At 58.6% G+C, this 57671-nt stretch carries 53 protein-coding genes (2 of these 53 running past the window's edge); 10 read left to right on the top strand and 43 right to left on the bottom strand.

What is annotated here, in order from left to right; genetic code table 11:
- The 22 genes from IE079_RS02915 to IE079_RS02810 form a co-directional block, all read right to left on the bottom strand.
- Positions 1 to 47, bottom strand: partial view of an NADH-quinone oxidoreductase subunit J family protein gene (locus IE079_RS02915; protein WP_189572501.1) — the beginning only. The gene continues 490 nt to the left of window position 1, outside the view; 47 of the gene's 537 nt are visible here — the first part of the coding sequence; it begins with the start codon at positions 45 to 47; its stop codon lies beyond the left edge, outside the window.
- Positions 47 to 943 carry a complex I subunit 1/NuoH family protein gene (locus tag IE079_RS02910; protein ID WP_189572498.1) on the bottom strand — a complete coding sequence of 299 codons (897 nt, stop codon included), beginning with the start codon at positions 941 to 943 and terminating at the stop codon, positions 47 to 49. The genes IE079_RS02915 and IE079_RS02910 overlap by 1 nt, the downstream gene beginning before the upstream one ends.
- The gene (locus tag IE079_RS18930) at positions 940 to 3018 is read right to left on the bottom strand and encodes a heavy metal-binding domain-containing protein (protein ID WP_265013622.1); all 2079 of its coding nucleotides are present in this window, start codon (positions 3016 to 3018) and stop codon (positions 940 to 942) included. The genes IE079_RS02910 and IE079_RS18930 overlap by 4 nt, the downstream gene beginning before the upstream one ends.
- Positions 3015 to 3377, bottom strand: coding sequence for an NADH-quinone oxidoreductase subunit A (locus tag IE079_RS02900; protein WP_189572496.1), 363 nt, complete (start codon positions 3375 to 3377; stop codon positions 3015 to 3017). The genes IE079_RS18930 and IE079_RS02900 overlap by 4 nt, the downstream gene beginning before the upstream one ends.
- 389 nt (positions 3378 to 3766) lie before the next feature.
- Entirely contained in the window at positions 3767 to 5599 is a 1833-nt protein-coding gene (gene glmS, locus IE079_RS02895) for a glutamine--fructose-6-phosphate transaminase (isomerizing) (protein ID WP_189572493.1), read from the bottom strand.
- A gap of 26 nt (positions 5600 to 5625) precedes the next feature.
- On the bottom strand, positions 5626 to 6996 hold the full coding sequence (gene glmU, locus IE079_RS02890; protein ID WP_189572489.1) for a bifunctional UDP-N-acetylglucosamine diphosphorylase/glucosamine-1-phosphate N-acetyltransferase GlmU: 1371 nt from the start codon (positions 6994 to 6996) through the stop codon (positions 5626 to 5628).
- 161 nt (positions 6997 to 7157) lie between these two features.
- Positions 7158 to 7580: a F0F1 ATP synthase subunit epsilon gene (locus IE079_RS02885; RefSeq protein WP_189572486.1), complete on the bottom strand. Its 423-nt coding sequence runs from the start codon at positions 7578 to 7580 to the stop codon at positions 7158 to 7160.
- Positions 7581 to 7620: 40 nt separating this feature from the next.
- Positions 7621 to 9015, bottom strand: a complete 1395-nt coding sequence (atpD, locus tag IE079_RS02880) for a F0F1 ATP synthase subunit beta (protein ID WP_189572483.1) — start codon at positions 9013 to 9015, stop codon at positions 7621 to 7623.
- Between the two features lie 55 nt (positions 9016 to 9070).
- Entirely contained in the window at positions 9071 to 9931 is an 861-nt protein-coding gene (atpG, locus tag IE079_RS02875) for a F0F1 ATP synthase subunit gamma (protein ID WP_189572480.1), read from the bottom strand.
- Between the two features lie 69 nt (positions 9932 to 10000).
- On the bottom strand, positions 10001 to 11545 hold the full coding sequence (gene atpA / locus IE079_RS02870; protein WP_189572477.1) for a F0F1 ATP synthase subunit alpha: 1545 nt from the start codon (positions 11543 to 11545) through the stop codon (positions 10001 to 10003).
- A 28-nt stretch (positions 11546 to 11573) separates the two neighbouring features.
- Positions 11574 to 12110: a F0F1 ATP synthase subunit delta gene (locus tag IE079_RS02865; protein WP_189572474.1), complete on the bottom strand. Its 537-nt coding sequence runs from the start codon at positions 12108 to 12110 to the stop codon at positions 11574 to 11576.
- Positions 12111 to 12122: 12 nt separating this feature from the next.
- Positions 12123 to 12593, bottom strand: coding sequence for a F0F1 ATP synthase subunit B (locus tag IE079_RS02860; RefSeq protein WP_189572470.1), 471 nt, complete (start codon positions 12591 to 12593; stop codon positions 12123 to 12125).
- Between the two features lie 86 nt (positions 12594 to 12679).
- Positions 12680 to 12907: a F0F1 ATP synthase subunit C gene (atpE, locus tag IE079_RS02855; protein ID WP_189572467.1), complete on the bottom strand. Its 228-nt coding sequence runs from the start codon at positions 12905 to 12907 to the stop codon at positions 12680 to 12682.
- A gap of 49 nt (positions 12908 to 12956) precedes the next feature.
- On the bottom strand, positions 12957 to 13811 hold the full coding sequence (gene atpB, locus IE079_RS02850; RefSeq protein ID WP_189572464.1) for a F0F1 ATP synthase subunit A: 855 nt from the start codon (positions 13809 to 13811) through the stop codon (positions 12957 to 12959).
- A gap of 16 nt (positions 13812 to 13827) precedes the next feature.
- Positions 13828 to 14328, bottom strand: a complete 501-nt coding sequence (locus IE079_RS02845; RefSeq protein ID WP_227712269.1) for an ATP synthase subunit I — start codon at positions 14326 to 14328, stop codon at positions 13828 to 13830.
- Positions 14329 to 14446: 118 nt separating this feature from the next.
- A complete protein-coding gene (locus IE079_RS02840) occupies positions 14447 to 15319 on the bottom strand; it encodes a ParB/RepB/Spo0J family partition protein (RefSeq protein WP_189572461.1) in 873 nt (290 codons plus the stop codon).
- An 83-nt stretch (positions 15320 to 15402) separates the two neighbouring features.
- A complete protein-coding gene (locus tag IE079_RS02835) occupies positions 15403 to 16197 on the bottom strand; it encodes a ParA family protein (RefSeq protein ID WP_189572458.1) in 795 nt (264 codons plus the stop codon).
- Between the two features lie 2 nt (positions 16198 to 16199).
- Entirely contained in the window at positions 16200 to 16862 is a 663-nt protein-coding gene (gene rsmG / locus IE079_RS02830) for a 16S rRNA (guanine(527)-N(7))-methyltransferase RsmG (protein WP_189572455.1), read from the bottom strand.
- 11 nt (positions 16863 to 16873) lie between these two features.
- Entirely contained in the window at positions 16874 to 18760 is a 1887-nt protein-coding gene (gene mnmG, locus IE079_RS02825; RefSeq protein ID WP_189572452.1) for a tRNA uridine-5-carboxymethylaminomethyl(34) synthesis enzyme MnmG, read from the bottom strand.
- Positions 18761 to 19174: 414 nt separating this feature from the next.
- Complete coding sequence (locus IE079_RS02820) at positions 19175 to 22312, bottom strand: efflux RND transporter permease subunit (RefSeq protein WP_189572449.1); 3138 nt, start codon at positions 22310 to 22312, stop codon at positions 19175 to 19177.
- Between the two features lie 2 nt (positions 22313 to 22314).
- Positions 22315 to 23409, bottom strand: a complete 1095-nt coding sequence (locus IE079_RS02815) for an efflux RND transporter periplasmic adaptor subunit (protein ID WP_189572446.1) — start codon at positions 23407 to 23409, stop codon at positions 22315 to 22317.
- Between the two features lie 35 nt (positions 23410 to 23444).
- On the bottom strand, positions 23445 to 24014 hold the full coding sequence (locus IE079_RS02810) for a DUF3833 domain-containing protein (RefSeq protein ID WP_227712268.1): 570 nt from the start codon (positions 24012 to 24014) through the stop codon (positions 23445 to 23447).
- Positions 24015 to 24223: 209 nt separating this feature from the next.
- Between IE079_RS02810 and thpD the strand changes: the two genes are divergently transcribed.
- Complete coding sequence (thpD, locus tag IE079_RS02805) at positions 24224 to 25162, top strand: ectoine hydroxylase (protein ID WP_189572443.1); 939 nt, start codon at positions 24224 to 24226, stop codon at positions 25160 to 25162.
- 199 nt (positions 25163 to 25361) lie between these two features.
- On the opposite strand, the gene mnmE is transcribed toward thpD, so the two are convergent.
- The 5 genes from mnmE to rpmH form a co-directional block, all read right to left on the bottom strand.
- Positions 25362 to 26732 carry a tRNA uridine-5-carboxymethylaminomethyl(34) synthesis GTPase MnmE gene (mnmE, locus tag IE079_RS02800; protein WP_189572440.1) on the bottom strand — a complete coding sequence of 457 codons (1371 nt, stop codon included), beginning with the start codon at positions 26730 to 26732 and terminating at the stop codon, positions 25362 to 25364.
- 91 nt (positions 26733 to 26823) lie between these two features.
- Positions 26824 to 28524, bottom strand: coding sequence for a membrane protein insertase YidC (gene yidC, locus IE079_RS02795; RefSeq protein WP_189572437.1), 1701 nt, complete (start codon positions 28522 to 28524; stop codon positions 26824 to 26826).
- A 4-nt stretch (positions 28525 to 28528) separates the two neighbouring features.
- Positions 28529 to 28786: a membrane protein insertion efficiency factor YidD gene (gene yidD / locus IE079_RS02790; RefSeq protein WP_189572434.1), complete on the bottom strand. Its 258-nt coding sequence runs from the start codon at positions 28784 to 28786 to the stop codon at positions 28529 to 28531.
- Positions 28787 to 28791: 5 nt separating this feature from the next.
- A complete protein-coding gene (gene rnpA, locus IE079_RS02785; RefSeq protein WP_189572431.1) occupies positions 28792 to 29175 on the bottom strand; it encodes a ribonuclease P protein component in 384 nt (127 codons plus the stop codon).
- Positions 29176 to 29188: 13 nt separating this feature from the next.
- Positions 29189 to 29323, bottom strand: a complete 135-nt coding sequence (gene rpmH / locus IE079_RS02780; RefSeq protein WP_008172542.1) for a 50S ribosomal protein L34 — start codon at positions 29321 to 29323, stop codon at positions 29189 to 29191.
- Between the two features lie 671 nt (positions 29324 to 29994).
- On the opposite strand from rpmH, the gene dnaA reads away from it, so the two are divergent.
- The 5 genes from dnaA (at position 29995) to gyrB (ending at position 37532) form a co-directional block, all read left to right on the top strand.
- Complete coding sequence (dnaA, locus tag IE079_RS02775; protein WP_189572427.1) at positions 29995 to 31485, top strand: chromosomal replication initiator protein DnaA; 1491 nt, start codon at positions 29995 to 29997, stop codon at positions 31483 to 31485.
- A 45-nt stretch (positions 31486 to 31530) separates the two neighbouring features.
- Positions 31531 to 32634 carry a DNA polymerase III subunit beta gene (dnaN, locus tag IE079_RS02770; RefSeq protein WP_189572424.1) on the top strand — a complete coding sequence of 368 codons (1104 nt, stop codon included), beginning with the start codon at positions 31531 to 31533 and terminating at the stop codon, positions 32632 to 32634.
- A gap of 61 nt (positions 32635 to 32695) precedes the next feature.
- Entirely contained in the window at positions 32696 to 33979 is a 1284-nt protein-coding gene (locus tag IE079_RS02765) for an ABC1 kinase family protein (protein WP_189572421.1), read from the top strand.
- Positions 33979 to 35121 (top strand): DNA replication/repair protein RecF, encoded by a 1143-nt coding sequence (gene recF / locus IE079_RS02760; RefSeq protein ID WP_189572418.1) that lies wholly within the window; start codon positions 33979 to 33981, stop codon positions 35119 to 35121. The genes IE079_RS02765 and recF overlap by 1 nt, the downstream gene beginning before the upstream one ends.
- Positions 35118 to 37532: a DNA topoisomerase (ATP-hydrolyzing) subunit B gene (gene gyrB, locus IE079_RS02755; protein WP_189572415.1), complete on the top strand. Its 2415-nt coding sequence runs from the start codon at positions 35118 to 35120 to the stop codon at positions 37530 to 37532. The genes recF and gyrB overlap by 4 nt, the downstream gene beginning before the upstream one ends.
- Before the next feature lie 72 nt (positions 37533 to 37604).
- Here gyrB and IE079_RS02750 read toward each other — a convergent pair whose 3' ends face one another.
- The 6 genes from IE079_RS02750 to IE079_RS02725 form a co-directional block, all read right to left on the bottom strand.
- Complete coding sequence (locus IE079_RS02750; protein ID WP_189572411.1) at positions 37605 to 38348, bottom strand: TetR/AcrR family transcriptional regulator; 744 nt, start codon at positions 38346 to 38348, stop codon at positions 37605 to 37607.
- 91 nt (positions 38349 to 38439) lie between these two features.
- Positions 38440 to 39144: an ABC transporter ATP-binding protein gene (locus tag IE079_RS02745; protein WP_189572408.1), complete on the bottom strand. Its 705-nt coding sequence runs from the start codon at positions 39142 to 39144 to the stop codon at positions 38440 to 38442.
- Positions 39141 to 39914 (bottom strand): ABC transporter ATP-binding protein, encoded by a 774-nt coding sequence (locus IE079_RS02740; protein WP_189572405.1) that lies wholly within the window; start codon positions 39912 to 39914, stop codon positions 39141 to 39143. The genes IE079_RS02745 and IE079_RS02740 overlap by 4 nt, the downstream gene beginning before the upstream one ends.
- Entirely contained in the window at positions 39907 to 40854 is a 948-nt protein-coding gene (locus IE079_RS02735) for a branched-chain amino acid ABC transporter permease (protein WP_189572402.1), read from the bottom strand. The genes IE079_RS02740 and IE079_RS02735 overlap by 8 nt, the downstream gene beginning before the upstream one ends.
- The gene (locus IE079_RS02730) at positions 40851 to 41720 is read right to left on the bottom strand and encodes a branched-chain amino acid ABC transporter permease (RefSeq protein WP_189572399.1); all 870 of its coding nucleotides are present in this window, start codon (positions 41718 to 41720) and stop codon (positions 40851 to 40853) included. The genes IE079_RS02735 and IE079_RS02730 overlap by 4 nt, the downstream gene beginning before the upstream one ends.
- Positions 41721 to 41798: 78 nt before the next feature.
- Positions 41799 to 43025, bottom strand: coding sequence for an ABC transporter substrate-binding protein (locus IE079_RS02725; RefSeq protein ID WP_189572396.1), 1227 nt, complete (start codon positions 43023 to 43025; stop codon positions 41799 to 41801).
- Positions 43026 to 43533: 508 nt separating this feature from the next.
- Between IE079_RS02725 and IE079_RS02720 the strand changes: the two genes are divergently transcribed.
- The gene (locus tag IE079_RS02720; RefSeq protein WP_189572393.1) at positions 43534 to 45729 is read left to right on the top strand and encodes a pectate lyase family protein; all 2196 of its coding nucleotides are present in this window, start codon (positions 43534 to 43536) and stop codon (positions 45727 to 45729) included.
- Between the two features lie 32 nt (positions 45730 to 45761).
- Here the strand turns inward: IE079_RS02720 and IE079_RS02715 are convergent, their stop codons facing one another.
- Entirely contained in the window at positions 45762 to 46496 is a 735-nt protein-coding gene (locus tag IE079_RS02715) for a VC0807 family protein (RefSeq protein WP_189572390.1), read from the bottom strand.
- Positions 46497 to 46813: 317 nt separating this feature from the next.
- Here IE079_RS02715 and IE079_RS02710 point away from each other — a divergent pair, with 317 nt between their 5' ends.
- Both IE079_RS02710 and IE079_RS02705 read left to right on the top strand, forming a co-directional pair.
- Entirely contained in the window at positions 46814 to 47173 is a 360-nt protein-coding gene (locus IE079_RS02710; RefSeq protein ID WP_227712267.1) for a helix-turn-helix domain-containing protein, read from the top strand.
- Entirely contained in the window at positions 47170 to 48444 is a 1275-nt protein-coding gene (locus IE079_RS02705) for a type II toxin-antitoxin system HipA family toxin (RefSeq protein ID WP_189572387.1), read from the top strand. The genes IE079_RS02710 and IE079_RS02705 overlap by 4 nt, the downstream gene beginning before the upstream one ends.
- 130 nt (positions 48445 to 48574) lie before the next feature.
- Here the strand turns inward: IE079_RS02705 and IE079_RS02700 are convergent, their stop codons facing one another.
- The 7 genes from IE079_RS02700 to IE079_RS02670 form a co-directional block, all read right to left on the bottom strand.
- Positions 48575 to 51031: a putative bifunctional diguanylate cyclase/phosphodiesterase gene (locus tag IE079_RS02700; protein WP_189572383.1), complete on the bottom strand. Its 2457-nt coding sequence runs from the start codon at positions 51029 to 51031 to the stop codon at positions 48575 to 48577.
- 132 nt (positions 51032 to 51163) lie between these two features.
- Positions 51164 to 51484 carry a YkgJ family cysteine cluster protein gene (locus tag IE079_RS02695; RefSeq protein ID WP_189572381.1) on the bottom strand — a complete coding sequence of 107 codons (321 nt, stop codon included), beginning with the start codon at positions 51482 to 51484 and terminating at the stop codon, positions 51164 to 51166.
- 155 nt (positions 51485 to 51639) lie between these two features.
- Complete coding sequence (locus tag IE079_RS02690) at positions 51640 to 52386, bottom strand: ABC transporter permease (protein WP_189572378.1); 747 nt, start codon at positions 52384 to 52386, stop codon at positions 51640 to 51642.
- On the bottom strand, positions 52386 to 53333 hold the full coding sequence (locus IE079_RS02685) for an ABC transporter ATP-binding protein (RefSeq protein ID WP_189572374.1): 948 nt from the start codon (positions 53331 to 53333) through the stop codon (positions 52386 to 52388). The genes IE079_RS02690 and IE079_RS02685 overlap by 1 nt, the downstream gene beginning before the upstream one ends.
- 21 nt (positions 53334 to 53354) lie before the next feature.
- A complete protein-coding gene (locus tag IE079_RS02680; protein ID WP_189572369.1) occupies positions 53355 to 54542 on the bottom strand; it encodes an ABC transporter permease in 1188 nt (395 codons plus the stop codon).
- A gap of 3 nt (positions 54543 to 54545) precedes the next feature.
- A complete protein-coding gene (osmF, locus tag IE079_RS02675) occupies positions 54546 to 55469 on the bottom strand; it encodes a glycine betaine ABC transporter substrate-binding protein OsmF (protein WP_265013621.1) in 924 nt (307 codons plus the stop codon).
- A 158-nt stretch (positions 55470 to 55627) separates the two neighbouring features.
- Complete coding sequence (locus tag IE079_RS02670; RefSeq protein WP_189572364.1) at positions 55628 to 56635, bottom strand: chemotaxis protein CheB; 1008 nt, start codon at positions 56633 to 56635, stop codon at positions 55628 to 55630.
- Between IE079_RS02670 and IE079_RS02665 the strand changes: the two genes are divergently transcribed.
- On the top strand, positions 56628 to 56891 hold the full coding sequence (locus tag IE079_RS02665; RefSeq protein ID WP_189572357.1) for a hypothetical protein: 264 nt from the start codon (positions 56628 to 56630) through the stop codon (positions 56889 to 56891). The genes IE079_RS02670 and IE079_RS02665 overlap by 8 nt on opposite strands.
- 23 nt (positions 56892 to 56914) lie before the next feature.
- Here IE079_RS02665 and IE079_RS02660 read toward each other — a convergent pair whose 3' ends face one another.
- Both IE079_RS02660 and IE079_RS02655 read right to left on the bottom strand, forming a co-directional pair.
- A complete protein-coding gene (locus IE079_RS02660; protein WP_189572354.1) occupies positions 56915 to 57481 on the bottom strand; it encodes an HdeD family acid-resistance protein in 567 nt (188 codons plus the stop codon).
- A 52-nt stretch (positions 57482 to 57533) separates the two neighbouring features.
- Positions 57534 to 57671, bottom strand: partial view of a Crp/Fnr family transcriptional regulator gene (locus IE079_RS02655; RefSeq protein WP_189572351.1) — the 3' portion only. The gene runs 603 nt beyond the window's last position; the window shows 138 of its 741 coding nt (coding positions 604-741); its start codon lies beyond the right edge, outside the window; its stop codon occupies positions 57534 to 57536.

Below are 57671 nucleotides of genomic sequence, written 5' to 3'. Positions count from 1 at the left end.
ATGGCGGCCAGCCCGAAAACGGCAACGAAAAACGCCTGTGCGTACATTATGGAACCACCAGTATCAGTACACCGACAATAATGATATTCAGCAGTGCCAGGGGAATCCCCAGAGTCCAGCACCACCTCATCAGATCCGCCTCACGAATGCGCGGCAGATAACGACCGGCCAGGAGCATCAATACGGCTACGGCTAGGGTTTTGATAAGGCTCCAGGCCCAGGGCGGCAGCAGCGGCCCGTGCCAGCCGCCGAGGTAAAACACCGTCGCCGCGGAAGCCAGCGTGACCACAAGCATCAGGCGCGCCAGGCGCAGAACCGCCAGGCGCACGCCGGTGTATTCGGCGTCCACACCTCCGGCAAGTTCCCCCTCCGCAGTGGGCAGATCGAACGGCGAGCGGAAGGCAAGCGCCATGGCGGCGATGATAAACAGCACGAAACCCAGCGGCTGGTAGACGATGTTCCACAAGCTGGTCTGGGAGCCAACGATCGCGGTGTTCACCAGGGACTCAGCGCGCATGGCCACAGCCGTGATCGGCATGACAATCAGCATGGAATAGGCGATAAGCTGACCGAGAAAACGCCAGCCCCCGATCATCGCGTAGGCGCCATCCGGCCCCCAGCCCGCCATGATCAGCGCGACCAGCACGTAGGCCAGGGCGGCGTTGACGAACAGTGCACCGGTGCCCAGATCCGCGATGATCAGGTCCGGCGCCAGCGGGAGCACCGCCGCGCCAAGCACTGCGACTACCAGAAGCAGCACCGGCGCCGCCTCGAAAAAGACCCGGTCGGGCGAGCGCGGCACAATGGATTCACGACCGAGGTACGCCAGGCCACTGAGCATTGGCGCGCCCGGACGCAGGCGACCGGTTGTCACCCAGCCCTCGATCACGGCAAGCAGCCAGGCGCCGCCAAGCAACGCGAGCAAAACGATAGCGACGGTCACGAGATCACCTCCCAGGGCGAAAGGTCCAGTGAGCCGACCGCCAACAGCGCATCGCCCAGCTCCTGGCCCTCGGCGAGCTTCGCGACCAGGTCGATATGGTGACGACAGGCGGTGTCCAGCTGGTAGGACTTCACCTTCCCACGCTCCAGTTTCAGACTTAGCCTGGCCTCGCCGCGCGGAGTGTCAACGGTCGCCTCACCGGTTCCTGATACATCGCCAATGTCGCGCAGAACCGGCAGCTCCGGTTCCCCACCCGACTTGATAAGGTCGAGGCTGGCCGATATCTCGGTCAGGCGCTGCCACAATCGTGCCCAGGCATCTCCGCCTTCCTTGACAGCACGCGCTACGGGGCCGCGTAGATCAGAAGATTCCGATGGCAGTACGCCGATACCCTTCAGTCGTGATTTAAGCAAAGGCGTTCGCTCGAGACGGGTACCCAATGTGCGAAATGCTGGCTCCAGAGCAGCAATTCTGTCCCGATTGGCATCTCTGATTTCCAGTTGCAGGGTCGAAGCCCGTTGCGCCAACCATGCGAAGCCGAGCTGACGACCCAGCTGAGCCAACCAGCCAAGATGACTGCCGATGCGCTCGCGCTCAAGGGCAACCTCCCGCGCCCGGGAAATTTCCGGATCGTCCTCCAGTCCAGCCGCCTGCTCGATTGCCCGGCATGCCAACAGGCGGTAGCTCACGGGCGCCAGCGGCATTGCCGTCGACAGATGCTCGATGAAGGTATCGGCATCCATCGCTTCATCTTCTTTGCCTTCCGTGGTCATGCCCACCAGGGATGTCGCCTGCCCTTCGGTCACGCCGTCACCATCAAGCGTCAGCGTCAATTTCAGACCACCTGGCAGACCGGAGAAAACCGGCCCGAACGGCACCTCAAGCCAGTCCATCTGCAGGCCATCGGCGCTGCGCGGCAGGTCTTTGGTCACTTCGATCATGGACATGAATCCCGAGCCACCGTGATCGTGTTCACCATGATCATGCCCACTGTGATCGTGTCCACCGTGATCATGGCCGGACTGCTCATGCTCTGAGTGGTCGTCAGATTCATCGTGCTGATGTTCGTGATCATGGTGATGTTCATGATCGTGGCCGTGCCCGGAAGCCCCTTCTCCGGTGTCCTCATCTTCCCCGTCGTCGCGGGCTACCAGATCCATGCCGCACTTTGGGCAACTGCCGGGCTCGTGCTGGATTATTTCCGGGTGCATGGGGCAGGTATATTCGGTCCCGGCTTTTTCGTGAGCATGGCCCTGTTGCTGCTCATCACCATGGTCCTGATCGTGCCCATCGTCCTGGTGATGCTCATGATCGTGCTCCTGCTCATGGTCCTGTTGGTGATCATGGTGGCTGTGATGCTCGTGATCATGGCCATGCTCGTGCTCGTGGTGTTCATGACCATAGTGGTGGGCTTCAGGTTCAGATTCGGATTCGGATTCGGATTCGGATTCGGATTCGGATTCATGATCATGGTGATGTTCATGATCGTGCTCGTGCTCGTGCTCGTGCTCGTGCTCGGAGGCTGAGTCCCCGGCCTCGTGGGCCACCAGATCCATGCCACACTTGGGGCAGCTGCCCGGCTCGTCTTCGACAACTTCCGGATGCATGGGACAGACATACTCGATCCTGGTATGGAGCACAGAGGCGTCGAAATCCTCGGTTGAGTCTGTAAAGGCGCCCTCCGCCAGTGCATGCTTCAGCCGGTCAGCCGCATCAATAAGCTCCGCTTGCGAAAGACCTGCGCAAATATCGGCATCGGGTAAGGATGACGGTGTCTGTCCGCCCAGCATAAGGATGGCTCGCGGCCGGGGCATCTGCGCATAGAGTACCGCCACGGCATCGCTCATTTTCTCTGACAACTCCCCGACAATCAGGAGTACGCCGGCATCGCGAGGCGTAGCGGTGATGCGCATTCCCGCCGCCGTTACATCCAGGCCATGGGCGAGGGCCACTTCCGGTCCCGGAACAACCAGGCAGCTCAGGTTGCGCGCCAACGCCCGGGAGACCAGCTTCTGAAGCAATGAGGGCCGCTTCTGGCGGGCGCCTGTAATGGTCAGTGTTGGATCAGGTGTCATTGGCGCCTCAGGGCCCCCTGACTCCATCCATACAACAGGCCGAGAAAGAGAATGGCAAGAAACACGCCCATATCAAGCAGAGCAACCAACCCTACTTCCTTGTACACGACCGCCCACGGGTACATGAAAGCCATCTCCATATCAAAGGCCAGAAACAGCAACGCGTATCCGTAGTAACGGGCGTGATAGCGCCCCCATACCGGGTCCCGCGACAGTACCCCGGAGCTCGCCGGCACATCCTTGCCTGGCTCCTTTTGTGTCAGGCCCAGGCTTCGGGCAAGGCAATAAAGGCTCAGAACCACACCCACGGTGCCAAGCGCTATCCCCAGCAATAGAACGTAATGTTGCGTAGCGCTCATGGTCCCCCACCCTCCAGGTTTACTTTTTACGCATCCGTAAAATACTGATCCGCTATCCAGCGCGATCGATGGCAAATCCATCGACAGGTGCCTGGCAAAGATAAGTTGCGGAAATCAAAGTGTAGTCGCAGGTAAAACGGCTGGGCAAGAAACTGTTGGATGAGCTCACTGACGACAGGGAGTGAAACAAAGTGGGGGCGCAAAGCTGGTTACGGTGCTGAAGCAGTTAATTAAGGCGACGTGGCCGGAGCTGATTGCCTGGAGAATGCCTGGATTTTTCAATTTTCTAGACACGTGACCTGTCATATGCAAAGAAAAACGCCGTTTCCTTTGCATATCGATCCAGACAGGAACGTATCAGTTTTGCTTCAGAACGTTCGTTGGAAGACTTACTCCACCGTCACACTTTTCGCCAGATTCCGCGGCTGGTCCACATCCGTGCCCTTGAGCACCGCCACATGGTACGCCAGCAGCTGCAGCGGCACGGTAAATACAATGGGTGCGGTGATGGGGTGTACCGACGGGATCTGCATGACGTGGATGCCGTCCTCGGCAGTTACGCCGGCGTCGCGGTCAGCGAAAACGAATAGCTCGCCGCCGCGGGCGCGGACCTCTTCCAGGTTGGACTTGAGTTTTTCCACCAGGTCGTTGTTGGGGGCCACGGTGACCACCGGCATTTCGCTGTCCACCAGGGCCAGGGGACCGTGTTTTAATTCGCCTGCCGGGTAGGCTTCGGCATGGATGTAGGAAATTTCCTTGAGCTTGAGGGCGCCTTCCAGGGCCACCGGGAACTGGGAGCCGCGGCCCAGGAACAGGCTGTGGTGCTTGTCCACAAAGGCTTCGCTGAGCTCGGCGATGTCGCCATCGAGGGCCAGCACGTCCGCTACCTGGCCAGGCACCTTACGCAGGGCCTGGACAATTTCCGCTTCCTTTTCTTCCGGCAGGCCGTTGTGGCGGGCCAGGGCCAGGGTGAACAGGAGCAGGGCGGTAAGCTGGGTGGTGAAAGCCTTGGTGGAAGCGACACCGATTTCCGGACCGGCCTGGGTCATCACCACCAGGTCGGATTCCCGTACCAGCGAGCTGCCCGCCACGTTGCAGATGGCCAGGGCGGCACGGAAACCGGCCTTTTTGGCCTGGCGCAGGGCGGCCAGGGTGTCGGCGGTCTCGCCGGACTGGGAGATACACAGGAACAGGGTATCCGGCTGGATCACGTGCTTGCGGTAGCGAAATTCCGACGCCACTTCCACGGAACAGGGCACACCGGCGAGCTCCTCGATCCAGTATCGGGCCACCATGCCGGCGTGGTAGCTGGTGCCACAGGCGATGATCTGCACGTGGCGAACATCCTCCAGCAGCTTGCCGGCTTCGGTACCCAAGGCCTGTTCCAGCACACGGCTGTCGGTGATGCGGCCTTCCATGGTGGCCTTGATGACCGCTGGCTGCTCGTAGATTTCCTTGAGCATGTAATGGCGGTATTCGCCCTTGTCGGCAGCGTCGTGGCCATGTTCAAAGCGGGTGACTTCCCGCTCCACCGTCTGGCCTTCCCGGTCGATGATGTCGACTCGGTCCTGGCGGATATCGGCAATGTCGCCTTCCTCCAGGAACATGAAGCGGTCGGTAACCGGGAGCAGGGCCAGCTGATCCGAGGCGGCGAAATTCTCGCCGATACCCACACCGACCACCAGCGGGCTGCCTTCCCGGCAGGCCACCAGGTGGTCGGGCTCATCGGCATGGAGCACGGCCAGGGCAAAGGCACCACGCACCTGACTGATAGCGGCGCGAACGGCGCTGAACAGGCCTTCTCCCTTGCGGTAGTGCTTTTCGATCAGGTGGGCGACGACTTCGGTGTCGGTCTGGGAGGTAAACTCGTAGCCCTCTGCCCGCAGTGCGTCACGCAACTCCTGATAGTTCTCGATAATGCCATTGTGGACCACGGCCAGGCGTTCCCCGGACATGTGGGGGTGGGCATTGACCTGGGAAGGCTCACCATGGGTTGCCCAGCGTGTATGAGCGATACCGACGTTACCCGGCGCCGGTTGCGCGGCCACTGCATCAGCCAGGGCTGCAACCTTGCCCAGCTCACGGGCCCGGTTGAGCTGGCCACGGCTGTCCAGGATGGCCAGGCCAGCGGAATCATAGCCCCGGTACTCCAGGCGCCTCAGGCCTTCCATCAGTATGCCTTCCACATCCCTCTGGGAAACTGCTCCAACAATGCCACACATATTGCTTCCGTCCTGTTGCCCGTGGGTCAGTCTTTCTTTTCCGGCCGTTTCCAGCCCTTGATATTGCGCTGGCGGCTGCGAGCAACCGCCAGGTCCTTTTTATCAACATGGGCGGTAATGGTAGAGCCCGCACCAATCACGGCGTCATTATCCACGGTCACCGGTGCCACGAGAGCGGTATTGGAGCCCACGAAGACATTGTCACCCAACACCGTCTGAAATTTATTCACCCCATCATAGTTACAGGTAATGGTACCCGCACCTACATTCACATTACGACCCAAGGTGGCATCGCCCACGTAACTCAGGTGGTTGATCTTGCTGCCTTCGCCCACGTCGGCTTTCTTGGTTTCCACGAAATTGCCCACCTTGGCGGAGCGGGCAAGACGAGTGCCCGGGCGCAGACGGGCAAAGGGGCCGACCTGACACCGCTCCGCGACCACCGCCCCGTCGATTATCGAGTTGGCCTCTACGGTAACATCATCCGCAAGATCAGCATCGCGGATCACGCAATTGGGTCCGATAGACACATGGTTGCCGAGCGTCACGTTGCCCTCGAACACCACGTTCACGTCGATCAGCACGTCCTGACCGATGGTCAGGTTGCCCCTGACATCCACCCGGGCCGGATCCGCCAGGGTTGCCCCCTCGGTCATCAGGCGCTGCGCTTCGCATTGCTGGTACCAGCGCTCCAGTTCGGCCAGTTGCACACGGTTGTTCACGCCCTGGACTTCTTCTTCATGGCTCGGCTGGGCGACTTCGATGCTCAGCCCCTCGTCCGACGCCATGGCGATGATGTCGGTCAGGTAGTATTCACCCTGGGCATTGCTGTTGGACAGTTCCGGCAACCACCGCTTGAGGTGATCGGAGGAGACCGCGAGTATGCCGGTGTTTACTTCCCGGATCGCCTTCTGCGAATCGGTCGCATCCTTCTGCTCGACAATGGCGGTCACCTGGCCATGTTCATTGCGGAGGATCCGGCCATAGCCATCCGGGTTGTCGAGGTCCACGGTCAGCAGACCAAGGCTCTGGTCGTTGACCCGCGACACCAGTGCCACCAGGGTTTCCGGGTTGATCAGGGGCACGTCGCCATACAGCACAAGCACCACTACACCGTCCGGAACCGCGGGTAACGCCTGGGCCACCGCGTGTCCGGTACCTAACTGCTGTTCCTGCAGAGCCCAGGCAACGTCATCCGCCGGGGTAACCGCCCTTACCTGATCCGCACCGTGCCCGATGACACCGTGAATTCCGTCTGCGCCAAGACGGCGGGCGGTATCCATAACATGGTGCAGCATGGACTTTCCGGCCACCTTGTGGAGTACCTTCGGTAGCGAGGATTTCATGCGGGAGCCCTGACCGGCGGCCAGGATGATGACGTGGAGGGGGGCTGTCATGGCCGGTTCCTGATTCCTCGGGTAGATATGGAATCCCCTTATCGGAGACTTTTTTCAACAAAAAAGCCGCAACCCTCATGATAACGCTTGCCAGACCTGGAATCTGATAGCGCCACCAGTCGGGATGCGGCTTCGGTGAGCACACATTCCACAGAAACTGCTTAACGCACCTTGTTGCGCAGTTTCTGCAGGGTGCGGAGCTGTGCCACGGCTTCTGCCAGTTCGGCAGCGGCCCTGGAGTACTCGAACTCACCGGTCTTGTTTACCAGTGCCTTCTCGGCCTCCCGCTGGGCTTCCAGCGCTGCGGCTTCATCCACGTCCTTGGCCCGGACAGCGGTGTCGGCCAGCAGGGTGACGATGGAGGGCTGAACCTCCAGGTAGCCACCAGAGACATAGAGGATCTCTTCTTCGCCGCCCTGCTTCAGAATCCGGACCGGGCCGGGCTTCAGAGCAGTCAGCAGCGGGGCGTGACCAGGCTTGATGCCCAGTTCGCCCTCGGAACCGGTGGCAATCAACATTTCCACCAGACCGGAGTAGATTTTTTCCTCGGCACTTACGACGTCACAATGTACGGTCATAGCCATCTCAGTTGCCTCTCAGGTCGGTCAGCGAAGGGAAGGTGACTTATTTGTCACCCTTGGATTTCAGTTCCTTCGCTTTTTCGACCGCTTCTTCAATGGTACCGCACATATAGAAGGCCTGCTCCGGCAGGTCATCATAGTCGCCATTGAGAATGCCCTTGAAGCTGCTAATGGTTTCCTTCAGGGAAACATACTTACCGGGAGAACCGGTGAATACCTCGGCAACGTGGAACGGCTGGGACAGGAAACGCTCGATCTTACGGGCACGGGCAACGGTCAGCTTGTCGTCTTCTGACAGTTCGTCCATACCCAGGATGGCGATGATGTCCTTCAGTTCCTTGTAGCGCTGCAGGTTGGTCTGTACCCCACGGGCCACTTCGTAGTGCTCTTCACCGATGACCAGCGGATCCAGCTGGCGGGAGGTGGAGTCCAGCGGATCGATCGCCGGGTAGATACCCTTGGAAGCGATGTCACGGCTCAGTACCACGGTCGCGTCCAGGTGAGAGAAGGTGGTCGCGGGTGACGGATCCGTCAAATCGTCCGCCGGTACGTAGACCGCCTGGATGGAGGTGATCGAACCGTCCTTGGTGGACGTGATCCGTTCCTGCAGTTCACCCATCTCCTGGGCCAGGGTCGGCTGGTAGCCTACCGCGGAGGGCATCCGGCCCAGCAGTGCCGATACCTCGGTACCCGCCAGGGTATAACGGTAGATGTTGTCGATGAACAACAGTACGTCACGGCCTTCGTCACGGAACTTCTCGGCAATGGTCAGACCGGTCAGGGCCACACGCAGACGGTTGCCAGGGGGCTCGTTCATCTGGCCGTATACCATGGCAACTTTCTCAAGGACGTTGGAGTCCTTCATTTCGTAGTAGAAGTCGTTACCTTCCCGGGTACGCTCACCAACACCGGCGAATACGGAAAGACCGGCGTGCTCTTTCGCGATGTTGTTGATCAGTTCCATCATGTTAACGGTCTTGCCCACGCCGGCGCCGCCGAACAGGCCGACCTTGCCACCCTTGGCGAACGGGCAGATCAGGTCGATAACCTTGATGCCGGTTTCCAGCAGGTCTGCGGACGCTGCCTGGTCGGCATAGCCCGGTGCCTTGCGGTGGATGCCCCAGCGCTCTTCCTCACCGATCTCGCCCTGCTCATCGATGGGACGACCCAGTACGTCCATGATGCGACCCAGAGTCTGGGTGCCCACGGGAACGGAAATCGCCTTGCCGGTATTTTCTGCTTTCAGGCCCCGCTTGAGGCCCTCGGTGCTGCCCATGGCGATAGTACGAACAATGCCGTCACCCAGCTGCTGCTGGACTTCCAGAGTTGTTTCGCCACCTTCAAGCAGCAGTGCGTCATAAACGTTGGGTACGGATTCACGCGGAAATTCCACGTCGATAACCGCGCCAATGATCTGAACGATGTGTCCGCTACTCATGCTCGGTTCCTCGTTATCTCAATAGTCTTCAAAACCAGTTGGATCATGATCTGCATCAGACCGAAGCCGCGCCGCTCACAATCTCCGAAATTTCCTGGGTGATGGCTGCCTGACGGGCCTTGTTGTAGGCCAGCTGCAGGTCATCGATGATGTCGCCTGCGTTGTCAGTCGCACTCTTCATGGCAATCATCCGGGCCGCTTGCTCGCAGGCCAGGTTTTCCACCACGCCCTGGTATACCTGGGATTCGATATAGCGTGGCAGGAGTCCATCCAGGATGGTTGCCGCAGCCGGCTCGTAGAGATAATCCCACTGATTTCTGATCTCTTCGTCTTCGCTGGGCGGCAGGGGCAGCAGCTGTTCCACAGACGGCTGTTGGGTCATGGTGTTCACAAACTCGTTGTGCACCACGTACAGCCGGTCGATGCGACCTTCCTCGAACGCGTCCAGCATCACCTTGACGTTACCGATGAGCTTTTCCGCGCTGGGGTTGTCGCCCAGGTGGGTCAGTGCCGCGACAACATTGCCGCCATAGTTGCGGAAAAACGAGGCGCCTTTCTGACCGATTGCACAGAGGTCGGCTTCGACACCCTTGTTTTTCCAGTCACGCATGTCACGGACCAGCTTCCTGAACAGGTTGCTGTTCAAACCACCACACAGTCCACGGTCAGAGGAAATCACGATGTAACCAACCCGGTTTACCTCACGCTCCACCATGAAGCTGTGACGGTAATCCTGGTTGGCCAGCGCGATGTGCCCAATAACCTGACGCATCTTCTCGGCATACGGGCGCGTCGCCTGCATGCGTTCCTGAGCCTTGCGCATCTTGCTCGCCGCCACCATTTCCATGGCGGAGGTGATCTTCTGCGTGCTCTTGATGCTTCCGATCTGGTTACGTATTTCTTTTCCGACGGCCATAAGTCACTGCCTTTTCAAGTTAGACACTCATAGGAACCAGCTGGCCCGCTACGGAGCGGGCCAGAGGATTTACCAGCTTTGAGTGGTCTTGAATTTCTCCAGAGCAGCTTTCAGGCCGGCCATGACATCATCGTCGTACTTGCCTTCAGCGCCGATCTTGTCGAGCACTTCCTTCTGCTCGGAGCGCATCCAGTCCAGAAGCTGCGCCTCGAACTTGACGACCTTCTCGACATCGACGTCATCCAGGAAGCCTTCGTTAGCTGCGAACAGTACGGTGCCCATTTCCGCAACGGTCATCGGGCTGTACTGGTTCTGCTTCATCAGCTCGGTAACGCGCTGACCATGCTCCAGCTGCTTGCGGGTTGCTTCGTCAAGATCGGAAGCAAACTGGGCAAACGCTGCCAGTTCCCGGTACTGGGCCAGTGCCAGACGGATGTTACCGCCGAGCTTCTTCATGATCTTGGTCTGGGCGGAACCACCGACCCGGGATACCGAAACACCGGCGTTCATCGCCGGACGGATACCGGAGTTGAACAGGTTGGTTTCCAGGAAGATCTGACCGTCGGTGATGGAGATCACGTTGGTCGGTACGAACGCGGAAACGTCGCCGGCCTGGGTTTCGATGATCGGCAGCGCGGTCAGCGAGCCGGTTTTGCCTTTCACTTCACCATTGGTCAGTTTCTCGACCTCATCGGCGTTGATCCGGGACGCCCGCTCCAGCAAACGGGAGTGCAGGTAGAAAACGTCACCCGGATAGGCTTCACGACCTGGCGGACGACGCAGCAGCAGGGAGATCTGGCGATAGGCCACCGCCTGCTTGGACAGATCGTCATAAATGATCAGAGCGTCTTCGCCACGGTCCCGGAAATACTCACCCATGGACGTACCGGAGTAGGGGGCCAGGAACTGCATGGACGCCGGATCGGCGGCACCGGCGGCAACCACGATGGTGTGGTCCATGGCGCCGTGCTCTTCCAGCTTGCGTACCACGGCAGCGATGGAGGACTGCTTCTGGCCGACGGCCACGTAGATACACTTGATGCCGGTGTTCTTCTGGTTGATGATCGCGTCGATGGCGACAGCGGTCTTACCGATCTGACGGTCACCGATGATCAGCTCCCGCTGGCCACGGCCGATCGGCACCATGGTGTCGATGGCCTTGAGACCGGTCTGGACCGGCTCGTCAACCGACTGGCGGGCGATAACGCCCGGTGCGACTTTCTCGACCGGGGAGGTCAGGGAAGTACCCAGATCACCCTTGCCGTCGACCGCGTTACCCAGACCGTCAACCACACGACCCATCAGTTCCGGTCCTACCGGTACTTCCAGGATGCGGCCGGTACAACGAACCTTCTGGCCTTCCGCCAGCTCTTCGTAGTCACCCAGCACAACCGCACCAACAGAATCACGCTCCAGGTTCAGAGCCATCCCGAAGGTGCCGTTGGCAAATTCGATCATCTCACCGTACATGACGTCGGCAAGACCATGGATCAGCACGATACCGTCGGAAACCGACAGGATCGTACCTTCGTTTTTTGCTTCCGAAGAGATATCGAGCTTTTCGATTCTCTTCTTGATGATGTCACTGATCTCGGATGGATTCAGTTGCTGCATGCCTTTGTCCTCAAACCTTGTGCTGAAATCAGGCGCCCAGTGTGTCGGCGAGTTTACTCAGCTTTCCGCGTACAGAGGCGTCGATCACCATGTCGCCGGTGCGTACAACCACACCGCCAATCAGGGCCTTGTCCGCCTGGGTGGAAAGCGTTACCTGCCGGTCAAGTTTCTTCGACAGGGCCTCGGCCAGCTTCTGCTGCTGTTCTTCCGTCAGCTCGAAGGCTGCGGTGACGTCAATCTCGACAGTGCGTTCCAGATCCGAGCGGAACTTGCGGAACAGTTCGGAGATCTCCGGAAGCATTGCCAGACGGCCTCTTTCAGCGAGAATGGCGAAGAAGTTGCGGACCGTTTCGGAAACCTCGGTGCCGGCAAACTCCAGAATAATGTCTGCCTTGGTGGACCGGTCGACACCGGGATGCGTGAGAAGCTTTTTCACGTCGCTGTTAGCCGCAACCCGACCTGCCATGGTCAGCACTTCAGACCACTGGTCCAGGGAGTCCTGGCCCTTGGCGGTCTCGAAGGCTGCCCGGGCGTAGGGGCGTGCCAGCGTTGTCATTACTGCCATGATGAACCTCGCTTAGAGTTCGGCAGCGAGCTTGTCCAGCATCTCGCTGTGTGCGTTGGCATCGACAGATTTTTCCAGGATCTTCTCGGCGCCGGCGACGGCCAGAGCAGCCACTTCGGCCCGCAGGTCATCACGCGCCTTGACGCGCTCCTGCTCGATTTCGGCATGAGCCTGGTCGATCAGCTTCTTGCCCTCTTGCCGGGCCTCGCCCTTGGAGTCTTCCACAATCTGGCTTGCCCGCTTGTTGGCCTGTTCGATCAGGGCAGCGGCTTCTTCTTTCGCTGTACGCATTTCCTGGGCGGCCTTTTCCTGTGCCAGCTCAAGATCCAGGGAAGCGCGGTCTGCAGCGGAAAGACCATCCGCTATTTTCTTCTGGCGTGCGCTCATGGCCTCGGTAATCGGAGGCCACACGTACTTGACGCAGAACCAGACGAAAATAGCGAAGGCAATCGTTTGCCCTATCAACGTAAGGTTTATATTCACGGCGATATACCTCTAGCTATTCGTTGCGTCCTGGTGTCCGTAAAACCGGGCGCTTTTTTCAGGAGCGCCCGCCCTTGGCAGTCGGATTAACCAGCAACAACGAAGATCAGGTACATCGCAATACCAACACCGATCATGGGAACGGCGTCCAGCAGACCCGCCATGATGAAGGTTTTGGTTTGCAGCTGGTTAGCCATTTCCGGCTGACGTGCAGTGGACTCAAGCAGCTTACCGCCAAGCAGACCAAAGCCGATGCCGGCACCCAGGGCGCCCAGACCGATGATCAGTGCAGCTGCCATAATTACCATTTCCATGAATGACTCCTCAGTTTTTCAGATGGTTAAGGGTTGTTGAATGTCGTTATCAGTGATCTTCGTGTGCCGCGCTGAGGTAAACCACAGCCAGCGTTGTAAAGATAAAGGCCTGCAGGACTATCACCAGAATGTGGAAGATCGCCCAGGGTACGCCCAGCGTCCACTGAATCCACAGTGGTAACAGAGCAATAAGGATGAACACAACCTCGCCGGCATACATGTTGCCAAACAGCCGCAGTGCCAGGCTGACGGGCTTGATGATCAGCGCCAGGATCTCCAGCACCAGGTTGAACGGTATCAGCGACCAGTGATTGAAAGGCGTGAACGACAGCTCCTTGAGGAAGCCGCCCGGCCCCTTGACCTTGAAGCTGTAGAACAGAATCAGCAGGAACACACCGATGGAGATACCGAAGGTACCATTGGGATCGGTGGTGGGAACAATCTTGAAGTACTCGAGCCCCATGGCATGGGCAACGGTGGGAATGTAGTCAACCGGAATCAGCTTCAGGGTGTTCATCAGCAGGATCCAGACGAACATGGTCAGCGCCAGCGGCGCGATGATCGGGTTCTTGCCGTGGAACACGTCGCGGACAATGCCCTGTACGAATTCAACGGTCATTTCCACCATGTTCTGCAGGCCGCCCGGCTGCCCGGTGGTGGCGTGCTTGGCCGCAAAACGGAACAGACCAAGGAAGAGCACACCCATGGCAATGGACCAGCCCATGGTATCCACATGAACGGCCATGAAGCCCATGTCGGCGGCTTCCTGAGCGGTTCGGGCCATGGTCCAGGTGGTTTCTTCCACCACGGAACCGTCCGCCCGCTCATAGCCTTCCGGCAACTTGCCGTAGGTCAGGTTGGTCAGGTGGTGTCTTATATACTCTACTGGGGTATCAGCTGCCATACTGCATCTCGTCCAGTCATCGCTGTGGTCTGGGTCGTATGAACCAGCGCAGGGCTGCACCCATCACAACCATCACAGCAAAAGTGAATAACAGAGCCGGTACGTATATCGGCTCCATCAAGTTGAAAACGGCCGCAAAAAACACTGCGGTAAGGGCGAGTTTCACGGATTCCGCCCTGAACAGATTGCCTATCATGCGGGACATGTTTCGTGCCCCTTCCACCTTGTAGACCTGGTAGGCAAACCAGGTGTTTGGCACCAGAAAAATAAGACCGCCCACCAGGGCGGAATAACCGGCCAAACGGCTGTGCATGGCCCATAACAGGGCCATTACCACGATGGCTGTACATTCAATGACCAGCCAGCGGAGCAGCGGCACCCGGTTGATACGATGTCCGGACCTTGCCATGCCTAAAAACCTGCCGCTATTCCAAGCGCGGGAATTATATGTGTTAACCGAAAGCTGTTCAACTCGGCCGGAGCGAAATTGCGGCGGTTTTTTGGTCACTTCAGGCACCAATGCGGCACCAGGTACACAGGTAGTGCCTCGTTTTGGATCACATCACGACATGTGGTAGATCCGGTGAATTCCTGTCGCAATGGGGAATTTTTCCGGGATTCCGGAAAAGTGACCATCAGCGGATGTGACCGAGGATACCGTCAAGCTCGTCCAGGGAAGTGTACTCGATTACCAGTTTGCCCTTGCCTCGCTGGCCATGGTCGATGGACACCCGGGCACCCAGGCGTTCCGCCAGGTCATCCTGGAGGGCACGGATGTTGGGATCGACTTCGCCTTTGGTTTTTTTCCGTTGTGGGTTTTCGCTCTGGACCCGGCGCACCAGGGCTTCGGTCTGGCGCACCGAAAGCGATTTGGCCACCACCTGGCGGGCCACCTGCAGCTGCAGTTCCGGCGGCAGGGACAGCATGGCCCGGCCATGCCCCATTTCCAGATCGCCATGCTCCAGCATGATGCGTACGTCTTCCGACAGGCCGATCAGGCGTAGCAGGTTGGTAATGGTGGTGCGGGACTTGCCCACAGATTCCGCCACCTCGGCCTGGGTCAGGCCAAACTCGTCCTGCAAACGCTGTAGCGCGAAGGCCTCCTCGATAGGGTTGAGATTCTCACGCTGGATATTCTCGATCAGCGCCATGGCAATGGCGGCTTCGTCCGGCACGTCGCGGACGATGGCGGGCAGGCCGTCCAGCTCCGCCATCTGGGCGGCACGCCAGCGGCGCTCGCCGGCGATCAGTTCGTAACGACCTTCATGGATCGGCCGTACCACCACCGGCTGCATCACCCCCTGCTGCCGGATCGAATCCGCCAGTTCCTGCAGAGCCGCCGGGTCCATGTCGCGGCGTGGCTGGTAGCGGCCACGCTGGATCAGGTCGATGGGGATCACCCGCAGTTCGCCATCATGGCTGTGGGGCTCCTCATCCAGGTTTACCCGGGAGTTCGCCAGCAGGGCTCCCAGGCCCCGTTCACCCAATCCTCGTTTCTTTGCCGCCATGGTCGTTGTCATTTATCCACAATAAAGAATTCGTCGGTTGTCCGGCGGTTATGTTACACCGTCGCCACGCTACCACAAACGGATCAGACTGCCACGCTGCCGGTGGTCTTCTGGCTGCTGTGGCGGCGGACCATTTCCCCGGCCAGGGCCAGGTAGGCTACCGCGCCCTTGGAGGCGCGATCGTATTTCAGCGCCGGCAGGCCATAGCTGGGCGCCTCCGCCAGGCGCACATTGCGGGGAATCACCGCCTTGTAGACCTTGTCACCGAAGTATTGCGACAGCTGCCCGGACACATCCAGGGTCAGGCTGTTGCGGGGGTCGTACATGGTGCGCAGTATGCCCTCGACCTGCAGGTTGGCGTTCACCGTTTCCTGGATCTGCTCGATGGTGTTCATCAGTGCCGCCAGACCTTCCAGTGCGTAGTACTCGCACTGCATGGGAATCAGCACGGCGTCGGCTGCCGACAGGGCGTTCACGGTCAGCAGGTTGAGGGACGGCGGGCAGTCGATCAGAATATAATCATAGTTCTCGCGAATGGCATTGAGGCACAGCCGCAGGCGGTGTTCGCGGCCGATTTCGTTCATCAGCTCCACTTCCGCCGCAGTCAGGTCGCCGTTCGCCGGCAGCAGGTCAAAACCCGAGTTTTCCACCGATACGATGACCTCATCGGCCCGGGCCCGTTTCGTGAGCACATCATACCCGGACAAGGCGACCCCGTTCTTGTCGACACCGCTGCCCATGGTGGCGTTGCCCTGTGGGTCCATATCCACCAGCAGTACCCGCCGCTTGGTCGCAGAGAGCGATGCCGCCAGATTGACGCAGGTGGTGGTCTTGCCCACTCCACCTTTCTGGTTGGTCACGGCAATGACGCGAGCCATGGCTAGCCTCCTGTAATGGAATCCTGTCGCGGAGAAACCCGGTTGATGATCAGCAGATGCCGCTCACCGTCGCAGCCGGGGTAGTCGAGCCGGTGGCGGGCACCGACCTGCCAGTCTGACGGCAGCTCAGACACTTCATCATCCGGGAACTGACCTTTCATGGCAAGGAACTGACCCTCATCCGCCAGCAGGCTGCCACACCAGGCCACCAGGTTCGTCAGGGCAGTGAAGGCGCGGCTGGTAATCTGCGTGAAGGGCTGGTCCGGCTGGCAGTCCTCGGCGCGGCCGTGGATAACCTCGACATTGTCCAGCCGAAGCTCCAGCACGCACTGGGTCAGGAACCGGGTCTTCTTGCTGTTGCTGTCCAGCAGGGTGAAGGCGATATCCGGCCGGGCAATGGCCAGGGGAATGCCCGGCAGGCCACCACCGGCGCCCACGTCCAGCACCCGGTCGGCAGTCAGATAAGGCAACAGGGTGAGGCTGTCCAGCAACTGCCTTGGCACCATCTGCCGGGGCTCACGCACCGCAGTCAGGTTGTAGGCCCGGTTCCATTTGTTCAGCAGTACCAGAAAGGCCAGCAGTTTTTCCTGCTGGCCAGCATCCAGCCCGGCACCCATCGCTGTCAGACCGTCGGATAACTGCCGCTGCCAGAGTGATTCGCTCATGGCCGGCTCCGTCAGGCGGATTGCTTGCGCAGCAGGTCCCGCTTTTTCAGATGCACCAGCAACTGGGACACCGCCGCCGGGGTCACGCCCTGGATGCGGGAGGCCTGGGCGATGGTTTCCGGCCGCACCTCCTTGAGCTTCTGGCGGATCTCGTTGGACAGGCCACCCACGGCGTCATAGTCGAAGTCATCCGGCAGGCGGGTTTCCTCGTTGCGGCGAAGACGGTCGATCTCATCCGCCTGGCGGGAGATATAGCCCTCGTACTTGATCTCGATCTCCACCTGCTGTTCAACGGCATCGGCACCGGCCCGGTCGCCGCCGATCTCGGCAATTTCGGCGTAGGAGATTTCCGGCCGCCGCAGCAGTTCGGCCAAGGTGTTGTCCCGGGCCATGGGCTGCTTGAGATAGCCATCGGCAATGGCGGACTGGTCGGTCTTCGGATGGATCCGGGTGGTTTCCAGCCGCTGCCGCTCGGTGACAATGGCCTCCCGCTTGTCGTTGAAACGGCGCCAGCGTTCATCATCCACTAGCCCCAGGTGATGGCCTGCTTCGGTGAGGCGCAGGTCGGCGTTGTCCTCCCGCAGGATCAGCCGGTATTCAGCGCGGCTGGTGAACATGCGGTAGGGCTCGGAAGTGCCCATGGTGATCAGGTCGTCCACCAGCACACCGATATAGGCCTCGTCCCGGCGCGGGTACCAGGGTTCCTTGTCCTGGGCCTGCAGGGACGCGTTCAGCCCGGCCAGCAGGCCTTGGGCGCCGGCTTCCTCGTAGCCGGTGGTGCCGTTGATCTGGCCGGCAAAATAGAGCCCGCCGATAAACTTGGTTTCCAGGGTATGACGGAGATCCTGCGGGTTCAGGTAATCATACTCGATGGCATAGCCCGGCCGGGTGATGTGAGCGTTCTCGAACCCCGGAATGGACCGCACCGCAGCGATCTGAATATCGAACGGCAGGCTGGTGGAGATGCCGTTGGGGTAGAGCTCATGGGTATTCAGCCCTTCCGGCTCCACGAAGATCTGGTGGGAATCCTTGTCGGCAAAGCGATTCACCTTGTCCTCGATGGAAGGGCAGTAGCGTGGACCAATGCCCTCGATGTCACCGGCAAACATGGGTGAACGATCGAAACCACTGCGAATGATATCGTGGGTCTCGGCGGTGGTACGGGTAACGTAACAGCACACCTGCTGCGGATGCTCATCCCGGGAGCCCATGAACGACATCACCGGCGTGGGATCGTCGCCCCATTGCTGGTCCATCACCGAAAAGTCCACCGAACGGGCATCGATACGCGGCGGCGTACCGGTCTTCAACCGGCCGACATTGAACGGCAGTTCCCGTAACCGTTTTGCCAGCGCGTTGGCAGGCGCGTCGCCGGCACGGCCACCGGCGTGATTCTGCATGCCGATGTGGATAACGCCGCCGAGGAAGGTACCGGTGGTCAGCACCACGGTTTTCGCGTTGAAACGGATACCGGTATTGGTGACCACACCGGTCACCCGGTCGTTGTCCACAATCAGGTCATCCGCCGCCTGCTGGAACAGCATCAGGTTGGGCTGGTTCTCCAGGATCTCGCGAATGGCCTCCTTGTACAGCACCCGATCCGCCTGGGCGCGGGTGGCACGCACCGCCGGGCCCTTACGGCTGTTGAGCACACGGAACTGGATGCCGGCGTGATCGGTGGCCTTGGCCATGGCGCCGCCGAGGGCATCGATTTCCTTGACCAGATGACTCTTGCCGATGCCGCCAATGGCCGGATTGCAGGACATCTGGCCCAGGGTCTCGATGTTGTGGGTCAGCAGCAGGGTCTGCGAGCCCATACGGGCCGCTGCCAGTGCGGCCTCGGTACCGGCATGGCCACCACCAATGACAATCACGTCGAAACGCGTCGGATAATCCACGGAATCACCTCAGGACAGGAAAATAAAATAGCGGGGCAGTATACCTGCTAGAGCGGGTGCTTTGCAGTGCCAGTGAGTAAATTTTAACCAGATATCGGGAGCTTGAGGTGATGGCGCTGACAGCTCTGACGGAAAAATACCAGATTATCCCGGGATTTCATGGGGTTGATCGGAATACTTCAGATGATTTTTAAAGAAAGTTATCCACAGAAAAAGCGCAACTCACAGGCATCAAAAAAATACTTATCTATTTGTTTTAATTAACACTTTCTAAAAATACCCAAAACTCTTTCGCAAATTATCCCAGACCTTATCCACAGAAGACGGGAGAAAACGGGACGCCGTCCACCTCCGGGCAGGCGAGGCCCCTGAAACCCCGGGCAGAAACACAGGACTGACCAGTCCGGGGGCCGTTCAGGGCCCTGCAACAGTGCGAGCCTGGCCGCGGCCGGCGTCTGCCTCTGCCCGGACTTCCCGCTCCAGTTCCCGCTCCACGGTGTTGGCGGACCTGGCAAAGCGGGCCAGCAGGTTGTAAAGCACCGGAATCAGGAACAGGGTCAGGGTGGTGGCGAACACCAGCCCGCCAAGGATCACTACACCGATGGCCGCGCGACTCTCGGCGCCTGCTCCGGTGGCAACCACCAGCGGCACAGCCCCGAATACCGTGGAAATGGTGGTCATCAGCACCGGACGAAAACGCAGCACGGCCCCTTCCAGAATGGCATCACGGACACTGTAACCCTGGTCCCGCAACTGATTGGCAAACTCCACGATGAGGATGCCGTTTTTCGCCATCAGCCCCAACAGCATGACAATGCCGATCTGACTGTAGATATTCAGGCTGATGCCCGACCACAACAGCGCCACCAAGGCACCCGTCACCGCCAGGGGTACGGTGAGCATGATGATCAGTGGATGGATCCAGCTTTCAAACTGGGCCGCGAGCACCAGGAACACAATGACAAAGGCCAGCCCGAAGGTGATGTAAATGGCATTGGTGGATTCCTGGAACTCCTGGCTCATGCCCTGGTAGCTGATGCGGGCTTCCGGCGGCAGAGTGTCCGCCGCCAGGTTGTTCAGGTAACTCAGGGCCGCGCCCAGGTCATATCCGTCCGCCAGTGAGGCACTCATAACCACCGCCGGCAACCGGTCGATTCGCCGCAGATCGGGATTGGCGCCAATCTCCTCCAGGCTGACCAGAGCCGCCAGGGGAATCAGCTCGCCCCCCTGCCGCGGACGCAGGAATATCCGGCTCAGATCCGAGGGCGTGGCACGGTCCTGGTCCCGGGCCTGCACAATAACGTCGTATTCCTGCCCGCGATCCAGGTAGGTGGTTACCTGCCGTGAGGCCAACATGGTCTGCAGCGTCAGGCCGACATCCTCCACGGTAATATCCAGGTCCGCCGCCCGCTCACGGTCAATGGAGACCAGCAGTTCCGGGCGGGTCAGCTCGAAATCCGTATCCACGTTCAGCAGATTCGGGTTCTCCTTTGCCTTCTCCACCAGCTCTTCACTCCACTGCTGGACCGTTTCATAGTCCGACCCCGCGATGACAAACTCCACCGGCTGACTGAAGCTGCTCTGACCCAGGCCCGCCGGATTCACCGCGATAACCCGTACGCCGGACATATCGGAGAGCTTGTCGCGGATTTCACTGGTGATCTGCTGCTGTTTGACGTCCCGCTGATCCCATTCTTTCAGACCCAGAATCATGAAGGCGTTATCTTCTTCACCCCGGAAACCGACAATGGACAGCATCCGGTTGGCGATACCTTCATCGAGATAGGGCAACAGAACCTCTTCGGCCTGTTGCACATAGTGGTCGGTGTATTCCACGGTCGCGCCCCGGGGCGCACTGGTGGGCATGATGATAACGCCACGGTCTTCCTGGGGCGCCAGTTCCTGGGGCAGACTGGGAAAAATCACCACGGCAATCACCAGTCCGGCGATGCCCAGGCCAATCAGCAGCCCCGGCTGTCGCAGGGAGAAATCCAGCGCACGACCATAGCCGCTGGTGAGACCGTTGAGCACCTTCTCACTCGCCGCCCACAAGCGATGGCCCTCCTCGGTTTCCGGACTGTGTTTCAGCCATTTGGAACACAGCATGGGCGCCAGAGTCAGGGCCACGAAGCTGGAGAACACCACCGCCGCCGCCAGGGTAAAGCCGAACTCGGCAAACAGCCGGCCGATATTACCGCCCATGAAGGAGATGGGTACGAACACTGCCACCAGCGTCAGGGTCGTGGCAATAATCGCAAAGGCCACCTGCCGCGCACCCCGGTAGGCGGCCAGCAACGGCGGTTCACCATTGTCGATGCGGCGCTGGATGTTCTCCATCATCACGATGGCATCGTCCACCACCAGACCAATGGCCAGGATAATCGCCAGCAGAGTCAGCACGTTGATGGAAAAGCCCAGCAGACCCAGACCGATAAAGGCCCCGATAACCGCCACCGGAATGGTCACCGCCGGAATCAGCGTCGCTCGCCAGGAACGCAGGAACAGGAAAATCACCAGGATCACCAGTGACACCGCAATCGCCAGGGTGATGATCACCTCACGAATGGAGGCCCGGATGAAGATGGACTCGTCGTAACTCTCGGCAATGGTGACTTCCGGCGGCAGGGTCTTGCGGATTTCTGCCAGCTCCGCCTGCACAGCGTCGGACACCGCCACGGTATTAGCCTTGGACTGACGAATCACCCCCATACCGATGGCGGTTTCACCGTTGGCCCGCAGGCGGCTGACATCCGATTCCACGCCCATCTGTACATCGGCCACCTCGCCCAGACGCAGCAGGTCGTTGCCATCCCGGCGCACCACCAGGTTGCGGAACTGTTCCACATTGCTCAGCCGCCCTTCGGCCCGCACGGTGAAGTTGCGGGTAGAGGAATCCACGGAACCGGCCGGCAGTTCCACATTATTGGACCGCAGCGCCTGCTCCACTTCCGCCACAGTGATGTTGCGGGCCGCCAGACGATCCCGGTCCAGCCAGACGCGGATGGCGTAGCGGCGTTCGCCTCCAATGCGCACATCGGCGACGCCATCCAGAACAGACAGCCGATCCACCAGCACCCGGTCGGCAAAGTCACTGAGCTCGGCGCTGTCCCAGACGTCACTTCGCAAGGTCACCCACATCATTGGCCGGGCGTCGGAATCCGCCTTCTGCACGACCGGGGCATTCGCCTCGTCCGGCAGCTGGTCCGCCACACGGGAAACCGCATCACGCACATCGTTGGCGGCGATATCCACATTGCGGGAGATATTGAATTCGATACTGGTGCGGGATTCGCCCTGCTCGGTGGACGATTCTATAGACCTTATGCCTTCAATACCGCTGATGGCACCTTCGATTACCTGGGTGATCTGGCTGTCCACCACTTCAGCCGCCGCCCCGGTGTAATTGGTGGCAATGGAAACCACCGGCGGGTCGATATCCGGGTACTCGCGAACCGGCAGGTCCATCAGGGCGGCAACACCGAAAACCACGATCAGCAGACTCAGGACCGTAGCGAATACCGGTCGCTTGATGGAAATGTCCGACAGCACCATGGTCAGGACTCCGGGGACTGCGCGAACCGGTTGTCCGGAACCGCGCCTTCCCCATTCTTGACCTCCACCCGGTCACCGCTGCTGAGACGATCCTGCCCCGTCACAATGACCTGATCGGATTCAGCAATCCCACTGACCACTTCCACCAGTCCCGGCATGCGTGTACCCAGATCAACCGACACGCGCCTGGCAACACCATCCTCAGCGATGAACACATACTTGTTGTCGCCACGAAGCAGCACTGCCTGCTCCGGAATCACCAGGGCCTGCCGTTCCCTCAGGGTGAGACTGGCAGACATGAACTGCCCCGGGCGCAGACGCCCCTGCGAGTTGTTGATCAGTGCCCGCACCGGCAACGAGCGGCTCAGCTCGCTGACTCGTGTGCCCAGTTCCACCAGTTCGCCTTCGAAAACGTCGTCGCGGTAGGCCGGCGAGGAACCGCGAACCATCTGCCCCAGGGAAACCTGGCCCAGGAAACGCTCGGGTACCGAGAAGTTCAGCTCCATACGCTCAGTGGCATCCAGTGAGGTCAGGATGGTGCCAGGGGTGACATAGGCTCCCACGCTGATATCGGAGAGCCCGATAACCCCGGAAAACGGTGCCACAATGCGGTGATTCTCCAGCCGTATTCTGGCCGCCTGACGCTGGGCAACAGCCACATCCACGGCAGTGCGCAGTTCATCCACCTGGGCCTGGGAAATGCTATTATTGGTACGCAGGCGGCTCGCCCGTTGCAGCTGACGGCGGGCATCAGCCAGCTGAGATTCGATGACCTGCAGGTCGGCCGCGGCCTGACGGTCGTCCAGGCGGACCAGCAGATCACCCTGTTGCACACGCTCACCAGCGTTCAGGCGCACATCCACCACCCGGCCGCTGAGCTCTGTGGTCAGCTCTACCGCTTCCAGTGCCTGCAGGCTGCCTACGGCAGTGACCTCGTCGCGCACCGTATCAACCCGTGGTTTTACGGTATCCACACGGCTGGCAGACGCCTGCTGGTCCTGCTCCTGTGCTGGGGTGATATCCAGGTGACGCCAGAACATGGCACCACCGACGGCGATAGCCACCAGAAGGACTGCCGTAAGCCATTGTTTCCACATAGGAACTGTTACCTGTTTTCGCTGAGGTGCTGGTTTTACCGGTCGTTGCTGCGCCGGATCACCAGGACCACTTCACCAACGCCTATGCCCCATTTGCTCATGGCAGTCTCGTTGATCAGGGTATCCGGCGTGACCAGGTACATCCAGTCATCCATGCGCACATTAATGGTGCCATCACCGTAGGGCACCTCCAGCACATAGTTCATGTGGATGGCGTTGCCACGCCACTCCATGAAGCCCGGTTCGACCACGTCACCGGCTTCGGCCCGATAGCCGTCTTGCTCTGGTGTCAGGGTCCAGACCCGGGTGTCCACCTCGCCGTCGTCGAATCGGAACACCTCATCCAGGGTGCCGGTGCCATCGTCACTCCAGCTGGCTTCGATGTCGGCCTCGAAGGCTCTTATGACCTCTCCCGACAGGTTCTTGACCACACCATGGGCGGTAAGCGAACCCTGAAAGAACTGGTCCGGTACCAGAACCGGTGTCCGGGACTGGTAATCATCGAGGGAAGGACCCGCACAGCCAGCCAGTAGCAATACCGACAAAAATACCCAGATACGGTTCCTGAGACCAGCAACAACCATCGCTATAGCAGGGGTTTGCATAACCTTTACACTCCTGTCCGGTGGGGACAGAAACATACGCCGGCTGACCGGACCCGGTTCTGTTTTCGATATCGGCCTTGAATTCCGGCAACCCCGGCCATAGTCTACTGACGCTGCGTTGAAAAATTACTAACGCACTATTTTCAAAGAGAAATTCCTGAAACCTTTTTGAGTTGATTAATCGAGTCCCACTGGAAGGAGGTTCGAATATGACTACTCGATCTGAAGATTTTTATCCCAGTCGCCTTGAACGCCCGACCCCATCCTTTGAGCGCCTGGATCCGGTTGTTCACAGCACCGGTTCCGACCGGTCCGAAGGCCCGCTGAGTGAGACCGAGCTGGCCCGTTACGAGCGGGATGGTTTCCTGGGTTTCCCCAATTTTCTGGACCAGGACACGGTGGCCCGCTTTCGTCAGGACCTGCGGGACTATGAAAATGACAGCGACATTCTCAGGGCAGAGGGCACCATTACCGAGCCTGGCAAGCCGGAGATCCGGTCAGTTTTTGGTGTGCACGAGTTATCCGAGCGTTTTGATCGGCTAACCCGGGACCCCAGAATTCTGGCCATGGTGCATCAGCTGTTGGGCAGCGATGCCTACATCCACCAGTCACGTATCAACTTCAAGCCCGGCTTCCACGGCAAGGGGTTCGACTGGCATTCGGATTTCGAAACCTGGCACGCCGAGGATGGCATGCCCCGCATGCGGGCGGTCAGCTTTTCCATTGCCCTGACCGACAACACCCCGTTCAACGGGCCGCTGATGCTGATCCCCGGTTCCCACAAACGGTTTGTGCCCTGCGTTGGTCGCACTCCGGAAGACAATTACCAGTCCTCCCTGAAGAAACAGGAACTGGGCGTTCCCAACGATCAGGACCTGGCACAACTGGCAGATCAGGGCGGCATCCAGGCGCCCACCGGCCCGGCCGGATCGCTGATCATCTTCGAGTGCAATACGCTCCACGCCTCCAACGCCAATATGTCGCCCTGGCCAAGGAGCAACTTGTTCTTCGTGTTCAACAGTGTGGAAAACCAGCTGGTGGAGCCATACTGCGGTAACAAGCCACGGCCCGGTTTTCTGGGCAACCGTACCAACACGGAAGCTCTGCAGCCGATAGGCCGTGACGACGACCTGAGGCGGACGGGTTGAGTCTGCCGCAGAGGCAAGTCCTGCAACGCAACAGGGGAAGCCCGCAGGCCTCCCCTTTTTTGTGGTTCCGCCCTCTGTTCAGTCGAGCTTTGACATGGGCTCGGGACGTCACCGGAGCGGAAACAGGAGCGGTGAGTTGGATGTTCCTGAGCGGCGCGATGGCCTTTGCGTTGAGGTTGCTTTAAATGATAGTCAGTACTTACTTACCAATGCAGAAGCTGCTAAAAATCTTGCCCAGCAGGTCGTCGGAGGTCATCACCCCGGTAATCTCACCAAGGGCGTCCTGTGCGGCCCTGAGATCCTCGGCCAGCAATTCCCCGGCGCCATAGCCCTGAAGCTGGTCCTGGCCCTGGTGCAAGGATGACAGCGCCCGCTGCAGGGCATCCAGGTGACGGCGACGGGCGAGGAAACCGCCTTCGGTGGTGGTGGCAAAGCCCATGCACTGCTTGAGGTGATCCCGCAGTATTTCCAGGCCATCGGCGGACTTGGCCGCCAGGCGAATCACCGGCGCGGCCTGACCGGGTTCGGCGGTGATGCCGACCGGTTCATCGGACAGGTCCACCTTGTTGCGGATCACCGTGACCGGCGCCTGTTCCGGCAACTGGTCGATAAAGTCCGGCCAGATAGTATGGGCTTCCACTTCGGCGGTGGTTGTGGCGTCCACCATCAGCAGGATACGGTCGGCGTGGCGGATCTCATCCCAGGCCCGGGCAATGCCGATCTGTTCCACTTCGTCAGGGCTGTCCCGAAGGCCGGCGGTATCGATGATGTGCAGGGGCATGCCGTCAATGTGGATATGTTCCCGCAGCACGTCCCGGGTAGTGCCTTCAACCGCAGTGACAATGGCGGCTTCCCGGCCAGCCAGGGCATTGAGCAGGCTGGACTTGCCGGCATTGGGCCGGCCGGCGATGACCACCTTCATGCCGTCCCGCAGCAGACTGCCCTGATGCGCTTCGACGATAATCCGATCCAGATCGGCAACGATCCTGCGCAGGTCCTCGGCCACCTTGCCATCAGCCAGGAAATCGATCTCCTCTTCCGGAAAGTCGATGGCGGCTTCCACGTAGATCCTCAGTTGGGTGACCGCTTCCACCAGTTCATTGATACGGCGGGAAAACACCCCCTGCAGCGAATGCACGGCAGAACGGGCAGCCTGCTCGGAGCTGCTCTCGATAAGGTCAGCTATCGCTTCCGCCTGGGTCAGATCCAGTTTGTCGTTCAGAAATGCTCGTTCGGAAAACTCTCCCGGCCGGGCCAGGCGGGCACCCAGCTGGCAGACCCGGCGCAGCAGCATATCCAGGATCACCGTGCCGCCATGGCCCTGAAGTTCCAGCACATCCTCACCGGTAAAGGAGTGAGGGTTGGGAAAGAACAGCCCGATGCCTTCATCAATCAGATCGCCATTCCCATCCAGAAAGGCACCGTAGTGGGCATGTCGCGGTCTGGGTTCGAAACCCAGCATGGAGCGGGCGATATCTCTGGCGATGGGGCCGGACACCCGCACGATACCAACGCCCGCCTGGCCGGGGGCCGTCGCTATGGCAGCGATGGAATCAGTGACTGGTTGCATGGGAACCTCCGCAGCACCCCTGGCTGCTACTTGAAAACAAAACGGGGCTCCCGAAGGAGCCCCGCATGACCTGAGACAGACAGGTTGGCTGTTACGACTTTCGGGCAGCCATTTCTTTTTCGATCTTGCTGGTAATGTACCACTGCTGCGCAATGGACAGAACGTTGTTGGTCAGCCAGTACAGCACCAGACCCGCCGGGAACCACAGGAAGAACACGGTGAAGACGATGGGCATCATCTTCATGATCTTGGCCTGCATGGGATCCGGTGGAGTCGGGTTCAGGTGCATCTGCAGCATCATGCTGGCGCCCATCAGGATCGGCAGAATGAAGTAGGGGTCCATCTGGGACAGATCCTGAATCCACAGCATGAAAGGCGCGTGGCGCAATTGCACACTTTCGAACAATACCCAGTACAGGGCGATGAAAACCGGCATCTGTACCAGGATGGGCAGACACCCGCCCAATGGATTGATCTTCTCCTTCTTGTACAGCGCCATCATTTCCTGGGACATGCGCTGACGGTCGTCGCCGTACAGCTCCTTGAGCCGGGTTAGTTGCGGCGCTACAGCACGCATCCGCGCCATGGAACGATAGCTGGTCGCTGACAGTTTGAAGAATACCGCCTTGACGACCACAGTCAGCAGGATGATGGAAACGCCCCAGTTACCCACCAGGCTGTGAATCCAGTCCATGAACAGGAACAGTGGCAGGGAAAGGAAGAACAGGAACCCGAAGTCGACGGTGCGGTCGAGGTTGGGAGCAATGTTTTCCAACCGATCGATGACTTTCGGGCCCACATAAACGCGGGCGCCCGTGCTGGCAGTTTCACCCGGTTCGACCACAGTGGCGGGGCTGACAAAGCCCATCACGTTGAGGTTGCCACGGGTGGTTGTCTGGAACTGATGAGTCTGGTCCCGGGGTGGAATCCACGCGGAAATGAAATAGTGCTGCAGGAACGCCAGCCAGCCGTTGGTCACCGGCTGGTTGATGCGGTCGTCTTCCAGGTCTGAGAAGTCAAACTTGTCGTAGGGATCCTCCGGAGTACTGATGACCAGGCCCAGAAACGCGCGCATGCCCATGCTGTTCTGGGCAGTGGGATCGGGCGCTTCGTCACGAATGATCTTGCCGGTGAAGTTACCCTGCCAGGCGTTGTCGGACTGATTGTCGATCAGATAACTGACATCGATTTCATAGCTGTTGCGCTCGAGAGTATACCGCTTGATGACTGAGACGCCCTGGCCGGTCTCATAGCGGAGGTCGACCTGTATCGAATCCTGACCTTCGGACAATTCAACCTGCGGATCAGACACCTCATAGACCGGTGGTTCATTATTCTTGCGGCTATCAAAACCGTCGCGGCCGATCATCCCGCTTTCCAGGAAATAGGTGCGCCGGTCGGTGGTTTGCAGCAGACGCAGGGGTTCGTCACCGTCCAGTTTACGGTCGTAGTCCAGTAGTGAAGCTTCCACCAGATTACCACCGACACGGTCGATTTTGAGCTCCAGCACATCGGTGCGAACGGTGACCAGCCGGTCGGAGGTGGACACGTCTGCGCTGCTCTGACGATCGTCATCCCCGGGCGCGGAAAAGTCGCCGGCAGTATCCGACGCCTGTTGATCACCAGAATCGGGGAGACTCAGTTCATCATCTGCCACGGCTTCCGGGTCAGCAGATTGCTCCTGAACGGTCGGGGTTACCACAGGCTGGTTATAGTCCTCGTTCCAGGCCAGGACCATCAGGTAACTGACTATGGCAAGACCGGCAAATAATACGATGCGCTGAATGTCCATAAACTTAGTCTGCAGTTTGGTTGGCTTTTGCCCGGGTATCTGACCGGTCAGTGCCGGGTACCGGATCGTATCCGTGGGTTCCCCAGGGATGACAGCGGGACAGCCGTCGTGCTGCCAGCCATGAGCCCCGCAGGGCACCATGGGTATCAATGGCTTCCAGTGCGTAGGCGGAGCAGCTCGGGATATGACGGCAGTGGCTGGCCATCATCGGACTGATGGCATAGCGGTAGACATGGATGGGAACTACCAGGAGAGATCGCATGCTGCCTATCCTGAAGGGTCGCTGGCGGTTTCGGACCCCGGTGATTTTCTGGCAAGTTTCTGCCAGAGGCCGTCAAGAGACCGGTGTAGCGCCTGATTGTCCTGGGAAGCCAGGTTCTGTCGCCCGAGAACGACAATATCCAGTGACCCCAGGTCATTGTGATGGCGAAAGGTTTCCCGGACCAACCGTTTCACGCGATTTCTCTGTACGGCGTGTTTCAGGTTGCGCTTCGAGAAAATCAGGCCAAGTCTGGGCCGCCCAAGGCCATTAGGCGACGCCAGAATCAGGAAGTGCCGGTGGGGAATACGCACCTGTACGTCGTCAAAAACGCCGGAATAATCAGCCGGTCGCAATAAACGGGACGTTTTGGGAAACGAGTGATCCCCCACGCTGCAATCCGTATCAGGCTGACAGGCGTGCGCGGCCTTTGGCACGACGGCGTGAGATGACCTTGCGACCGTTGGCAGTGGCCATGCGGGCACGGAAACCGTGGACACGCTTACGCTTCAGTACGCTTGGTTGAAACGTTCTTTTCATGATTACGCTCTCGTTGATCGTGAGGTGGTTTGAAGCCAGCGGCTGGCTGCAAAATGAACAGTCAAAACAGGTGCGGCATTCTAAGCAAATCATGGGGGGATTTCAATGCTTTCTCGGAGTGCGCGGCAGGGACTGGAAGTGCGGTGCGGGAAAGTCCCGAGGCAGGGTATGGGGACGCCCGGATAATAACATCATTAGGTTTATCTGATTCTTTTAAATCTTTTCTGTTATTACTGTTATTACGCAGGCCAAATTCTGTGGAAAGGTCTTTTTATTAGCAGGAAATTATAGGGTTACGTGCTTGGTAAGGTTGTGCTGAAGTGCCGGTGAGGGCTGTGGATAGCGCATGCACCGATTGGGGAGAAGTCTCGTTTCAGCCAGATATGAAGGTTATCCCGGATTCATCAAGCGCTCGTGAACAGGGTTGCAGGCAGGTTATTGACAACCCTCTGTGGATAACTTTCTTGCCCGAATTTTCTGTACACAACGATGTGTGTAAAATTGTAAAATAATGAAAAAAAAGGGAAAACTTTTCCACAGGCTGTTTACGGGTTCCGTTTTGAGGCTTTTCCTGAAGGCCTTCGGGCGGTAGAATTTCCGGTTCTTGCGGCTCCGTGCGTAACGGGTTGCGGGTTCCATTCGTGTTTTTTCAGTATCGGAGGCAAGTGGACGTGCCGCAGCAGATCTGGCATCAGTGTCTTGAAGTACTCCGGGATGAGTTTCCGGCACAGCAGTTCAACACCTGGCTACGGCCCCTTCAGCCGGAACTGAGCGAGGGCAACCTGGTGCTGTTTGCGCCCAACCGTTTTGTCATGGACTGGGTAAATCAGAAATACCTGCGCCGGATTGAGGAAGTGATCAAGGACCTGGAGGGGGGACATGCTCCGCGGGTGAACATGAAGGTAGGTTCGGCCAGCCGGCCTTCGCAACCGTCCAGCGAGGGGGCAAGGTCGTCCACCGCCGAAGCCCACCGCCGGATCAATGGCAATCATTCATCCGGGCTGGAACGCCGTAAGCGACCTTCGGTGCCGGATACCGAGGAGACCGGCAAGGTCACCGAGGAGGAAAAAGGGGTTGCGGCGTCCGTGCCTCCGGCCGCGTCCAGGCGGTCATCGGTCCAGGTAGAAGGGGACATCCGGCATCAGTCGTTCCTTAACGAAGGGTTTACCTTCGATACGTTTGTGGAAGGTAAGTCCAACCAGCTGGCGCGGGCGGCTTCCATGCAGGTGGCGGAAAACCCTGGTGGGTCCTACAACCCGCTGTTTCTTTATGGTGGGGTTGGTCTTGGCAAGACCCACCTGATGCATGCCATCGGCAATGAGATCGTGGCCCGCAATCCTAACGCCAAGGTGGCTTACCTGCGTTCGGAACGGTTCGTGGCGGATATGGTCAAGGCGTTGCAACTGAATGCCATCAATGAGTTCAAGCGCTATTACCGCTCCGTGGATGCGCTGTTGATTGATGACATCCAGTTCTTCGCACGTAAGGAGCGGTCCCAGGAGGAGTTTTTCCACACCTTCAACGCCTTGTTGGAGGGTGGCCAGCAGGTTATTGTTACCTGTGACCGCTTCCCCAAGGAAATCACCGATATGGAGGAGCGGCTGAAGTCCCGTTTCGGCTGGGGGCTGACGGTTATGGTGGAGCCCCCCGAGCTGGAGACGCGGGTGGCCATCCTGATGAAAAAAGCGGAGCAGGCGAATGTTCGCCTGAGCAGCGAGGCGGCCTTTTTTATCGCCCAGAAAATTCGCTCCAACGTGCGTGAGCTGGAAGGCGCACTCAGGCTGGTGATAGCCAATGCCCATTTTACCGGATCCGAGATTACGCCGCCGTTTATCCGTGAAAGCCTGAAAGATCTGCTGGCGCTGCATGAGAAGCAGGTGAGCATGGACAACATCCAGCGCACGGTGGCGGAGTACTACAAGATCAAGGTATCGGATCTGTTGTCGAAGCGTCGTACGCGAACCGTGACCCGGCCCAGGCAGATGGCCATGGCCCTGTCCAAGGAGCTGACCAATCACAGCCTGCCGGAAATTGGCGATGCCTTCGGCGGGCGGGATCATACGACGGTCCTGCATGCCTGCAAGAAGATTGTTGAACTTCAGGAAAGTGATCCCGGGATTCGTGAGGACTATCAGAATTTCATGCGTCTGCTGACCAGTTGACGCCGGCAAGCCGACAAGAAACTATCCACAGGAACGTCGAGTGACATGAAACTGACTATCAGCCGAGAATCTCTGCTCACACCGCTTCAGTCCATTGCCGGTGTGGTAGAGCGCAAACAGACCATGCCGGTACTGTCCAACGTACTGTTGGTAGCGGAGGAAAACCACCTGACCCTCACCGGCACCAACATGGAAGTGGAACTGGTGGCCCGGGTGGCGCCGGTTCATGTGGATCAGCCTGGCGCCATCACGGTGCCTGCCCGCAAGCTTTCGGACATCTGCCGTGCGCTGGGAGACGAGGCACCTATTGAGCTGGTTCTGGAAGGGGATCGTCTTCATCTTCGTTGCGGAGCGAGTCACTTCACTCTGTCGACCTTGCCGGCTCAGCACTTTCCCAATGTGGAAGACGAAGAGGCCAGCATCCGGCTGGAGGTACCGCAAAAAGAGCTTGGCCGAATGCTGGAGGCGACCGCCTTTGCTATGGCCCAGCAGGATGTGCGTTATTATCTCAACGGTCTGCTACTCGAGGTGGCGCCGGACTACCTGCGTACCGTGGCTACCGATGGCCACCGACTGGCAATGGCCCATTTTGACATGGGAACCGGGGTGGAGGATGTGCGCCAGGTAATCGTTCCCCGCAAGGGTGTGCTGGAACTGACGCGATTGCTGGATGATGTGGAAACCCCGGCAACCCTGGTGATTGGTGATAACCACCTCCGGGTAACGGTAGGATCCTATACGTTCACTTCCAAATTGATCGAAGGCAAGTTCCCCGACTACAACCGGGTAATTCCCCGGGGTGGTGACAAAGTGGTCCTGGCGGACCGCGCTACCATGAAGAACACGCTGCAGCGCGCCGGCATCCTGTCCCATGAGAATATTCGCGGTGTGCGCCTGAATCTGTCGTCCGGCAAACTGGAAGTGTTTGCCAACAACCCGGATCAGGAGCAGGCCGAGGATGCGCTGGCTGTGGATTATCAGGGTGAAGAGCTCCAGATCGGATTCAACGTTGGCTATCTTGTGGATGTCATGAATGCGCTGGATGATGATCAGGTGAGGATTACCCTGTCGAACCCCAACAGCAGTGCGCTGATCGAATCAGACAGCGAAACCCGCAGTCTGTATGTGGTCATGCCCATGAGGCTGTAGGCGGGATCGCGGCACGTCGGTTCCGGTTCACGGAACAGGTTGATACTGAAAGGAGAAGGCAATGGCACGGGTAACGGTAAGCCAGGGGCTCAAGGGAGCCTTTCGGATTGGTCAGACCATGACGGTTCTTGGTCGTACCGGCCTGGGCTGGGTGCGGGGGCATCGTCCGCCCGCACCCCGGTTGCTGCGGGAGACCTTCGAGTCCCTGGGGGCGACCTATATCAAGCTGGGGCAGTTCATTGCCAGTTCTCCCACCTTCTTCCCCCGTGAATACGTGGACGAGTTCCAGGGATGTCTGGATCGTACCCCCAGCATCCCCTACAGCGATATTCGACGAATCCTGCGGGAGGAATTGGGTCGTCCGCTCGAGGAAGTCTATAGCGAAATCAATCCGGTGGCTCTGGCTTCCGCGTCCATCGCCCAAGTGCATGCGGCGACCCTGGTCAGCGGCGAGGAAGTGGTGATCAAGGTCCAGAAGCCCGGGGTAGAAACCGTGCTTCTGACCGATCTGAATTTTCTGTATTTCTCGTCCCGTTTGGTGGAAGCGCTGGCTCCTAAGCTGTCCTGGACCTCCCTGTCCGGTATTGTTGAGGAAATCCAGCAAACCATGATGGAGGAGTGCGACTTTATCCAGGAAGCGCGAAACCTGGATACCTTCCGTCGTTTCCTCGAAGATACCCACAATGACGAGGTGGTAGTGCCCCGGGTCCATCACGAATTCAGTACCCGTCGTGTGCTGACCATGGAGCGCTTCCATGGTGTGTCGCTGACGGATCTGGAAACCATTCGCCGGGTTACCAATGATCCGGAACGTACCCTGATTACGGCCATGAACACCTGGTTCGCCAGTCTGACCCAGTGTGAGTTTTTCCATGCCGATGTTCACGCCGGCAACCTGATGGTACTCGACGACGGTCGTATTGGTTTTATCGACTTCGGGATTGTGGGGCGGATTCGTCCACAGACGTGGCAGGCGGTGTCCGAATTTATTGCTGCGGTCATGGCGGGTAATTTTGATGGAATGGCTGACGCCATGATCCGCATCGGCATCACTCGGGAATCCGTAGACGCCTCGGCGCTTGCCCGGGACTTGCGGAATCTTTACCAGAGCATGGATCGGGTGGTGCCGGATGAGTCTGCATTACCCGGTCAAGGGGATGACACAGAGGATGAGGTAAACAACATCCTGATGGAAGTGGTTCGTATCGGTGAGGACCATGGTCTTCATTTCCCCCGGGAGTTTGCCCTGCTGCTCAAACAGTTTCTCTATTTCGATCGTTACGTTCACATTCTTGCTCCGGAGATGGATGTGTTCATGGATGATCGCCTGACCATGCTGCACTGATGGCCCTGCTGTCCCTTCAGATTGATCATTTCCGTAACCTGTCTCCCGCCTCGCTCGAATTCTCTCCGTCGGTCAACCTGATCTACGGCGCCAATGGCAGTGGTAAAACCAGCTTGCTTGAGGCGATCGGCTATCTCGGGCTGGGCCGTTCCTTTCGGCAGCATCGTCACAAAGCGGTTTGCCAGGAAGGTGAGCAACGCTTTGTTATTTTTGGTCAGGTCCAACCAACCCGGAATTCCGATGAGGGTAAAGTGTCAGTCTCGCGTCTGGGGTTTTCCCGGGATATACAGACCCAGGAAACCCGGCTCCGGGTTGATGGGGAGAATGTCTACAGCCTGTCAGTGTTAGCGTCTCTGTTTCCTGTGTCAGTCATCGATCCTGGTGTGTTTGATATTGTGGCCGGTGGCCCGGGTAAACGGCGACAGTTTCTTGATTGGCTGGTGTTCCACGTGGAACCTTCTTTCGGGCCCCTGTGGCAACAGTGTCAGCGCAGCATATCCCAGCGCAATCAGGTGCTCAGAAGTGGTACAATAGATGATCATCTGCTGCAGGTATGGGACAGACAGTTTGTAGACCTGTCGGAGCAGGTAGACCGGCTCAGGGAGTCGGTCTTTCGAGAGTTCGAATCCCGGTTACGGCGCACCCTGGCTGAAGTACACGGTGAATGGGCTGATAACCTGAAGGTGGACTATTACCCGGGCTGGGATCGCAAGAAAGGTCTTGCGGAAACGCTGGCCGAACATCGAGACCAGGAACGGAAGGTCGGACATACACTCTACGGCCCCAACCGTGCTGATGTCCGCCTCCGTTATCATGGCAGGACCGTAGCCGAGATTTTTTCCCGCGGGCAACAAAAGACCTTGGTAATACTGATGAAGCTGACCCAGGGTGAAGTGCTCGCAGGTCATCACAAACAGGTGACCTTTCTGCTCGACGATATCAACGCAGAGCTGGACCAGACCCACCGGCGGTTGCTGGCCCAGAGGCTGACCCGCTTGGGTAGCCAGGTATTTTTAACCGCTATTGAAAGACCGGATCCCACCGATCTATGGGACAGTCCGCCCCCGCAACACAAAATGTTCCACGTGGAACATGGGCGGCTAACGGAAGAACAAACCAGCGCTTCAGGAGCGTCCGAATGAGCGAACAGAGTTACAACTCCTCCAGTATCAAGGTTCTTAAAGGTCTGGATGCCGTGCGTAAACGCCCCGGCATGTACATCGGCGACACAGACGATGGCACGGGCCTGCACCATATGGTGTTCGAACTGGTGGATAACTCCATCGACGAAGCGTTGGCAGGGTTCTGCTCTGAGATTGGTGTCGTTATTCACGCCGATGAGTCCGTTACTGTCCGGGACAATGGTCGGGGTATCCCGGTAGATCTACACGAAGGCGAAGGCGTTTCAGCCGCCGAAGTTATCATGACCGTGCTCCACGCCGGCGGTAAATTCGATGACAACTCCTATAAGGTGTCCGGTGGTCTCCATGGTGTGGGCGTTTCAGTGGTCAATGCGCTGTCCTCTACCCTCAAGCTGACCATTCGCCGGGAGAACAAGGTCTACGAACAGACTTATAGCCACGGTGTGCCTAACAGCCCCCTGGGTGCTGTCGGCGATACCGACCGCAGTGGCACGGAAGTGCACTTTGTGCCCTCGCCAGACACCTTCACCAGTATCGAGTTCCATTACGACATCCTGGCCAAACGTCTCCGGGAGTTGGCCTTTCTGAATTCCGGCGTCCGTATCCGCCTGCAGGACGAGCGTAGTGGCAAAGAGGATATTTTCGAGTACGAAGGTGGTCTACGCGCCTTCGTTGAGCATCTGAACCATAGCAAGACGCCACTGAACCGTGTATTCCACTTCAATACGGAGCGTGAGGATGGAATCGCCGTGGAAGTGGCGATGCAGTGGAATGACGCTTTTCAGGAAAACATCTATACCTTCACCAACAACATCCCCCAGCGGGATGGCGGTGCTCACCTGGCAGGATTCCGGGCGGCTCTCACGCGCTCGCTGAACAATTACATCGAGCACGAAGGACTGGGTAAAAAGTCCAAGGTCAGCACATCCGGCGATGATGCCCGGGAGGGCCTGACCGCCATTGTCAGCGTCAAGGTGCCGGATCCGAAGTTCTCCTCCCAGACCAAGGACAAACTGGTGTCTTCCGAAGTGAAGACCGCGGTGGAGCAGGAGCTGTATCAGAGCTTTTCCGATTACCTGCAGGAGCAGCCCAACGAAGCCAAGACCATCGTCAACAAGATGATTGAAGCCGCCCGTGCCCGAGAGGCCGCCCGCAAGGCCAGGGACATGACCCGCCGCAAGGGCGCTCTGGATATCGCCGGCCTGCCGGGCAAGCTGGCCGACTGCCAGGAAAAGGATCCTGCCCTGTCGGAACTGTTCATTGTGGAGGGTGATTCTGCCGGTGGTTCCGCCAAGCAGGGTCGTGAGCGCCGCACCCAGGCAATACTTCCCCTGAAAGGCAAGATTCTGAACGTCGAGAAAGCGCGTTTCGACAAGATGCTGTCCTCAGTGGAAGTGGGCACATTGATCACCGCCCTCGGTTGCGGTATCGGCCGGGAAGAGTTTGATCCTGACAAGCTGCGCTATCATTCCATCATTATCATGACCGACGCGGACGTGGACGGCTCCCACATTCGTACCCTGCTGCTGACCTTCCTGTTCCGCCAGATGCGGGAAATTATCGAGCGTGGTCATGTATTTATCGCCATGCCGCCGCTGTACAAGGTGAAGCGGGGCAAGCAGGAACAGTATCTGAAGGATGAGAAGGCCAAGGAAGCCTACCTGACCCAGACAGCCCTGGAGAATGCCCAGCTGTTCGTGAACCCGGAAGCCCCTGCCATCAAGGATTCCGCACTGGAAACCATGGTCAAGGACTACCAGGCGGTGATGGCCATGATTGAGCGCCTGTCACGGGCCTATCCGGACATGGTGCTGAAACAGATGATTCAGAACAGCACCCTGAGCCCGGAGGACCTGACATCAGAAGAAGCGGTTACCCGCTGGGTGGGGCGACTGGGTGAAGGGCTGGACCTGGATACCAAAACCGGTACCAAGTACACCTTCTCGGTGGAGCGGGATACCGAACGAAACCTGTTCCTTCCCAAGGTGACTATCTATGTCCATGGCATTCCCTATACTCATGTATTCAGTCACGATTTCTTTGAGTCATCTTCCTACAAGGCCATTGCGCGCCTGGGTGAGACCCTCGACGGTCTGATCGAGGATGGCGCCTATATACAGCGCGGCGAACGCAAACAGGTTGTTCTCAGTTTCGAGGGTGCCCTGGCCTGGTTGATGAAGGAAGCCCAACGGGGCCTCAATATCCAGCGTTACAAGGGGCTGGGTGAAATGAACCCGGAGCAGCTGTGGGAAACCACCATGGATCCGGAAACCCGCCGGATGATGAAGGTGACGATCGAGGACGCCATTGCTGCGGACCAGATCTTCACGACACTGATGGGCGATGATGTTGAGCCCCGGAGGAACTTCATCCAGACCAACGCACTGTCGGTGACCAATCTGGACGTATAGCGTCCAACGCACAAAAAAGCCCCGGCAGGTGCTTACCCGCCGGGGCTTTTTTTCGTCCGGGATTATTGTCCGTCAGGTAGACGAAGTAGCCTCAGCAACCCGGGGGTAACCCACCCCCGCTTCCCTGTCCAACGGCAGCAGATAGCACTGCAGCAACTCCCGGATCTGCTCTGCAAACGCTTCCACCGACACGCCCTGATCGCGATACTTGCGACGCTTGAGATACCAGTCCTGCATCATGGCCTTGATCAGGGATGACAGCAGGCGGGGATTAATGTCACGGAATACGCCCTGCTCGATTCCCTCGGTCACTATGTTGCAGAAGATGGTCTCTATCTCCCGCTCTGTGGCAATGGCGTTCTGCTTCTCTATCGGAGGAAGGCTCTTTGCTTCCATATACGAAAAATAGAACCAGGGCCGGATCAGTTCACTCAGATAAACATGGGCCCTGATGGCCTGGGACAGTTTTTCTGCCGGATCTTCGATTCCGTCGATATAATGCAGCAGCGTCCGGCGGGTCAGTTTGAAACCATGGCTCTGGATAAGATGGATCAGGTCGTCCTTGTTGCGAATATAGGCGTATAGCCCGCCCATGCTGAGCCCGGAGTCTGCGCACAGATCCCTGAGGGTCATCGCATGGAAGCCCTGGGAATTAGCCAGCCGAAGGGTGGAATCGATAATACGGGCCAGGTTTCGGGTCGCCGTGGCCTCCTTCTTGATGCGAATCCTGTCGGTATTTTCCTGGAACAGCTCACGGCAGATCTCTTCCTTGGAAAGACTCAATTCCCCCTTGAATGCTTCAAAATCCTGAATCATAGTCTGCTTGCCTGCTTGCGAAGTGAGCAGTATACGACAGCCAATGGGCATCTGCCGAGTTGACCTTCGTAGGATGAGAGTTGGGTCCCGGTCAGGCCACTGACAGATAGCGTTCCTGGGTATCCGGATCATTCCGCAAATTTTCACTGGTGGCCTCGTGTACCACCTTTCCCCGCTCCAGAATAAAAGCCCGCTGGGCATGCTTGAGAGCGAATTGCACACTCTGGTCGGTGAATACCATCGTGGTACTCTGGCTGAGTTCATCAATCAACCGCCCGATCTGTTGCACGATCACCGGCGCCAGACCTTCATTGGGCTCGTCCAGCAACAGCAGCCGCGGCTGGATCATCAGCGACCGGGCCACCGTGAGCATCTGTTGCTGGCCCCCGGACAAGGTGTCACCATCCTGGCCTGCCAGTTCTGCCAGCATGGGATATTCGTCGAATATTCGTTCAACGGTCCAGGCCGGGGCTTCACCGGAGCGCCGGTATTCAGCCACTTCCAGATTTTCCCGGACCGACAGACCCGGAAAAATTCGCCTATCTTCAGGCACATAGCCGATACCGAGTCTGGCTATGCGATGGGCGGGTTTACCGGAAATGGTGTCGCCGGCGAAGACGATGCTGCCTTTTCGTGGCGGTGTCAGTCCGATGATGCTCTTCAGGGTAGTGCTTTTGCCGGCGCCATTGCGTCCAAGCAGACAGACTGTCTCACCTTCGTTAACGGAAAAACTCAGCCCTTGCAGGGCGAGGCTTTCGCCGTAATAGGTATGAATGTCGTTAACCTCGAGGATCATGCGCTGGCCTCCTCTTCCTCGTCCTCACCCAGATACGCACGGCGGACCTCCGGATGGTTTTTGACTTCCTCAGGCGTGCCGAAGAACAGATTCTCGCCCCGGTGCATCACCAGAATCCGATCCGCCAGGCCAAACACCACATCCATATCGTGTTCGGTGATGAGAAAGGTATAGTCGCCGGTCTCGGCGAGTTGTCGAATCAGCGCCGTTGTACGCCTGGTTTCGTCGGGGGTCATGCCGGCCGTGGGTTCGTCCAGGAGCACCAGATGGGGCCGGGTAGCCAGTACGACGGCAATCTCCAGTAGCCGTTTGTCACCGTAGCTGATGACCTCGGCGCGTCGGCTGGCTAGGTCGAGGATATGCAGTTTGTCCAGAAGCTGCCGGGCCTCTTCCTGTACTGCCCGGTTTCGGCTGGCGAAGTTGAACAGTCGGCGGCTGTGACCGTGCAATGCAGTGAGAGCGACCTCGACGTTCTCCTGCACGGTCATCTCCGGAAAGATGTTGTTGAGCTGGAATGACCGGGAGACACCCATGCGACTGATCTTGTGGGGTGGCAATCCGGTGATGTCCTTCCCTTCCAGTTCGACAGAGCCATTCGATGGGGTCATGCGGCCGGACACCATATTGTAGAATGTGGTCTTGCCTGCGCCGTTGGGCCCGATAATGGCTATGGTTTCCCGGGGCATCACCTCCAGATTGATTGCGGAGACGGCGGTATTGCCCCCGAACCGTTTGGTCAGATTGCTGATCTTGAGGATAGGGTCAGTCATTTTTGTTCATCCACCAGTCCAGAAAGGTTCCGAGCACACCCTTGCGAAAGAACATCACCATCAGGGCCAGCACGATGCCCAGAAACAGCATCCAGGCGCCGGTATAGCTGGTGATCCAGGTCTCCAGCAGCACAAACAGGGCAGCGCCAACAAATGGCCCCATGAAATAGCCGGTACCGCCGAGTATCGACATGAGTACCGGCTCTGCCGACAGTGACCAGTGCATCAGCTCGGGGCTCGCTACCCGCAGGAAAGGCGCCATCAGTGCGCCGGCGAGACCGGCAAAAATACCGGCAATGACAAAGGATGCCAGCCGGTAGCTGCGAACGTTCAACCCGCAGAACGCTACTCGCTCCGGGTTCTGTCGGATCGCCTTGAGGATCAATCCGAAGGAACTGCGGCTGATCACATAGAGCACCAGTGCCGCAATGACCACAATGGCCAGCGTGACGTGGTAGTACACCGCCGGGTTACCCATTACCAGGTCCAGCCCCAGGCCAAACTCCGAGATGCGGAAACCGGCAATGCCGTCGCTGCCATTGGTCACATCCCGCCAGGAATGAGCGATGGTAAACACCATCATGCCAAAGGCGAGGGTGAGCATGGCGAAATAGACCTCACTGAGCCGTACACAGAAAAAACCGATCACCAGCGCCAGCAGCCCCGACAGGGCCATGGCGGCAACCAGGGTATACAGCAACGGCCAGTCCAGGTGCAGCAGCAACATGGCGGTGGTATAGGCACCCATGCCGAAGTAGGCAGCGTGGCCAAAGCTGAGCATGCCGGTAAAACCGAAGATCAGATTGAAGCTCACCGCAAACAGCCCGAGAATCAGAATCTCGGTAAAGACGAAGATATAGAAGTACGGGGCAAACCAGGGCAATGCCACCAGCAGCGCGATGACTGCCAGCAGCACACCGGTGAGAATGTTCTGTTTCATGCGTTGGCCCCCTTGCCCATGATGCCCGTAGGCTTGAACAACAGCACCAGGGCCATGCCCAGGAACGGCAGCAACAGATTGAACTCCGGAAAGTAACGCCCCCCGAAACCGTAAATCGCGCCGAGGATCAGCGCGCCGATGAGTGCACCCGGAAAGCTGCCCAGTCCACCGATGACCACGATAATGAACGACTCGATGATGATTTTTTCACCCATCCCCGGATCGATGGTACGCATCGGAGCGGCGATGACCCCGCCGACACCGGCGAGCCAGGCGCCGAAGGCGAACACACCGGTCACCACCATTCGGGTATTGATGCACAGGGCTTCGGCCATATCACGATCCAGGGCTGCCGCCCGCATGATCTTCCCAACCCGGGTGCGGTTGAACAGATACCACAGACCCGCGAGGATGATCAGTCCCATGGCAATTACGAACAGGCTGTAGATCGGATACGGACTACCCAGTAGCGAAACCGTGCCATCCAGTATCGCTGGTGGATAGACGGCTTGTATGTTGGACCCATAAATACTGCGTACACTTTCACTGATGATCAGCATGATGGCGAAGGTCAGTAGCAGACTGTCAGCGATATCCCGATCGTAGATAAAGCGCAGCATCAACCGGTCAATCAGTACGGCGATGATGGCCACCCCCAGCGGCGCCGTCAGCAGTGCGATCCAGAATGGCAGTCCAAGAATGGATATCAGCGTGTAGCCGAAGTAGGCACCCAGCATGTAGAGGGCGCCATGGGCGAAATTGATTATGTTCAGAACCCCGAAGACAATGTTCAGACCCACTGCGATGACGAACAGCAGCAGGCCCATCTCCAGGCTATTGAGTAAGGCAGGACCCAGGCCAGACATAGAATACCTCGCGACAAGGAAAGCCGGGTCAGCGGGCTTCCCTGCCCCGCTGACGGTTGGTGAGTCTTGAAAAGGTGACTACAGGGTGCAACCGGTCTCTTCGACCGGACGTGCCACTTCCTCAGGATCAAATACGCGGATATCGGTCAAGGTACGGATGCCATGCTCCGGGTGCATGGGGCCGGAAATGCCCCAGTTGGGGCTGACCATGGCCTGGTGATCACCCGGGCGGAAGGTTACGGTACCGTTGGGTGCTTCCATGGTCATGCCGGAGAGGGCTTTGGCCACGGCCGGGCCATCGGTTGTGCCGGCGGCTTCCATTGCCTGCTTATAGGCATAGATAGCGGCATAGGCGCCTTCGGAGTTGTAGCTTGGTGCACTGCCGTACTCGTCCAGGTAGGCCTCGACGAACCTGGTGTTGGCCTCATTGTCATAGGCGTCATACCAGTAACGGGTGGACAACCAGACCCCCTCGGGCATCTGGTCGCCGAGGGCGTCCAGTACCTCGGTGGCAGCGCCGACTGTAAACATCACTTCGTAGCCCTGATCAAAGAAACCCAGGTTGTTGGCCTGGCGGATAAAGTTCACCAGATCGCCACCCCAGGTGGAGATGATGATTCCCTCCGGGTCGGCATCCATAATGCCGTTAATAAACGGCGTAAAGTCCTCGGCGCCGAAGCGGGGGAACGCGGTTTGCTCCATCAGCTCCACCTCGGGCTTCATCTCTTTCAGATAATTGCCGAAGTATTCCCAGGTCTGATGACCGAAGGCGTAGTCAGGACCAATAGTGGTCCAGCGCTTGGCGTCGGTTTCTGCTGCGATCATGGCCGCGGCTTTCTGGTTCTGTGGCACGTTGACGCTGATGCGGTAGGTGAACTCATTGCACAGGTTACCGGTAACGTCTGGCGTTGCTGCGTGAGTAATGATGAAGGGTTTCTGAAGCTCGGGCACCGTCGGCACCATGCCTTGCGCGACACCGGAGCTGTCCAGCCCCAGCAAGGCGTCAACATTGTCCTGATAGGCCAGCTTGCGGGCGGCCTGGATCGCGGTGGCCGCCTTGCCCTGACTGTCCTCGTACAGAACTTCCACCTGGCGTTGGAGAATACCTCCGGAGTCGTTGATTTCCTCGACTGCGAGGTCAATACCCCGCTGGGCGAATTCGCCATAGGTGGCGGCACTGCCTGAGAGGATATAAATCGCACCGAAGCGGATTGGCTCCTCTGCCATAGCGTTACCGGTGCCCAGGGACAGGGTGGCGGCGGTGACCGTCGACACCATCAGATTCTTGGCATTGAACTGTTTCATTGGGAATTGCTCCTCGAATTCTTGTCATTGTTGTCGTTGGAACAGTCTTTCCGGATACAGCTCCCTGTGATTTATTGCCGTCTTCCGTGATGCTTGCTTAGAGGCCGGGTTATTTCCGGCTTCGTCTTCAGTCGTTTTGCGCGACCGGGGAGATTGTTATTTTTGATCCCTTTAAAAATTAGAGCGAGCGTTCGGAATATACAATGTTGCTGCCTATTGAATTTAACTATGATCAAGTCTAGTGGGATATCAAATCGGCGGAGACACCCTTCCCTGAAGGCTATTACGAGAAGTGAACACTCACATTCATACTTTGGTCGCAATACGCCAACCGGATCCCGGCGCAGTGAACCAGTTCATCTCACGGGTGGCCGGCAGTACGTACCATCGGAGTCTGGCGCTATTGAGGAAATGCATCAGCCAGCCGTCGATTAATTCCCACAGCCCTTCGCAGTAACCGGATTATCCCAACACCATTCCAAACCCGGATCGACAACAGGAGGTCGATGTGACTGTACCTATACGTAAAACCCTGCTGGCAACCGCCCTGGCGCTGGCGACCAGTACCGCCCTGGCAGGCAACGGGCCAATCGGCTTTGCCACTATGAACGGCGGTACCACCGGTGGCGCTGGCGGCGAGACGGTTACCGTCTCTACCGGCGCCGAGCTTTACCAGGTGCTCAAGGACAAGCGGGGCGACGACACTCCCCTGAGGATTGTTGTTAATGGGCGCATTACACCGGCAAATACCGGCGAGTCCAAGATCGACGTCAAGGATACCCGCAACGTCACGATTATCGGGGCGACGGGCGGCGCCGAATTTGATGGCATCGGCATCAAGCTGAATCGTGCTCACAACGTTATCGTGCGTAACCTGATCATTCACGAGGTGGATACCGGCGACAAGGACGCCATCGGTATCGAGGGTGAGAGCACCAACATCTGGATCGACCACAATGAACTCTATGCATCACTGGACGTGGGCAAGGATCATTACGATGGTCTTCTGGATACCAAGCGGGGATCGGAGTACATCACGATTTCCTACAATTACCTGCACGATAGCTGGAAAGCGAGCCTTCACGGTTCAAGCGACAGTGACGAGGGCCGGCGATTCATCACCTTCCACCACAACCGCTGGGAAAACCTCAATTCCCGGACGCCCCTGTTTCGATTTGGCGAGGGCCACCTGTTCAACAACTACTACTACAATGTGATCGATTCCGGTATTAACAGCCGCATGGGCGCCCGCCTGCGGATCGAGAACAACCATTTCGAAAGCAGTAACAATCCGGTGGTCTCTTTCTATAGTGATGAGATCGGCTTCTGGGACCTGCAGGACAACTTCCTGGACGGCGTCTACTGGGATGACGACAGCGGCCCGGTGGCCGGCGATGCCATGACCTCCACGGTCCGGTATCAACCACCCTACGCCTACAGCCTGGATGATATTGCCTGTGTGCGGGATATCGTGGTGGCCACTGCAGGCGCCGGTAACGGTCTGAAGACGTCTGATGGTACCTGCCAGGTGACAGTGCCGGACCCGGAACCGCCAACACCGGATCCGGAGCAGCCTGATCCAGTGGAGCCCCCGGAACCTGAAGAACCCGGTCAGCCGGAAGAGCCCCGGGACCCGGTCGACGGTGGTACAGGTGAAAACCTGGCGTTGGACGCAGGCGCGGATGGCAGCAGCAAGGCCAATGGTTCGAGCTACGGCAACGTCAACGACGACGACATCAGCAGCTTCTGGCAACCGGGTTCGGCCTCCGGCGAGCGTATCTCCGTCAAGCGCATGGCGCCATTCAACACCGTGGTGATCCGTGAACTGAACGACGCCACCCGGGCCTGGCAACTGGTCAACCATGATACCGGCGAGGTGCTGGCTTCCGGTAATCGTCTGGGTCCGGAAACCGTGGTCGCAGGCCTGGGTACACAGGATATCTACAAAGTGAACCTGGAAATACTGGATGCGACCGCCCCACCCCGGATTGCGGAATTCGAACTCTATCTGGGCTCGACCGGCACTGACCAGGGTGATGATGCTGGTAACGATCCCGGCGACAAGCAGCATCCGGAGCAGTCTGGAGACCCGGTCTTCTGTGCCGACGAAGGGGATGTCTGCCATTTCTCCGGCACCCGTGAGGTGATCTACGGCGCTGATGGCCAGTACGTCCGCCAGAGCCTGACCGGTGGCACCCTGTGCACCAACGAGGTTTTCGATGACCCGGTTCGCGGCACCTTCAAGGCCTGTTATCTGGCTTCCGACAGCGAGGATAGCGGAGCCGCAGAGCCCCTGGCCCTACAGGAAAACGCGACGGGGTTCTGTAACGTGGACGGCGTGGTGGAAAGCGAACACGGGGGCTTCACCGGCTCTGGGTACGCCAACACGGACAACCTGTTTGGTACCAGCATCGACTGGGCGGTAAATGCTGAACAGGCTGGTAACAGTGACCTGGTGATCCGCTTCGCCAACGGCGCGTCGGACCGTCCGGCGTCACTGTACGTCAATAGTCAGTGGGTTACGGCAGTGAACCTGCCGGCTACCGGCGAGTGGACGGACTACGAGGAATCGGGCACGGTCTCTGCCTACCTCAATGCGGGGGAGAACCGCATCAGCCTGCGTGCCACCAATGACGCCGGCTTGCCCAACGTGGACCGGGTCGTCGTCAGCGGCGGCAATCTCGGCGCCGTACCCTGCCAGTAAACCTGCCAACCACCCCCGGTCTTTGCCGGGGGCTACTTCTTCTGCTCTGCCTTCTCATGCAGGTGGGGCGCCATCACTTCTTCCAGGGTATGACCGGTAAGTCGCCGGATGGTCTTCCACAGATAGAAAAAGATCGCGATCATCATCACCATGGAGGGAATGGCAATCATCGGGTAGCTCACCAGGGTCATACGGCCGAGTTCTTCATTGAATGCCTGGGTGCCGGACGGGCTGGTGACAATCCATCGGGCCAGGATGTAGTTCATGATGGCGGAGAACAGGAAGGTACCGGCAAAAAAATAGCTGGCCCTCGTCAAGCGATTATCGAACTCCCCCTCGCATCCGCGCTCCCGCAAAGACTCCTGGATCTTGTCCACATCCAGCACTGTGGGATTGTAAAGCAGGGTGCGTACCAGCGGATATCTGGTGCGGGTGGAGATAAGCACCGCCAGACCAATCACCAGCGGCACAGCTGCTTCCTTGATCGCCAGCCAGCGGGCGTCGATTTCCATCAGGCCAATACCGCCGGTCAGCCCGACACTGATCACGCCCAGCACCGCGATAAAGTTCTTCTTGTGATAGCGGACCAGCTCAAACAGACCCCAGCCCATGGGAAACGCCAGACCGATCAGCAGGGCCCAGGTGTTGCCCAGGTAGTCGTCGCCGCTCAGTTTCATCAGAATCACCGAGGGGATGATGATACTGACCAGCAGGTCGACCCAGGGGCGGGGTTTGTGGTCGGGGATGTTTGCGTTCTGATCGGACATAAACCTATAGCCTGCGCTGTCTCCTGATTGGTTTTGATGATAACACGAGCCACCAATAAGGGTTGCGACAGGGGTGGAAAACGGCTGTCGTTCCCTTTCAGGACGTTCTGCCTCGTGCTGCTGTGAGACAGGCAGGGCCGCACCGGTATTGCTGGCGCCGGCGGGGTGTCGCTGAGCCACAAGATTCCGGCACCGACACTAAAGCGGTGCTTTGGCGGGTTATTGCTGCTGGTGGCGGGGCGGATGCTGGTTAATGCGTTGTGAGTGTTTGCTGATCGTCAACCTATAAGTTGCCTTGTCTGAAAAAAGAAACTAATATGTTTCATTACGTCGGAAAAGCAACATATCTGTTTCCTATGGCAACTCTGCTTGAACAACTCAAAAAGCGCCGAACGCAACTGGGGCTCAAACAAAGCGACATGATGATGCGTGTCGGCATGTCCCGTCAGCAATACCAGCGTCTGGAGTCGCACGGCAATCCTCGGCTGGACACTCTCGAGTTGGTGGCCGAGGGCCTCAACAGCGAACTGGTTCTGGTGCCCCGGGAAAAGCTGGAAGCTGTCAGAGCAATTCTGAATGACAAACCTCCGGAAGAACCACGTGGCCCCGAAAGCCCGGATGATCAAAAGCCAATCTCTGAAGATCCCTGGCAAGGACTGCTTGAGGATACGGAATGACCACACGTCTGATTGACGAAGCCAACGTCCTTGAACTGACGCTTCACGGGAGACTGGTGGGGTATCTGGCGGGCTTTCGGAACGGGCGCAATGTGCTGAGCTTTGCCGACACCTTCAGGACAGATCCGAACCGCCCGACTTTCAGCCTGATTACCCATCCGCGCTTTCCAAATGCCGCCAGACTGCTCGCTGAGCCCTGGTCAAGAAACCAGAGACTTCATCCCACCCTTTCCAATCTTCTGCCCGAAGGGGCCCTCCGGGAGTTGCTGGCACAGGGGCTGAAAATCCATGTTGATAACGAATTTCAGTTGTTGTCCTATCTTGGCCGTGACCTGCCGGGAGCTCTCGTTGCGACTCCAATGGAACCGGATGATGTGCCCGTTGATGTGCTGGCTACCCACGGCCCTGCGAAAGCTGTGAGCTTCAGTGGTACGGATTATGAAGACCGGTTTTCTCTCGCCGGTGTTCAGATGAAGTTTTCAATGAAGGAGAGAGACAGCCGATACAATCTGTCCACAGGCGATGAACTCGGCGACTGGATTGTTAAAACCCCGTCCACGCGGCATCGGCATGTACCGCTGAATGAGTTCACGGCGATGTCTCTGGCGGCCTTGGCGGGTGTCGATATCCCCGAGACCCGACTTGTTGATATGGATCGCCTTGATAACCTCCCTCCGATCAATCTGCCCGATGACGAGCGCCAGGCGTTTGCAATAAAACGGTTTGACCGATCAGAAAAGGGCCGGGTCCACATGGAGGACTTTGCCCAGATCCTGGTGAAATATCCCCATGAAAAATACAACTCGGCCAGTTACGAGCAGATTGGAAGAGTGGTCCATCAATTTTCCGGCGATGGCCTGAAAGATGCCCAACAGCTCGCCAGACGGCTTCTGGTGAATATCCTGCTTGCCAACGGGGATGCTCATCTCAAGAACTGGAGCCTGGTATACCCGGACCGGATTACGCCAAGGCTTTCTCCTGCGTACGATATCGTTACCACCCGGGTCTACATCGAGAATGAGCAAGAAATTGCGCTTAATCTGAAGAGAACCAGACAGTGGTATGCCATTACGCTGAACCACTTCGAACACTGGGCGAATAATGCAGGCATTCCTTGGCGTGCGATACAGCCCCACCTGCTGGACACGGTCGAACGTGCGAGGACTTTATGGCCGAAGGCACTTCAAGATCTGCCGATGGCAGCTCCACAAAAGTCAGTTCTGAAAGCGCATTGGCGCCAGCTTACCGATGACTTCAGGATTGATCCCTGAGAGACCGCCTGTTTAGTCGCTTGCCATCAGAATCAACTGGCTCCCCCGTCCAGTAATCTGACATGTGCTGCGGCCTTGTTGCTGCTACCCGACAGGTTGAGTCAGATCAACCTGCTCAGAGCCGGACCCGTCAGGCTGTCCATGACTTCTGGTCAGCGAGTAGTTGGCGCCAAACGGCTTCGGGTACCGGGCGGCTGTAGTGATAACCCTGGCCCTTGGTGCAGCCAAGCGCCTGCACGGCCGTGATCTGGCTCTCAAGCTCAAGCCCCTCGGCCACAACGTCCGCGTCAATCGCTGCGGCGATAACGATAACCGATTTGACGATGGCCTGGGGATAACGGCCTTTGTTCAGTTGGCAGACAAAACTCTTGTCGATCTTGATCTCGTCGAAAGAATAGTCGTTCAGGTGACCCAGCGACGAATAGCCTGTCCCGAAGTCGTCCAGGGACAGGCGAACCCCCATGGCGCTGAGGGCTTCCAGATCCTGCTTCAAAGCCTGTCCCGGTTGCTCGAAGATGCTTTCCGTGATTTCCAGGGTCAGCTCTTCGGGGGCAATGTTATAGTCGGTCAGTGCCTGGCGAACCTTGTCCGGAACAGACCCGAGTTCGAACTGTATCAGGGACACATTGATTGATACCGGGGTGACCGGGAGCCCGGCGTCACGCCAGGCCCGGAGGTCGCGGCAGGCCTGGTGTAACACCCAGTCTCCTATGGGCCCGATGAGCTGACTTTGCTCCGCCAGCGGGATAAACCGGCCCGGCGGGATAAAGCCTGCCTGCGGGTGATTCCAGCGCAGCAGGGCTTCCGCCGAGATGATGCGGCCGCTCGCCAGATCCACCTGGGGCTGGTAGTACAGCTCCAGTTGACCGGCTTCCAGGGCATGGCGCAGCTTCGTAGTCAGGTCCACGGTTTCGCGCGTTTGCTGCTCGAGCGCCTTGGTATACTGGGTCCAGGTGACCGCCGGATTGTGCTGGCTTCGATGCATTGCCAGTGCTGCATCGGTCATCAGTTTGCGGGCATCGCCTGCACTGCTTCGGACCCGTGCGTAGCCGAACGACGCCTCAACGTGGAAGGAAAACCCTCTGAATTCGAACGGTACATCAAAGACAGCTGCCATACACTCACGCAATTGACGCGGCGTGCGCTGGTTGTCGAGCGGCGCGAGCACGGTGAACTCGTCGCCACCGGTGCGCGCTATCAGGCCACTTTCACCCACCTCGGCCGTCAAGCGACGGGCGACCTCCCGTAGTACCTCATCGCCGACATCATAGCCCTGGGTGTTGTTGATTTCCCTGAGCGCCTTGATGTCGACCACGACCACCGGGCTTGCCGGATGCAGGCTCCTTTCCTTTAGGCGCTGGTCCAGGCGCTGGGCGAAGCCTTCCGGGGACAGAACGCCGGTCAACCGGTCCTCATAGGCCGCACGCTCGATGTCCTTCTCGGCGCGCTTCAGCTGGGTGATTTCCTGAGAGGCCGCAATCCACTCGAGGAGCGTGTTGTCGTCATCCAGCACCGGCGTGACACGATCCAGAAACCACCTGGGAGGGTGGCCCCGGGCCGGTAACTGATAGATCACTTCAAAGGGAGCCACGTTCCTGAGGGCCTCGATCCACCCGTCACGGAATGCGGCCGCAGCCTCCGGCGCCAAAGTGCTGCGGATCGCCGCCCGATCCGGCGGGCCGTCCGATGCGGACAGGCCGGCGACCTCCAGCCATTTCCGGGGCACGTCAATGAGTTCGCCATCCGCATTCATGAGCCAGATGTAGCCTGATTGCGCTTCGATCAGGCTCTCATAGCGACGCTTTTGCCGGGCCAGCGACTCCAGGGCCGCCTGCTCTCTTGAGACATCAAGCTGAATGCCAATGATGTGGGAGAGGGTGCCATCATGTGTGCGAATGGCCCGAAGCTTGATCCGGTTTTCGAAAGGCTCACCGTCGCGACGAAAATTGGTTACCACAGCGGTACAGTCGGTACCGCGAGCGAGAGCGTTGCGAATAATCTGAACACCGGGCTGATCACGTCGATCCCCCTGCAGGAAGCGGCAGTTGCGACCCAGTAATTCCGCTCTTGGGTAACCCGTTATGCGCTCAAAGGCGGCATTTGCATAGACCAGAGGGGAGTCGGCAATATTCGGATCAGCAATGGTTACACCACATTCAACTTCCGCAAACGCCGCCGCCAGAAAAGGCGTTTGCCGTAGAAACAGCAGTTCACTGGCGGTTTCTGTCGCCAGGGAGTGCACGAGTGCCACCGTACGCTCGAAATCTTCCCGGTGCTTACCGGCGAAGGCAATGACCGTCGCGTGTGTCTGCTGGTGGGGGGTGCTCAGGGGCTCGACAGCGATGAAGGCGGCTGCGGCCAGAGCCGTGCCGGGTGGTGGTATTTCGGTGCGGGGAATCCCGTCGGCCAGGGTTGCCTGGACACTGTCGAGCGTCATTAGCAGCCTGGCCGCGTCGGGATCGCCGACAAGATGGTCCGGAGAATCTCTGCCTTCGACAATAACCGTTGCGCAAACCGCAGAGCAGGCCATGGCCAGCGCTTCGGTCAGGTCAGTGAACAGTTCGTTGTTATCCGGCTTCCCTGTCATGGATCGCTCCTGCGAGTCGCTTCTGGTCAATCGCCATAGTTTTTTCGTGGACGAAACCGTTTGTGTGGGTCGGCTGGGATTCTTCCCTACTTTTTATCTTCATCATAGTCGCTGGATGCAAGCCTGGTCAGGCTATCTCTGCCTGACTTCATAACGCCCTGACTCCAGGCCCTCTGCTCTTTCGTCCAGACATTCATCGGAACCCATTTCAAATTCCCGACAGATCCAGGGGCGGTTTTCATAAATGGTGCACATGAAGGTTTCCCGGTCTACCGCGGAGCACCAGCCATCTGCCAGGCGCCGCATGGTCTCGGCACCCCATTTGTCCCGGGCGATGTGTTTTTCAGGAACACCAGTATCGGTAATAAGCATGACTTCCAGGCGGCAGCAGCAGGCCTGGCAATTTGAGCAGGAAACCTCAGGAACGGTCAGGTCTTTAACGGGAATAGTCATGAATCATCAACCAAGCCTGGTTGCGGCATAATAACGGAACATTGACCAATCATACGGATTTCGGGTGCCTGGTGTGGCGATACCTCGAAAACCGCAATTGGAAGCTGCCCGAAATCCGGGCTGCGATGTGCCGGAGAGCGCTACCTGCCGGGGATTCATGCCATGGCTCCCTGCGGCGAAAACCGGCGGTCCCAGGTCCTTTCAAGTGCTTCAAACAGGCTGTCGGTGGTGAGTGCGAGCAATCCGATCAGGATCGCCCCCTGCAACACGTAAGCGGTATTGCCATTTACCAGCCCGGCGATGACCGGGTCGCCCAGTGTGCGCGCACCGATGGTTGAGCCGATGGCGGCGGTGGCGATATTGATGGTCACGGAGGTGCGGATGCCGGCGAGAATGATCCGGCCCGCCAATGGCAGCTCGACCCGCACCAATACCTGTAATGGCGACATGCCCATGCCCGTTGCAGCCTCCCGCACGGCCGGGTTGATGCCCTCCAGGCCCGCCAGGGTGTTGCGCAGTATGGGCAGCAGGCCATAGAGAATCAGCGCAAACAGAATGGGCGCTTCGCCGAAGCCGAGTACCGGCACCGCCAGCGCAAGCACGGCCACCGGTGGGAAGGTCTGGCCGATGGAGGCTACCTGGCTGACCAGAGGCAGGAAATCACGGCCCGCCGGGCGGGTGGCCAGGATGCCACCGGCGACGGCAGCAAACGTACCAACAGCCGCCGAGATCACCACCAGCAGCAGGTGGTTCTGCAGCAGGAACAGAAAGCTCCCCCTGTCATAGATCACCTGCTGTTTGTCCGGCTGTATCCATCGAAACAGCGGCTCCAGTACTGGCATAGCAGCACTCAGTCCGCACAGGACAACCGCCAGCAGCGCAGGTGGTAACCACAGTCGCATCAGGCGCCTTCCTGAATAATGCGTTCGCGGGTAATCACACCGGTCTCCTCCCCGCGGGCGTTAAACACCGCAACCTGCGGCAGATCCTGCCAGAGCATGACTGACAGGGCCAGACGCAGGTTGTCGTCCTCACGTAGTACGTCCGCCCCGGGTCTTGATGGCTTCGGTGAGCCATGGGGCGTCATCAGGTCACGTACCGGCCGCAGGCTCATCAGTTTCAGGCCGCGATCCTGTTTGCCGACCAGGCTTTCAACAAAGTCAGAGGCGGGACGGCGGAGGATATTCTCGGGCGTGTCATGCTGGATGATGCGGCCCTGATCCATCACCGCAATCCGGCTGGCCAGTTTCAGGGCTTCGTCGATATCGTGGGTCACGAAAACGGTTGTCTTGCGAACCTGCCTCTGAATTCGCAGCATCTCCAGCTGCAGGTTTTCCCGGGTGATCGCATCCACGGCCCCGAAGGGTTCATCCATCAGCAGAATATTGGGGTCCGCCGCCAGGGCCCGGGCAACACCCACCCGCTGGGCCTGGCCACCGGACAGTTGCTGGGGGTATTTATGGGCGTGGGTGGCCGGGTCGAGATCCAGTAACTTCATCAGTTCGTCGACCCGTGCGTCAATCCGCTGCCTGGGCCACTTCAACAGCCGGGGCACCATGGCGATATTGCGTGCCACCGTCCAGTGTGGAAACAGCCCCGTGCCCTGGATTACATACCCCATGTTCAGCCGCAACTGCTGCGGATTCATGGCGGTTGTATCCTCGCCATCCACCAGAATCTCGCCCGCGCTGTGAGGCAACAGGTGGTTGATCATGCGCAGTGTGGTGGATTTGCCACAGCCGGAACTGCCCACCAGCACGCACACCTCGCCGGTTTCAATGGTCAGGTTGACTCGGTCCACCGCGACCGTGTCACCGAAGCGCCGGGTTACGTTTCTCAGTTCGATCATCCGGGCAGTTCCTTTTCCATATCAGCTTCTCGCCGATGTCGGTTTCAGGCTGGCCGCCAGCATTGTCAGTAACGCATCGGCCAGCAGCGCGAGCGCAATGGTGGGCAGGGCTCCGAGCAATACCAGATCCATCGCCGCCTGCCCCAACCCCTGGAAAATAAAACTCCCAAAACCACCGGCGCCGATCAGCGCAGCGACGGCGGTCAGACCGATTGCCTGAATGGTTGTGATGCGTACACCCTCGATGATCACCGGCAGCGCCAATGGTAGCTTGACCTGGAAAAACACCTGCCCTTCCGTCATCCCCATACCCCGGCCGGCATCGGCCAGGCTTTCGGGCACTTCCGTCAGCGCGACAAAGGTGTTGCGCACCATGGGCAGCAAACTGTAGGCAATCAGTGCCAGCAGGGCCGGCGCCCAGCCGATGCCACGGATACCCAGGCTCTGCAGAACCGGAAACGCCGAGGACAGGGCACTGAGGGGCGCTATCAGCAAACCGAAAACCGCCAGACTGGGAATGGTCTGCAGAAAACTGACGGCGCCAAGGACGGGCCGCCGCCAGGCCGTGTTGCGGATCATCTTGAGAGCAAGAACGAAAGCCAGAACAGCACTGATGGATACGGCGCCAAAGGCCAGCGCCAGATGCGTCCAGAGTGCCTGCCGGAACTGGCCGCCTTGCCCGTTGAACTCCCGCACCAGCGACAGGCTCTCCAGGCCGTCGCTGCGCAACAGCGTCAGCCAGCTACCACAGACAAACACCAACAGCATGAGCTGCAGGCTGCGCCGGGTCTTCAGGCGCCCAAGGATCTCGATCAACATCAGGGAAAGCAGGAACAACAGGCACCAGAACCCTGCCCCCATCGACGAGCGCGCATAGGGCGAATCCTCGGGCAGGTGACGGCTGGCAAACACCTCCAGCAACAGAGGTAACGCCGCCAGCGACAAGCCGGTCAGGCCGAGCAGAAGCAGGTATCGCCTGGCCAGCGGCACCATGGACAGCACAATCGAGGCCGCCAGAACCGCCGTGACCAGCCCGGCCCCGATCCAGCCCAGGGACGACAGCAGGCCATGGCCAGTGCCCGCTACGATGCGGTTCGGCTGGATGGTGCCAAGGTCCAGAAGCCAGACCAGCACCAGGGCAGACAGCGCCAGGGCCGGAATCACACGGTTCGGCGGAATCCGGCTTGCAACAGGCCCGGTAACGGACAAACCTCAGTCCCGGGCCATGGAATCCAGATAATCCCGGGCCACCTGCTCGGCCGGCACGCCGTTCACTGCCACCTGTCCGTTCAGTCGTTGCAGGGTCTCCAGGTCCAGGGATTCGAACACCGGTTCAAGAATCTCCGGGATCTGCGGATAGGCTTCCAGCACCTCGGATCGCACGATGGGCGCCGGCTGGTAGACCGGTTGCACACCCAGGGTGTCCTTCATTACCTTCAGGTCAAGCGCGTCAAGGCCGCCATCGGTGCCGTAGGTCATGGCGCCATTGACCTTGTTGTCGTTCAGCGCGGCAGCCCGGAGCGTCGCGGCGGTGTTGCCGCCGGAAAGAACCAGCAGCTGGTCAGAGGTCAGCTTGAAGCCGTAGGCCTCCTGAAACGCTGGCAAGGCGCTGGCGGATTCGACAAACTCGGCACTGGCCGCGAATTTGAAGGCGCCACCGCCGTTGATATAGTCCGCCAGGTCTTCAAGCGTATCCAGCCCGTTCTCCTGCGCCAGATCCCCCCGCACACTCATGGCCCAGGTATTGTTGGCTTCCGCCGGCTCCAGCCAGACGATGTCGTGAGCCTGCTTATCCAGACGGGCCGCCTGCTGGTAGGCCTTGTCAGCGTCCTTCCAGATATCCCGGTCGGCCTGGTCATGGAAGAAGGCGGCATTGCCGGTGTATTCCGGATAGAGGTCGATCTCACCGGCCTTGATGGCATTGCGCACGATGTTGGTCGCGCCCAGCTGGAGGCGGTTCTCCACCGGGATACCGGCCTCTTCCAGGGACTGTAATATCATCTGGCCCAACACGGCGCCTTCCGTATCGATCTTGGACGAGACCACGACAGGATCGGCGGCCATTGCCGGCCCGGAGATCAGCATAAGGGTCAAAGCCGCGGCGCGGCGAAAGCGGGAGATTGGTGACACGGCCATTCCTCTCGGTTGTTGGCTCATTTTTTTCTGGCTTTAGGCTGCCTCGATCGCATCATTTGTGTTGCTGACAGCCTTTACCAGTCTATTGGACGTCAGTACGAAGGCAAGACGAGATTGGGCCGTTCTGGCTGCTCTCTACTCTGGCAACAAGGCGATGTTCACCCCACTTCTTCGCTGTGAAAATCCGTGTCGGTTGCCTTCAGCATAGCGCGAATGCGGTCAATGTGAACCTGAGAGTCGTTTGCCCGCTGGGAGATCGATGAGGGAGATTGTTTGCTTTCATTTTTGCTCATGGTTACCAGAAGATTCTGGCGCTCCTCAAACATTCTTAGCGCAACCCACAGAGTTTCTTCAATTTTTACAGTCTGTTGCGTGATAAGTGCCGAGGAAGTAAACGCATGGCCCGTATGGCAGCGATACCTGAGCATATCGCCTTCCGCTATTTTCCATAACACCCCACCACAGTCCGGACAGTTATACGGCACCTGATCACCGAGCGCCTCGACAGAGGGCAAATCGCTCAACACCCGATGTGCGATTTTGGCTTCAATCACGATGTCTTCCGGGACCGGCCCGCTCTCCGGCAGCTCTCTCCTGAGAAGATCCGATAGCAACGCGCCCATCCCGGCGATTGGCATACAATAATCGGCTCCGACATTCGTTATGACCGACTGCGGCATGTCCGGATAAGACGCATCCTCGGGATCCTGTGCAATACAGACGCCTCCGCACCGTTTGATGGCCATCATGCCACTGGTGCCGTCATCCAGATAACCGGTCAGGATAATTCCGATTACCCGGTTCCCGTAGGCGACTGCTGCGGAACGGAACAGGGGATCAATAGCCGGCCGTGAGCGATTTTCCCGGGCGCCTTTGGTAATGAGGATCTTTCCTTTCCCGATCAGCATGTGTTGATCTGACGGCGCCAGATAAATATGGCCGTTTTCGAAGGTCTGGTTATCGTGTGCATGAACGCAGGTAAGAAGGCTGCTCTCATTCAGAACTCTGACAAGCGCTTCTCCGGTGGTATGCGGGCTCATGTGATTGACAATAAAAACCGGGGCGGGAAAATCGGCAGGAAACTGCGCGACCAGTTCCTTTAATGCGGCCATGCCACCGGCGGACGCGCCGATAACAACGGGCATTGGATTAGTCATCATGTTCATCACCACCTCCATCCATGAAGCAGGTACGAAAAGTCGGTCTCGACAATGCAGCATCGAAATGCGGCCGCCAATCCATACACTGATCCTGTTCAATATAGCCTTGGGCACCCGTCTTCGCTACCTTGCCTGGAGCTTACAAACCACCGGCGAAGGGCGGGTGCTCTTCCCGAAAAAAGGAGAGGTGTTGGCGGCTATCACGGGACCGGCCGAGCGCACGGCGAATTCCAGACGAAAGACGCAGCCGAAAAGCAGGTAGTTTTCCGGGCTGCCGAACACGTGTTACAGGCGTTTGGCACTGCTGGCCAGCGCTATCATCCAGATACCGGTGAAAATAAAATCGACACCCACCAGCAGGCCTAGAACCCAGGTATAGGCTTCACTGAGCCAGAAGAGAATCAACAGCCCAAGGGCAAGAGATAACAAACCCCCGATCAGTAGCAGGCCCCAGCCAATGGCGGGCTTCAACTGAAGCGCAAAGGCCGTTTTGAAGGTGCCGGTAACCACAAAGAATGCAGCGACCAGTGTGGTCAGGGTTATAACGCCCGCCAAGGGGTAGAACAACATCAGCAAACCGACAATCAGTGCCAGTGCCGAAAGCCCCAGGCTGGGAAAGAAGCCTGCCCAACGCGGAACGGAAAAGGAATGCACCGCCTGTGCAACGCCCGCCACGACAAACAGGATGCCTATGGCGATTTCCAGGGACAGGGCGGCAATAAAGGGAAAGGCGATAGCGGCAATGCCGAGGACCAGAAAGACGATGCCCAGCCCTGTGAACCAACGGGTGTGGTGCCTGATATCATTGAGCAGGTTGCTCTCCACGCTCACCTCATAATGCCTGGTTTCCATGAGAGACTCCTTTTGGGTAAGAGAATGACGACCAAACGGCCTGGTCGTCAGCTTATAAATGGGACTCGCTAACCAGCGATTCCAGATAGAACTCATCGAACCCCGCTACTGCTTCAAGGCCCTTGATGTCCATGAGCTCCAGATGTGCGTTAGCGGTCTTCAGTAGCCCCTCCTCCCGGAATTCCTTGAA

It is taken from the genome of Marinobacter zhanjiangensis, assembly GCF_014651935.1.
Classification (GTDB): domain Bacteria; phylum Pseudomonadota; class Gammaproteobacteria; order Pseudomonadales; family Oleiphilaceae; genus Marinobacter; species Marinobacter zhanjiangensis.
Note: the sequence above shows the minus strand (reverse complement) of the source record. Positions and strands in the feature narration are given on the sequence as shown.

Excerpts from the sequence above, each read along its gene's own strand:
- mnmE (WP_189572440.1), bottom strand. The coding sequence starts at position 26,732 with ATGCAACCAGTCACTGATTCCATCGCTGCCATAGCGACGGCCCCCGGC.
- yidD (WP_189572434.1), bottom strand. The coding sequence starts at position 28,786 with ATGCGATCTCTCCTGGTAGTTCCCATCCATGTCTACCGCTATGCCATC.
- IE079_RS02735 (WP_189572402.1), bottom strand. The coding sequence starts at position 40,854 with ATGAAACAGAACATTCTCACCGGTGTGCTGCTGGCAGTCATCGCGCTG.
- glmS (WP_189572493.1), bottom strand. The coding sequence starts at position 5,599 with ATGTGTGGCATTGTTGGAGCAGTTTCCCAGAGGGATGTGGAAGGCATA.
- recF (WP_189572418.1), top strand. The coding sequence starts at position 33,979 with ATGGCCCTGCTGTCCCTTCAGATTGATCATTTCCGTAACCTGTCTCCC.
- IE079_RS02670 (WP_189572364.1), bottom strand. The coding sequence starts at position 56,635 with ATGAACATGATGACTAATCCAATGCCCGTTGTTATCGGCGCGTCCGCC.
- IE079_RS02715 (WP_189572390.1), bottom strand. The coding sequence starts at position 46,496 with ATGTCCGATCAGAACGCAAACATCCCCGACCACAAACCCCGCCCCTGG.
- IE079_RS02685 (WP_189572374.1), bottom strand. The coding sequence starts at position 53,333 with ATGATCGAACTGAGAAACGTAACCCGGCGCTTCGGTGACACGGTCGCG.
- thpD (WP_189572443.1), top strand. The coding sequence starts at position 24,224 with ATGACTACTCGATCTGAAGATTTTTATCCCAGTCGCCTTGAACGCCCG.
- glmU (WP_189572489.1), bottom strand. The coding sequence starts at position 6,996 with ATGACAGCCCCCCTCCACGTCATCATCCTGGCCGCCGGTCAGGGCTCC.
- atpA (WP_189572477.1), bottom strand. The coding sequence starts at position 11,545 with ATGCAGCAACTGAATCCATCCGAGATCAGTGACATCATCAAGAAGAGA.
- atpB (WP_189572464.1), bottom strand. The coding sequence starts at position 13,811 with ATGGCAGCTGATACCCCAGTAGAGTATATAAGACACCACCTGACCAAC.
- dnaN (WP_189572424.1), top strand. The coding sequence starts at position 31,531 with ATGAAACTGACTATCAGCCGAGAATCTCTGCTCACACCGCTTCAGTCC.
- IE079_RS02840 (WP_189572461.1), bottom strand. The coding sequence starts at position 15,319 with ATGGCGGCAAAGAAACGAGGATTGGGTGAACGGGGCCTGGGAGCCCTG.
- IE079_RS02700 (WP_189572383.1), bottom strand. The coding sequence starts at position 51,031 with ATGACAGGGAAGCCGGATAACAACGAACTGTTCACTGACCTGACCGAA.
- IE079_RS02835 (WP_189572458.1), bottom strand. The coding sequence starts at position 16,197 with ATGGCTCGCGTCATTGCCGTGACCAACCAGAAAGGTGGAGTGGGCAAG.
- osmF (WP_265013621.1), bottom strand. The coding sequence starts at position 55,469 with ATGGCCGTGTCACCAATCTCCCGCTTTCGCCGCGCCGCGGCTTTGACC.
- gyrB (WP_189572415.1), top strand. The coding sequence starts at position 35,118 with ATGAGCGAACAGAGTTACAACTCCTCCAGTATCAAGGTTCTTAAAGGT.
- IE079_RS02810 (WP_227712268.1), bottom strand. The coding sequence starts at position 24,014 with ATGCAAACCCCTGCTATAGCGATGGTTGTTGCTGGTCTCAGGAACCGT.
- IE079_RS02765 (WP_189572421.1), top strand. The coding sequence starts at position 32,696 with ATGGCACGGGTAACGGTAAGCCAGGGGCTCAAGGGAGCCTTTCGGATT.
- rpmH (WP_008172542.1), bottom strand. The coding sequence starts at position 29,323 with ATGAAAAGAACGTTTCAACCAAGCGTACTGAAGCGTAAGCGTGTCCAC.
- IE079_RS02865 (WP_189572474.1), bottom strand. The coding sequence starts at position 12,110 with ATGGCAGTAATGACAACGCTGGCACGCCCCTACGCCCGGGCAGCCTTC.
- IE079_RS02815 (WP_189572446.1), bottom strand. The coding sequence starts at position 23,409 with ATGTGGAAACAATGGCTTACGGCAGTCCTTCTGGTGGCTATCGCCGTC.
- atpE (WP_189572467.1), bottom strand. The coding sequence starts at position 12,907 with ATGGAAATGGTAATTATGGCAGCTGCACTGATCATCGGTCTGGGCGCC.
- IE079_RS18930 (WP_265013622.1), bottom strand. The coding sequence starts at position 3,018 with ATGACACCTGATCCAACACTGACCATTACAGGCGCCCGCCAGAAGCGG.
- IE079_RS02750 (WP_189572411.1), bottom strand. The coding sequence starts at position 38,348 with ATGATTCAGGATTTTGAAGCATTCAAGGGGGAATTGAGTCTTTCCAAG.
- atpG (WP_189572480.1), bottom strand. The coding sequence starts at position 9,931 with ATGGCCGTCGGAAAAGAAATACGTAACCAGATCGGAAGCATCAAGAGC.
- IE079_RS02665 (WP_189572357.1), top strand. The coding sequence starts at position 56,628 with ATGTTCATCACCACCTCCATCCATGAAGCAGGTACGAAAAGTCGGTCT.
- IE079_RS02725 (WP_189572396.1), bottom strand. The coding sequence starts at position 43,025 with ATGAAACAGTTCAATGCCAAGAATCTGATGGTGTCGACGGTCACCGCC.
- yidC (WP_189572437.1), bottom strand. The coding sequence starts at position 28,524 with ATGGACATTCAGCGCATCGTATTATTTGCCGGTCTTGCCATAGTCAGT.
- IE079_RS02885 (WP_189572486.1), bottom strand. The coding sequence starts at position 7,580 with ATGGCTATGACCGTACATTGTGACGTCGTAAGTGCCGAGGAAAAAATC.
- rsmG (WP_189572455.1), bottom strand. The coding sequence starts at position 16,862 with ATGAGCGAATCACTCTGGCAGCGGCAGTTATCCGACGGTCTGACAGCG.
- atpD (WP_189572483.1), bottom strand. The coding sequence starts at position 9,015 with ATGAGTAGCGGACACATCGTTCAGATCATTGGCGCGGTTATCGACGTG.
- IE079_RS02740 (WP_189572405.1), bottom strand. The coding sequence starts at position 39,914 with ATGACTGACCCTATCCTCAAGATCAGCAATCTGACCAAACGGTTCGGG.
- IE079_RS02695 (WP_189572381.1), bottom strand. The coding sequence starts at position 51,484 with ATGACTATTCCCGTTAAAGACCTGACCGTTCCTGAGGTTTCCTGCTCA.
- IE079_RS02705 (WP_189572387.1), top strand. The coding sequence starts at position 47,170 with ATGACCACACGTCTGATTGACGAAGCCAACGTCCTTGAACTGACGCTT.
- IE079_RS02710 (WP_227712267.1), top strand. The coding sequence starts at position 46,814 with ATGTTTCATTACGTCGGAAAAGCAACATATCTGTTTCCTATGGCAACT.
- IE079_RS02820 (WP_189572449.1), bottom strand. The coding sequence starts at position 22,312 with ATGGTGCTGTCGGACATTTCCATCAAGCGACCGGTATTCGCTACGGTC.
- IE079_RS02690 (WP_189572378.1), bottom strand. The coding sequence starts at position 52,386 with ATGCGACTGTGGTTACCACCTGCGCTGCTGGCGGTTGTCCTGTGCGGA.
- IE079_RS02730 (WP_189572399.1), bottom strand. The coding sequence starts at position 41,720 with ATGTCTGGCCTGGGTCCTGCCTTACTCAATAGCCTGGAGATGGGCCTG.
- IE079_RS02900 (WP_189572496.1), bottom strand. The coding sequence starts at position 3,377 with ATGAGCGCTACGCAACATTACGTTCTATTGCTGGGGATAGCGCTTGGC.
- IE079_RS02745 (WP_189572408.1), bottom strand. The coding sequence starts at position 39,144 with ATGATCCTCGAGGTTAACGACATTCATACCTATTACGGCGAAAGCCTC.
- IE079_RS02660 (WP_189572354.1), bottom strand. The coding sequence starts at position 57,481 with ATGGAAACCAGGCATTATGAGGTGAGCGTGGAGAGCAACCTGCTCAAT.